Here is a 57,671-nt window from a genome sequence, read left to right as displayed (position 1 = left end):
ACCAAAATCTGACGCTCGCGGGTGATACCAATAGCCAGTTCCAGTTGGGGCAGGTTTATGTTCCCGGTGGTGCGCTAAACGATTTGGTTGACGTAAAAGGCAACTTGACTCTCGACGGTACGCTTGATGTGGCCCTGACTCAGGAAGGTATCTTCCTCCCTGGCGTCTATCGTCTGTTTAATTACGCTGGCAGCCTGGTCAACAACTCCATGACCATTAATTCGCTTCCGCCGAATGACGCTAATAATTACGCGATTCAGACCAACATCGCGAACCAGGTCAACCTGGTGCTTAACTTCGTTGACCCAAGCAACGTGTTGCAATATTGGGATGGTGATAACGGCGCTATTCCCGGCAACCATGGCGATGGAACGACGGGTAACGATAAAGTCGATGGGGGCTTCGGTTACTGGACAAGACAGATCGCGGGTAACAGCAACAACTGGACGCAAAGTACCGGTGTCGGTAATGCACCGTGGGCACAGGATGCGTTTGCGGTGTTCCAGGGGCAAGCGAATGAAGTACGTGTAAGCAATGCCTTTGGCTCGGTGCTCACCTCAGGTATGCAGTTTACGTCCAATGGCTACATTCTGAATGCCGATCCGGCTCGCCCTGATTCACAACTCTTTTTCACTGCCACAAATCCGCCCGGCGATTTCCCGCCGGATAACAGCTATGAATCGCAAGGAGCCACACATGCGGACAGCTATTTTGCGATACGTGTAGGGGACGGTGCGACAGGGGCTGATATCACCACCTTTATTAATGTCGACCTTGTTCAGAATGATTTGCTGGACGGCAATATCCGCTTGTTAAAAACCGATCCAGGTCGCCTGGTCCTGACCGGTAACAACGTGTTTACCGGTGGCGTAGAAGTTTGGAACGGTACGCTCAACATCAACAATGACAATGCGCTGGGGGCAACGAGTAACTCAGTACTATTGAAAAATGGAGCGACTTTCCAGGCCGGTGCAGACATTTCCACGCCACGTTTGTTCTTCGTTGATGGGAGTGTGGGCGGTGCATTAGATGTATTCGGTCATACATTCACGCCGACAGGCGTGATCGGGGGCGATGGGCCACTGACTATCAAAGATACCTCGGTTCTGGCCAACAATGGCGTTCTGGAACTCGGCGTGGCAAACACCTATCAGGGCGATACCAGCATTATTGGCAAAAACGGTACAGGGCAGTTAACCGTTAACGCCAACACCACCGGCGCCTTTGGCCGGGCAAACAGCCAGATTTCGCTCTCAAACCTGGCACAATTAAACCTTAACAACTCAGCCTCCGGCCAAACGCATACCTTCGCAGTCAACAACGCCAGCCTGGCGTTTAACGACACCGCCGGAGCGGGGCAAAGCACCATTACGTTGACCAACAGCGGTATCGCGGAATTTAACGGCAACAGCCAGGGCGATACCACCAGCGTCGCGGTCGACGCCACGTCATTGCTGGCGTTAAACGACAATGCCGATGCGGGTTCCGCCACGGTTGCCAACAGCGGGCGCGTCACTTTTGCCGATAACGCCCAGGCGGCGGGCGCGGTGATTTCTAACCTCGCAGGCGGGCTGGTGGACATCAGCGCGGCACTGGCGAATGCGTCAGTCGGCTCATTGTCGGGCGCGGGTAACGTGGCACTTGGCGCGGCAACGCTGGTGGAAGGCGCGCTTGGGCGCGATGACACCATTAGCGGGCTGATCAGCGGAACCGGCAACCTGGTGAAAACTGGCGGCGGCACGCTCAATCTCACCGCTGACAACACCTGGACCGGCACCGCCACCGCGCAACAAGGTGTGTTGCTGATTAACGGTAATCAGGCGGCGGCAACCGGCAAAACGACGGTGAACAGTGGCGCAACCCTGGGCGGTGCGGGCGTGCTCGGCGGCAGTGTCGAAATTGAAAACGGCGGCCATCTGGCTGCGGGGCAAGACCTTGCAAGCGTCGGCGTGCTGGAGATGGGCGCGTTAACCCTCAACCAGGATTCGCAGGTCGACTTCCAGTTCGGCAGGCCATTTGTCGTGGGCGGCACGCTCAACGATCTCATCAATATCAATGGCGATCTTAATCTCGACGGCAAACTGAATATCGCCCAGACACCGGGCGGATCGTTTGACGTCGGCGTGTATCGCGTCTTCAACTACACCGGCGCACTGAGCGATAACATTCTGGATATTGGCGCAGCCCCTGCGGCAGCGGACGATCTATATGTGCAAACCTCGATTGCCGGGCAGGTCAACCTTGTGAATCGCACCGGAGCGGTCATGCGCTTCTGGGACGGAACGGGCGGCAACGGCGGCGAGCTTAAAAACAACGGTGTGATCAACGGCGGCGATGGCGTCTGGCAGAACAATCGCGGTAACGACAACTGGACAACCGACGTCACCACGCCAGATGGCCGCTTTAATACGCCATACAGCAACGGATCGTTCGCGGTCTTTGGCGGCGAGGCGGGGAACGTGACGGTCGATACCAGCTTGGGGGAAGTGGCGATCAGCGGCGCGCAATTCACCACCAATGGCTACGTGATTGGCGGCGATAACATCACTACGCATACCGCAGATACTCAGATTCGCGTTGGCGACGGCTCTATTCTGGGGGCACGGTACACCGCGACCATTAACTCCGTCATCGACGGCGAAGGCGGCATCAACAAAACCGATGCCGGAACATTAATCCTGGGCGGCAACAACCAGTACCAGGGCGGAACGCAGGTCAGCGGCGGCGTACTGCAAGTCTCTGCAGACAACAACCTTGGCGCGACAGGAACCGGCATCGGCCTGAGCGGCGGCACATTGCGCTACGGTGCGGCGTTTGACACCGCTCGCGTGGTCACGCTTGCAGACGGTGGCGGGGCAGTGGATACCAACGGTAATTCGGTTTCACTATTAAGCGCGGTAACTGGCAGCGGCACCTTCACCAAACTGGGCGACGGCAAACTCACCCTCACGCAAGACAGCACCTTCGACGGGCAAACCACCATTCGCAACGGCACCTTGCAACTGGGTAACGGCGGAACCGGGGGCAGCGTGACGGGCGATATTGTCGATGACGCAACGCTAGCGATTAACCGTTCTGATAGCGTCACTCTGAACGGGAATATTTCCGGCAACGGGCAAGTCTTGCAGCAGGGCAGCGGCACCACATTCCTTAATGGCCGCAATACCTGGAGCGGCATTACGCTGGTGGAAAATGGCACCCTGGCGGCGGCCAGTCGCAACAGCTTTAGCCATCAGTCGACACACATCGTCAGCAGCGGAGCCACTCTGGATACTGGCGGTTTCAACCAGACCGTGGCTAACGTCTACAACCAGGGCACCATTAATTTACGCGGCGGCGATGTCGGTTCGACGCTCACCGTGAATGGCAATTATGTCGGCGACAACGGCACGGTGAAAATCGCCGCGCAGCAACACAGCCCAGGCGTTGCCGATCATCTGGTGATCAACGGCGGTACGGCGACGGGCAACACGCTGCTGGATATCGACGTCAGCCAGCTCGGCGAACCGACAACCGGCGACGGTATTTTAGTCGTCGAAGCGGTGAATGGCGCAACGACCACCGCGCAGACCACCAAAGACGCCTTCAACATCGGCGGCGACGTGCTCACCGCCGGAGCCTGGGAATACCAGTTATTTGCCGGGAACCAACAAGGTGCGGGCGAAGACTGGTTCCTACGTGCGGGATATCGCCCGGATGTGCCAGGGTTCGACACGCTCGGGGCGATTATCCGCCAGGCCGATCTCGCCGTGCTTGGCACATTGCATCAGCGCGTCGGTGACGAACAGCCGTGGCAGGCGGGTGTGCCTGAAGATCAAGAAGGGCGTTTCTGGGCGCGTTACATCGTCAAATCGGTCGATCAGCATCACGACGATCCGACGAAATCCCAAAGCAGTACTAACTATAACGGTATGCAAATGGGGCTGGATGTTTATCAGGACGAGAAATGGCGTGCCGGTTTGTACACCACCTTTATGGATATCGACAGCTCAATCGATGGCATCACCGGCATGAGCGGTGGCGCGGCGTACAACTCGACATTCTCGTCTTATTTGGGCGCTTACGGCACCTGGACGGACACCAACGGTTTCTACGTCGATAACGTTTTGCAGTACGGCTACCACTCGGTTGACCTGAAAAACATGAGCGACCGCGAGACTTACAGCCCAGATGGCAACTCGTTTGTGGCGTCGGTCGAAGTGGGTAAACCGTGGCAGCTTTGGGACAGCAACTGGCTGATTGAACCGCAGGCGCAGCTTATCTATCAATACAGCGATTTTGATGATGTGACGCTGAGCGACCCGTCAAAAACCAAAGTCTCGGTGGATGCTGACGGCGCAGTCATTGGTCGCCTTGGCTTGCGTCTGGCGGCGGATTACGACACCGATTACGGCAAAGTGAAGCCGTATATTCGGGTTAACTTGTGGCAAGAACTGTCGGATGGGCAAGACACCGTGACGTATCGCAATACAGCGAACAGCGCCGGGGCGACTAAAATTGATGCTAACCAGCGCTTCCAGACTACCGAAGCCGCAGTGGGTGCGACATGGGCCGTCACCGCAGATGTGCAGGCGTACACCGAAGTGGGTAAAACCTGGGACACCGGCGGAGACACGCAGGTGGATTCTGATATTTCTGCCTCGGTCGGTATGAAAATTCGCTTCTGATAAAACCCCCTGCACCTGAACGGGTGCAGGGGGTTATACTTCTCTCAACGGAAGATTCAGGAGGAAACATGAACATCAGTGATGTTGCAAAAAAAACCGGTTTAACCAGTAAAGCGATTCGTTTTTACGAAGAGAAAGGGCTGGTGACAGCGCCGCTGCGTTCTGACAACGGCTATCGTAGCTACACGCAAAAGCATCTGGATGAGCTGACGTTACTGCGCCAGGCTCGCCAGGTGGGGTTTAATCTTGAAGAGTGTCGTGAACTGGTCAATCTTTTCAACGACCCGGCGCGCCATAGTGCGGACGTGAAAGCGCGGACTTTGCAAAAAGTCGCGGATATCGAAAAGTACATTACGGAATTGCAGGGAATGCGCCAACAGTTGCTGGCGCTGGCGGATTCATGCCCCGGCGATGACAGCGCGGATTGCCCGATTATTAACAATCTTGCGGGCTGCTGCCATCACCAGAAACAGGCTTAAACCGCCTGTATTTTCAAGGTGATGCCTTCGACGGCTGTGACAATCACTTCGGTGCCTGCGGCTAAATCGGTGTCTGCCATCACCGGCCATGAGCTATCGGCTACGCGAATATGGCCGCGACCGTTGACCAACGTGGTATCCAGACGCAAACGGCGGCCAATCAACTGATGGCCGCGCTGATTGAGCACTTCACCGGGTTGTTGCTGTTTACGCGTTGAGAGCCAGCGCCACCACAGAAAGGCCGCAACCAGCGTGAGCACGGCAAAGCACACGCCTTGCCATTCCCAGCCGAGCGGCACAATCCATACCAGTAAACCGGTCAGCACCGCCGCCACTCCGCTCCACAGCAAATAACCGCTGGCGCCGAGCATTTCAGCCGCCAGCAGTAAACCGCCCAGCGTGAGCCAGAAGATATGCGCGTGGGTAAACAGCAGGGCTATCATTTTTTACGCTCAGTACCGCTTTGCGCGATAAGTTCGCTGATCCCGGCAATCGAGCCCATCAGGCTGGTGGCATCAAGCGGCATCAATACCACTTTGCTGTTATTGGCCGAGCCAATCTGTTGCAGCGCGTCAGTATATTTCTGTGCCACGAAGTAGTTAATCGCCTGAATATCCCCTTTGGCGATCGCTTCGGACACCATTCGCGTGGCGCGGGCTTCCGCTTCTGCACTACGTTCACGGGCTTCGGCCTGCAAGAATGCGGACTGGCGTTCGCCTTCTGCTTTCAGGATCTTCGACTGTTTATCGCCTTCAGCTTTCACGATCTCCGCCTGGCGGATCCCTTCGGCTTCCAGAATATAAGCACGCTTGGTTCGCTCGGCTTTCATCTGCGCATTCATCGCATCAATTAGTTCAGCCGGTGGACGCACGTCGCGAATCTCAATACGGGTGATTTTGATCCCCCATGGATTCGTCGCTTCATCGACGATATGCAGCAAACGCGTGTTGATGTTGTCGCGCTGCGAGAGCATTTCATCGAGTTCCATGGAACCGAGCACGGTACGAATGTTGGTCATCGTGAGGTTCATGATCGCCAGTTCAAGATTGCTGACTTCATACGCCGCACGTGGCGCGTCGACAACCTGAATAAAGCACACCGCATCGATGGCGACGTTGGCGTTATCTTTGGAAATGATTTCCTGGGAAGGGATGTCCAGCACTTGCTCCATCATATTGATTTTGCGGCCAATGCGGTCCATAAACGGCACCACAAGGCTTAAGCCTGGCATCAGAGTTTTGGTGTATCGGCCAAAGCGTTCAACGGTCCATTGGTAGCCCTGCGGCACGATTTTTACCCCGGCGCCGACGATAATCAGCGCGACGAGGATCAGTACGGGAATGACGATTAACATCAAAAAAACCTCCATTGTTATTTTGATGTAGTCTACCCCTTAACGGGGTTCAATCAGCGATTTTTTTCAGCGTGGATGACGCTGCGTTTCTTTTTGAAGGTCGGAAAAGCGCAGCGTCTTCCGACATTTTAATACAGCAGTGAATACATCTGGCGGCGATACTTAGAGGCCAGCGCATCACCGGTTCCGAGGGCTGCCAGAATCTCCATCAGTATCTTGCGTACTTGCCCGTCAGCCGCGCCCAAATCCTTTTTCAGATGAGTGAACAGCAATTCCAGCGCTTCTTCGTTACGCCCAACCTGATGCAGTTGCAGCGCCAGTTGGCTGGCAAGCAGGGCGTTTTCAGGATCTTGATCAACTTGCTGTTGCAGCAGTTGGATCTCCGGCGTGTCGGCGGCTTGCTTCAACAGATCGATTTGCGCGACTAAACCCTGATAGCGAGTATCTTGATCCTGCAATGGAATCGTTTTCAGCACCGCTTCAGCGTCTTCGCTGCGGTTCAGCGCAATTTGCACTTCTGCCAGCATCAGGCCAATTTCGCTGTTCTGATTTGAGAGCTGCCACGCATCTTTCAGCAGCGGCAGCGCTTCGGCGTGTTTGCCTTCCTGCATCAGCAGCATCGCTTCTTGCGCTTTCAGCTCTTCTTCACGCGGCAGTACCTTTTCCAGTAATGCGCGAATCGCTTCTTCTGGTTGCGGGCCCTGGAAACCGTCTACCGGCTGGCCATTCTGGAACAGATAAACCGTTGGAATACTGCGCAAACCAAACTGTGAAGCGACCATCTGCTCGGCGTCGCAGTCCACTTTGGCAAGAATAAACTGGCCCTGATATTGCGCGGCAAGCTTGTCGAGAACGGGCGTGAGTTGTTCGCAATGTTGGCTACGAGCAGACCAAAAGTAGAACAGAATCGGTGTGGTAACGGACTGTTCCAGCGTCTGATGTAGGTTCGCTTCGGTAATATCAATATTGTACGTTGCAGACATGGCTTAACTCTCTCAGAAATATTTAACGTTTACATGGGGGTTGGCAAAAGGCGCTTCAACTAACCACGTAAAATTTTATCCAACATGCAGGCTGGCAGCAGGCGGCGCAACCACGTTAAAGCATGGGCGACCAGCGTCACTGGATAGCGTAATTTCGGTTTCGGGCTTTCAAAAGCATGGCGCACTTTTTCCACTACCGCTTCCGGGCCGAGCGTAAAGCGTGCGGCGATCCCCGGATTTTCTACCGGATGGTCGGCTTGCGTCTGGTTAACGTTTTGCGTGAACTGCGTGCGGATTGGGCCAGGCTCAATCAAACTGACTTTAATCCCGCTGTGATGCAGTTCCATGCGCAGTGCGTCAGACCACGCTTCCAGCGCGTATTTGCTGGCGGCGTAGGCTCCGCGACCCGGCGTCGAAACCAGGCCCATCACCGAACTGGTCATCACAATGCGCCCTTCACGGTGCGGCAACATCGCCGGGAGCAACAGCATCGTGAGCTGATGGGTGCCGAATAAATTGGTCGAAAATTGTTGCTCGAGCTGTTCACGCGAAAGGGTTTGCAGCGGGCCATAAACGCCGTACCCGCCATTATTAAACAGCCCGAACAGGCGGTTTCCGGTCAGTTCGATAACTTGTGCCGCTGCGGCCTGCACACTTTCAGGAGAATCGAGATCGAGCTGCACGCCGGTAAATCCGGCTTGATTCATGCGCTCAACATCTTCGGGTTTTCGGCAGGCGGCCAGAATATGGAACCCTTGCTTGCGTAATTCATGGGCGCAGGCGAGGCCAATCCCGCTGGAACAACCTGTAATTAAAACTGATTTTTGCATAACTTTACCCGCGCGAAGCTCCGCTTGTTCATGAGTCGTGTTTTACTAAAGGAGCCAGACGGGAAGACATCCAGTCGGCGATAAACGGCTGTGCATCGCTATTCGGATGGATACCGTCATCCTGCATCCATTGCGGTTTCAAATAGACTTCCTCCATAAAGAATGGCAGCAGAGGAATAGAAAACTCTTTGGCAAGTTGCGGATAAATAGCGCTAAACGACTCATTATAACGACGACCGTAGTTTGCAGGCAGACGTATTTGCATCAGCAATGGTTGAGCGTTTGCCGCTTTTACCTCATTGATGATCTGGCGCAGACTTTTTTCGATGGCTTGCGGCTGAAAACCGCGCAGGCCGTCGTTACCGCCCAGTTCGATTAACACCCAGCGCGGCTGATGTTGTTTTAGCAACGCCGGAAGCCGCGCCAGCCCTTGCGGCGCGGTGTCGCCACTGATACTGGCGTTCACAACTTTAGTATTTTGCTGGTTCCATTTCTTATCCAGCAAGGCAGGCCAGGCCGCCGTTGCCGACATTCGGTAACCCGCGCTTAAACTGTCACCCAGAATCAGCAACGTGTCCGCATGTGCGGCGCGAATGGTCAAGAAAGCCAGAAACAGGAAGGGCAAATGCCAGCGGAAAACATTGTTGAAGTTCATCATCTTAGTAAGTCCGTAGGAACTGGGGAACATCAGCTTTCCATCCTTACCGGAGTTGAGCTGGTTGTCAAACCGGCGCAGACCATTGCGTTAATCGGCGAGTCCGGCTCCGGGAAGTCTACACTACTGGCGATTCTCGCAGGTCTTGATGACGGCAGCGAAGGGGAAGTTCACCTGTGCGGCGAGCCGTTACACAGCATGGATGAAGAAGCGCGAGCGGCACTGCGGGCAAAAAATGTCGGCTTCGTATTCCAGTCATTCATGTTAGTGCCGACGCTCAACGCGCTGGAAAACGTCGAACTCCCCTCGCTATTACGCGGCCAAAACGACGCTTCCAGCCGCGCCCAGGCCAAAGCCTTGCTCGAACAGCTTGGTCTTGGCAAACGCCTTGACCATCTTCCGGCACAGCTTTCCGGTGGCGAGCAGCAGCGTGTGGCGCTGGCTCGCGCCTTTAATGGCCGCCCGGCAGTGCTGTTTGCTGATGAACCCACCGGCAACCTCGATCGCCACACCGGTGACCGCATCGCCGATCTCCTCTTCTCATTAAACCGCGATTTCGCTACCACGCTGATTCTCGTCACACACGATGAACAACTCGCCGCGCGCTGCGACCGTCGCCTGCGCCTGCGTGAAGGTCAGTTGTGGGAGGAAGCATGATTGCTCGCTGGTTCTGGCGCGAATGGCGCTCGCCGTCACTGCTGATTGTCTGGCTGGCGTTGAGCCTTGCGGTGGCGTGCGTACTGGCGCTCGGCAATATCAGCGACCGCATGGAGCAAGGGCTAAACCAGCAAAGTCGTGATTTTATGGCGGGCGACCGCGCATTGCGCAGCGCGCGCGAAGTGCCGCAGGAATGGTTGGATCAGGCGCAAAAAGATGGCCTGAAAGTTGGCAAACAGCTGACATTTGCGACCATGACTTTTGCCGGAGACACGCCGCAGTTGGCGTCGGTTAAAGCCGTCGATAATGTTTATCCGATGTATGGCGAGCTGGATACTAACCCGCCCGGCTTAAAACCCGAGCCGGGAAGCGTGCTGCTGGCACCGCGTTTAATGGCGTTGCTCAATCTTAAAGCCGGGGATTCGATTGACGTCGGCGACACCACGTTGCGCATTGCGGGCGAAGTGGTTCAGGAGCCGGATTCCGGTTTTAACCCGTTCCAGATGGCCCCGCGTTTAATGATGAACCTCGCGGACGTGGAAAAAACTGGCGCGGTGCAGCCGGGAAGCCGCATCACCTGGCGCTATAAATTTGGCGGCACGCCTGCTCAGCTCGATAAATTTGAGAAGTTTGTTGTGCCGCTGCTTAAACCGGAACAGCGCTGGTACGGCATGGAGCAAGATGACGGTGCGCTGGGTAAATCCCTTGAACGCTCGCAACAATTCTTGCTGCTTTCCGCACTGCTGACGCTGTTGCTGGCGGTGGCTGCCGTCGCTGTGGCGATGAACCATTATTGCCGTAGCCGTTACGATTTAGTCGCCATTCTGAAAACTCTCGGAGCGGGGCGCGCCGCACTGCGTAAGCTGATCATCGGCCAGTGGTTGATGGTTCTGGCGCTGGCGGCGATTGCCGGAGGCGCGGCTGGATTATTGTTTGAAGCGGTGCTGATGCGCCTGCTGAAACCTGTTCTTCCTGCGGCTTTACCCCCAGCCAGCCTGTGGCCGTGGGTGTGGGCCATTGGCTCGATGGTGGTGATTTCGCTACTTGTCGGCCTGCGCCCGTATCGCCTGCTGCTGGCGACTCAGCCGCTGCGCGTGTTACGCCGTGATGCGGTGGCAAACGTCTGGCCGCTGAAAATCTACCTGCCGATTATCACCATCGTGGTGGTGGCGTTGTTAGCCTTATTGATGGGCGGCAGCACGCTGCTGTGGGCTGTATTGGCGGGGACGGTCGTTCTGGCAGCTTTGTGCGGAATTGTCGGCTGGGGTGTGTTGAAACTGCTGAAAAAGCTGACGCTGAAAAACCTCGCGTTGCGCCTGGCGGTGAACCGTCTGTTGCGCCAGCCGTGGGCGACCCTCAGCCAGCTAGCCGCTTTCTCGCTGTCGTTTATGTTGCTCGCATTATTGTTGGTATTGCGTGGCGATTTGCTGGATCGCTGGCAACAGCAGTTGCCGCCGGAAAGCCCGAACTACTTCCTGCTGAACATCGCCACCGAACAGGTTCAGCCAGTGAAAGAGTTTTTGGCTGAACACCAGATTATCCCGGAATCGTTCTACCCGATTGTGCGGGTGCGTATGACGGCGATTAACGGCAAATCCACCGAGGGCAACCCGGACGAAGCGCTAAACCGCGAGCTGAACCTGACGTGGCAAAGCCAGAAACCGACCCATAATCCGATTCTGGCGGGAAGCTGGCCGCCAAAAGCGGGTGAAGTTTCCATGGACGAAGGTGTGGCGAAACGCCTCAAAATTAAGCTGGGTGATACCGTCACCTTTATGGGCGATACCCAGGATTTCTCTGCCAAAGTTTCCAGCCTGCGTAAAGTGGATTGGGAAAGCCTGCGGCCTAACTTCTACTTTATTTTCCCGCCGGGCGCACTGGATAACCAGCCACAAAGCTGGCTTACCAGCTTCCATCTGGAGGGCAAAAACGGCGTACTCACGCAGCTTAACCGTGAATTCCCAACGCTCAGTTTGCTGGATATCGGGACGATTCTGCGCCAGGTTGGTCAGGTGCTGGAGCAAGTGAGTCGCGCGCTGGAAGTGATGGTGGTGCTGGTGACGGCCTGTGGCGTGTTGCTGCTGTTGGCGCAAGTGCAAGTGGGGATGCGCCAGCGTCATCAAGAGCTTGTCGTTTACCGTACTTTGGGTGCAGGGAAACGCCTGCTGCGTACCACGCTGTGGTGCGAGTTTGCCGTTCTTGGCCTGGTTTCCGGGCTGGTGGCGGCGATTGGCGCTGAAACCGCACTCGGTCTGCTGCAAACTCAGGTGTTTGATTTCCCATGGGAACCTGACTGGCGGTTGTGGGTTATCTTGCCATTAACTGGAGCGGTGCTGCTGTCGGTCTGCGGCGGCTGGTTGGGCGTGCGTTTACTCAAAGGCAAAGCGCTATTCCGCCAGTTTGTGGCCTGAGTTTAACGGCGTTAAAAAGCCCTGAATGGTGCTGGCTGAATTTTTAGGCGTGGAATAAAAGTGAGCGAGTGTTTATATCGCTGATGTAGATTTACCCCCGCACCATCAGTCTGGCGGCGACTAACGGGGCGGGGGCGTTAGTGAGATCTGATTGAACCGACTCTGGCGGATGACGCTTGCGCTTATCCGCCCTACGTTTTTACGTCCGCTGACGCAGCCACGATTCAACCTGGCTGTAGTCGCCGCGAAACACAATATTTCCCGCTTTTTTACTGAGTTGATAGCGATACATCGGGTCGTAATACTCTTCAAGCAGCGGTGCAAGCCACGCCAGGTGCCCTTCCACGGAACCGGTTTTACGTTGTAATTCCAGTGCGTTATCAAGATATTTGCTGAACTGCGCGAAACGCTCCAGGCCCAAACGACGGCGGATGGCAAACAGCCCATGATGCAAATATTCACCGTAGTTTTGCCAGGCGGTTTCTTCATCGTGTACCAATAAAAACGCTTCGCTCATCTGCTCGAAATATTCAAATTTTAAGCGTTCCAGGCGCTGCTCAAACGGGTCTTCAATCACCACAATCGGTGAACGTAGCATTTGTTCTCTGAAGCATTCGGGAATATGGCGCGAGCCAATCATGCGGCCTTCATCTTCCACAACCCACGTCACTTCTGCATTGTCGCCTTTTTGAAGCAGCGTGACGGCGAGGTTATTTTCAAAGTTAGTTTGCGAGGGCTGTTCCACAATCGTGCGGCCAAATGACGAACCGCGATGATGCGCCAGGCCTTCAAGGTCAACGCCGGTGGGCAGCGAGCGAATCAAAATCGTTTTGCCGCCGCCGGTATTACCGCTGACCAGAATCATCGGCCATTGCGAGCGGGTTTCAATCACGTCCATGGCGTAATGGCGCAGCGCTTTATAACCGCCTTCGACCAGCGGATAGTCAACGCCCGCTTCGCGTAGCCACTGTTGCACCAGATGCGAACGCATTCCGCCGCGCGCGCAGCACAAATATCCCTGCGGATTCTGGCGGCAGGCTTCCAGCCACTTTTGCAAACGGGCTGCACGGATTTCACCCTGTACCAGACTGTGGCCCAACTCCACCGCCGCCTGTTGCCCGCGCTGCTTATAGCAAGTGCCAACGGCGACACGCTCGTCATCAGTCATCAGCGGTAAATTCAGCGCGGCAGGCATCGCCCCCTGGATGAATTCAACCGGAGCGCGCACGTCGATAAGCGGAGTACCGCTGCGCAGCAGATGTTCATAATCTTGAGTGTCAGGACGAGCGATTTGCATACAACAACCTTAAAGCGAGTGAGGCCGAATTGTGCGCTTTTGCATGCAAAAAAGAAAGGCAGGGGGGAGTTGGCATGAATGGCAGAGCGGGTGAGCAAGGGCATCACCCGCCGCTGTGATTAGAACTTGCTTTGCGCCCAGGCGATGCCGCTGGCGTATTCCGGCGGCAGCAACGGCACCAGTGCTTCAAGCGTTGCGCACAGTCTGCCGGTATCGCTGTCGTTCAGATTGAGATGGCCGACTTTGCGACCTTCGCGCACTTCTTTGTCGTACCAGTGCAAATGGACCAGCGGCAGTTTCAGCCAGTCGTCATTCACATCGGTGCCGATCAGGTTAATCATGACTGACGGTGAATTAACGACAGGTTGCGGCAACGGCAGATCAACAATCGCCCGCAGATGCAATTCAAACTGGCTAATGGATGCGCCATTTTGCGTCCAGTGCCCGCTGTTATGCACGCGTGGAGCCAGCTCATTAATCAGCAGCCCGGCGGGGGTGATAAAGCACTCCATCGCCATCACGCCGACGTAGTTCAGCTCATGCAAAATGGCTGAAAGCATGGCTTCCGCCTGCTGCTGTTGCTCAATGTTTGCCTGCGGGAAAACTACGCTGGTGCGCAGAATGCCGTCCTGATGCAGGTTATGCGTCAACGGGTAAAACACGGTGGTGCCGTCGTGGCCGCGTGCGCCCACTAACGAAACTTCACCTGAGAAGTTAATCCCTTGCTCGACGATGCACTCGCCGTAGCAATCATCCGGTAACTGGTCGGTTTCATGACTGCGTAAACGCCATTGCCCGCGCCCGTCGTAACCGCCAACGCGGCGTTTCACAATCGCCAGCTCGCCGAGATTCTGGAACACAGCCGCCCATTGATCACGGCTTGAGAGCAACTGCCACGGGGCGGTCGCTAGTTCGAGCTTATCGAACAGCTGCTTTTGCGTCAGGCGGTCGGCAATAATCGGGAACACATCGCGGTTCACAAACGCGTTATGACGCGCCAGTTCGCGGGTGAGGGCGGTTTCAGGCCAGCGCTCGATTTCTGCGGTAATCACACTTTGCGCAAATGGCACGGCTTCGGGTTCGGCATCTAAACCTACCGGATAAACCGCGATGCCCAGCGGCTCGCCCGCCTGGCGTAGCATTCTGCCTAGCTGGCCGTTACCCAGCACGCAGACGCGTTTCATGCTTCACCCCGTGGGTCCGGGTTTTCCAGCACTTCGTCGGTCTGGCTTTGACGCCACGCTTCAAGACGCTGATGTAGCGCTTTATCGTGGATCGCGAGGATTTGCGCCGCCAGCAGGGCCGCGTTCGCCGCACCCGCTTTGCCGATGGCCAGCGTGCCAACCGGAATACCGCGTGGCATTTGCACAATAGAATAGAGGCTGTCGACGCCGCTTAAAGCAGCGCTCTGAACAGGCACGCCCAACACGGGAACCAGGGTTTTTGCTGCAATCATGCCCGGTAAATGCGCCGCTCCGCCTGCACCGGCAATAATCACCTGCAAACCGTTGTCGCTAGCCTGTTCGGCAAAGCTGAAAAGTTTATCGGGGGTGCGGTGTGCGGAAACCACTTCGACGTGGTGCGGGACATCAAGGGCGGTGAGGATTTCTGCGGCAAACTGCATGGTAGCCCAGTCACTTTTGGAACCCATGACAATGGCGATACGCGCCGGGGTCTGGTTGGAGGACATGCGTCTCAAAACTCCTGTGGGTATGCAAACATCACCGAACGTGGCTCGGTCGGTCAGAAGGGCTCAGAGAATAGCATGAACATAGAGCAAGGAAAACGGTTGCGTGGTTAACAAGGCAGCAAAAAGGCGTGATTTTGTTTAAAACGGAAAGGGGATTAATTCTACGTCGTTTTCGGTGACTTTAATCATGGAACCTTGCGTATGCCATGCGCCAAGCACACAGCGGAATGCAGGTTTGCCATTTGCACAAAGAGAGTGGATTTCCGGGCGATGGGTGTGACCGTGAATCATCCATTGCACGTCGTTGCGCTCGAGGGCGTCGACAACCGCGTGTGAATTCACATCCATAATCGCCATCGATTTACTGCTATTGGAGGCTTTGCTGTCGGCACGCATTCTGGCGGCCACGCGTTTGCGAATAAACAACGGCAGGGCGAGGAACACCCATTGCAGCCACGGCTGGTGGACTTTTTTGCGAAACGCCTGATAACCGTGATCGTCGGTACACAGCGTGTCGCCGTGCAGCAGCAGTATTTTGCGGCCATACAGTTCGACCATTTTTTCTTCTGGCAGCAGCGTCATGCCGCTTAAACGGGCGAAGCGCTTGCCGAGCAGGAAATCGCGGTTGCCATGAATAAAGAAGCAGGGCACACCGGAATCAACCAGGTCTTTGATCGCTAGAGCGATTTGGCGGTGTAGCGGTTCCGGGTCGTCGTCACCAATCCAGGCTTCAAACAGATCGCCAAGGATATAAAGTGCGTCGGCTTCCCTGGCTGTACCCGCCAGAAAACGCAGAAAACCGGCGGTGATCGCCGGTTCTTCTGAACACAGATGTAAATCTGCGATAAAAAGCGTCATCGCCATCGGGCGAATTATTCGCTTACGGTTACGCTAGTGATAACCACGTCTTCTTTAGGAACGTCCTGGTGCATACCGCTGCGACCAGTGGACACGCCTTTGATTTTTTCTACTACGTCCATGCCTTCAACCACTTCGGCGAATACGCAGTAACCCCAACCTTGCATGCTTTCGCTGCTGAAGTTCAGGAAATCGTTGTCCGCTACGTTAATGAAGAACTGGGAACTTGCAGAATGTGGCGCCTGGGTACGAGCCATTGCCAGCGTACCTTTGGTGTTTTTCAGGCCGTTATTCGCTTCGTTCTGGATGGTATCTTTAGTGTCTTTCTGGTTCATGCCCGGTTCGAAACCGCCGCCCTGGATCATAAAGCCGTTGATCACACGGTGAAAAATGGTGTTGGCGTAGAAACCTTCGCGGCAATACTCGAGGAAGTTTTTGACAGTGATCGGCGCTTTATCATCAAAAGTTTTGATTACGATATCGCCGTGATTAGTATGAAAAGTAACCATGCTGTGCATCCTATATTTAGTCAGACAGTGTTCCGGCAGACGGTGCCGCCACACAAGGTGGTTGTTATAGCATAACTGCGTCCCGCCCGTCAGCATGCGATAACCTCGCAAAGCACACTGACTCTGGGTAAAATTATGGTTTAATATAGCCAATTGCACCGTTTCGACACACTTACATGGAATCCCCTGATGTTAAAAATCTTCAATACAATGAGTCGCCAAAAAGAGGAATTCAAACCTATTCATGCCGGAGAGGTTGGCATGTACGTGTGTGGTATCACCGTTTACGATTTGTGTCATATCGGACATGGTCGTACTTTTGTTGCCTTTGATGTGGTTGCGCGTTACCTGCGTTTTCTCGGCTATAAGCTGAAATACGTACGCAACATTACGGATATTGACGACAAAATTATCAAACGCGCCAATGAAAACGGCGAAGATTTTGTCGCGCTGGTCGATCGCATGGTCGCGGAAATGCACACCGATTTCGACGCGCTTAACATTCTGCGCCCGGACAGCGAGCCACGCGCCACCAAACATATTCCCGACATCATCGAAATTGTTGAACAGCTTATCGCGCGCAATCACGCCTATGTTGCCAGCAATGGCGACGTAATGTTCTCCGTGGAAACCGACGCGGATTACGGCAAGCTTTCGCGCCAGGATCTGGAGCAACTGCAAGCCGGTGCGCGTGTTGAAGTGGAAGCGAACGTTAAACGTAGCCCGATGGATTTCGTGCTGTGGAAAATGTCCAAACCGGGCGAGCCAAGCTGGCAGTCGCCGTGGGGCGAGGGCCGTCCTGGCTGGCACATTGAATGTTCGGCAATGAACTGCAAACAGCTCGGCAACCATTTTGATATTCACGGTGGCGGTTCTGACCTGATGTTCCCGCACCACGAAAACGAAATCGCGCAGTCAACGTGTGCGCACGGCGGCGAGTACGTTAACACCTGGATGCACTCCGGCATGGTGATGGTTGACCGCGAGAAAATGTCTAAATCGCTGGGCAACTTCTTTACCGTGCGTGATGTGCTGAAATATTACGATGCCGAAACCATTCGCTACTTCCTGATGTCCGGCCATTATCGTAGCCAGTTGAACTACAGCGAAGAGAACCTGAAACAGGCGCGTACTTCCCTTGAGCGTTTGTATACTTCGCTGCGCGGCACCGATTCAAGTGCACAACCTGCTGGTGGCGAAGCGTTTGAAGCCCGTTTCCGTGAAGCGATGGATGACGACTTCAACACGCCGGAAGCGTACTCCGCGCTGTTCGATATGGCGCGTGAAGTGAACCGCCTGAAAACGGAAGACCTGGCGGCGGCGAATGGCCTGGCAGCGGCGTTGCGTAAGCTTTCTGCGGTATTGGGCCTGCTTGAGCAAGATCCGGAAGCCTTCCTGCAAGGTGGTGCGCAGTCTGACGACGGTGAAGTGGCCGAAATCGAAGCGCTGATCAAACAACGTAACGATGCGCGTCAATCGAAAGACTGGGCGCTGGCGGATCAGGCTCGCGACCGTCTCAATGAGATGGGGATCGTGCTGGAAGATGGTGCGCAAGGAACAACCTGGCGTCGCAAATAAGCGTGATTTAATCAGTAATACCGAAAGCGGCTCAGGCCGCTTTTTTTATCAGCTATGATAATGGTGACAAGGATTAAACAAGGTTAATTCATGCCCACTGCAAATGACCAAAACATGGGTCAAATTTATCCTTCCCTTTACCCCCCTCGGCCCCTTGCTGAGATAGCGGTTTTGAGCCAGGCGCTTGCCTCCATTGGAACAGAACAAACTTTTCAACCGGGTACTGAAATTAATGCAATCCGGGACAATGAAAAATCGCTCTATTTATTCGCCGAGGGTTATTTCAGCGTTATCCGCAACATTGATGGATTAGTGCTTTCGTCGGTGCGAGGAGAACTGGTTTTTGGCATTGCGGAGTGTCTGCGGCCTCGCGGCGGTTGGTTTTTAAAGGTCGAAGAAACCTGTACGGCGCGCGTGGTGCCAGCCGATCAAGCGTTTGCGATTTTCACACAACAACAGCTTTGGGAACCGGTGGCGAGTTTGCTGTCCTGGTTTATCCAAATTTATTCATTGCGTGAAGAACATCTGGTTGGCGTCTCAGCGTATGTCATGGTGCGCAATAAATTAATTGAGCTTCACTCATTGGCTCCTGATTTGCGCTGCAATATTAACGTGGCGGATTTTATTCAAGAACGCACGCAATTGGCGCGCAGCACGATTATGGCGATTCTGGGAGAATTACGGCGCGGTGATTACGTTGAAATCAAGCGTGGGAAGTTGTTGGCGATTAAGCTTTTGCCGAAGGAATATTAATTCGTTCAATACGCGGAAAGCGTAATAAAGCCCCATAGACAGCGGTCAATGGGGCTTATGATTTTTATGCACCAAGCGGAGGTGTAAACGCAGTGAGCGTAAGCTCTGGCCCTGCGTATTTTTCTAATTTAACCAGTGAGGTATTCGCAGAACAGCCATTTGCCAGGCGTGAAGTGGGAATATCTTTGGTCAAAACGTTGGCCCCTCCGTTTTTACAGATCCCGGTTGTGGGGTCGAGATCCGGCCACGCGCCTTCATGAATACAGACAATACCAGGCTTGATCCCGTCCGTGACAACAACGCCCGCTAACACTTGTCCACGATCGTTCCAAACGCGTACTGTGTCGCCATTTTTAACCGCTCTTTTTGTGGCGTCATCCGGATGGATATAAACTGGTTCGCGGTTTGCGACGGCGCACTTAGTACGCAGTTCGGCATAGTTGAGTTGGCTATGTAAGCGGTGGGCAGGATGCGCGGTTAAAAGTTGCAGTTGATCCGCTTGAGCGTTACCCGCCCATTCATCTGGCTCAAGCCAGGTGGGATGCGCCGGGCAATCTTTATAGCCAAAACCTTCAATGGTTTTCGAATGGATTTCGATTTTGCCACTTGGCGTACCCAGCGGGTTCATTACCGGATCGTTGCGGAAATCGGCATAACGCACATAAGTTTCATTTTTCGGGTTTCTTTTCATCTCAATGAGTTTGTTTGCCTGCCAGAAAACGGAAAACTGCGGCATGTTGACTCGCTGGGCGCGTGCTCCCTTTTGAGCGGCGTCGTAAAACTCACGCAGCCAACCCATTTCATCTTTCCCTTCGGTATAAACCGCTTTTCCACCCGGTTTAAGCAGTTCGGCTAAATCGGCAAACACATCAAAATCATTTCGCGCTTCAAACTGAGGCTCAATAGCCTGCTTCATCGGCACCAGATGCTGGTTACTGTAATCCCCCGTCATTGTCAAATCGTTGCGTTCAAAGGAGGTGGTTATTGGCAGTACGATATCCGCGTGTTTGGCAGCGGCTGTCCAGTAGCATTCAGAAATGACCACCAGTTCAGGTTTTTGCCAGGCAGCAATCAGCCGGTTTGTGTCCTGATGGTGAGTGAAGTTACCGCCACCCGCCCACCAAATCATTTTGATATCGGGGAAGGTTTGCTCTTTGCCGTTGTGTTGGTATTTAACGCCGGGGTTTTCCAGGGCTTCGACGATTCGCGCCACGGGAATATTGGCGACGGCATCAGAGGTTGCCCAATCGTTACCCGCAGACGAACTCCCCGCAACTGTCGCTGAAATTGCCGTCAGCACGCCACCGCTACGCGTTGGATTGCCGCCGTTAGAATAGTGATAGGAGAAGCCGAAACCGCCGCCTTCGCTGCCAATTTGCCCAAGCATTGCCGCCAGTGTGACCAGCATCCAATGGCGTTGTTCGCCATATTGCTGGCGCTGGATACCCCATCCGGCCATCAGCATGGTTTTGTTTTTAGCGAAAATCTCGGCCAGTAAGGTGATTTGTTTGGCGGGAACGCCGCAAATTTTTTCCGCCCAGGCCGCGTTTTTCGGTGTTTTGTCCTCGTTACCCAGCAGGTAGGATTCAAACTCAGCGTAACCGGTGGTGTATTTTTCAATAAATGCTTTGTCGTGTAGATTGGCTTCGACCAGCGTGTGGGCAATCCCCATCATCAATGCGACATCGGTGCCGATATTCGGGGCAATCCACTGTGCTTTCTCGCCAAAGAAATCGATGGTTTCTGAGCGCATCGGGTCGATAGCAATCACGGTTTTTCCCGATGCTTTTAGCTGATTGAAGTATTCCAGCCCTTGTTCATCGGTGCTGCTCCAGGCGATTTTCAGCGTATTGAGCGGGTTCATGCCCCACAAAACCACGACCTGGCTGTTTTTTAGAATCATCGGCCAGACGGTTTGCTGTTCGTAAACTTCCACCGAGCCGACAACGTGCGGCAATATCACCTGCGCGGCACCCGTCGAATAGTCACCTGTGTGCCCGCAATAGCCGCCAGCCATGCTCATATAACGTTGCAGCAGAGTTTGCGCCTTATGCAGCACACCGCTGGAGCGCCAGCCGTAGGAACCGGCAAAAATAGACTCCGGGCCATAAGTGGTGCGAATGCGTGAATGTTGCCCGTTAATGAGTTTCAGGGCGTCATCCCAGGATACTCGTACAAACTCATCTTTGCCGCGTTTGCCGTCCACTTTCCCAGGTGCTGCCAGGTAGCTTTTGCGCACCATCGGATACTTGATTCGGCAAGGAGTATGAGCCTGATCCGGGCCGCTGCTTTGCAATGAATTCTCAATGGTTTTTGCCAGCGCTCCTTTTGAGGAAACTATCTTCCCGTCTTTCACTACAACTTCAATTGCCCCCCAGCGAGCAGCTGTTAGTACGGTTCCTGCTGGTGTTTCGGCCCATGCCGGAAGCGGAACGGCGGAGGTGACCATCATGGCGCCTGCCGTACTGCCCGCCGTTTTCAAAAAACTACGTCGCGTTAATGTCATTATTTTCTCCTTAAATGAACATGGTGTGACGTACCACTTACCGGGCTGCATCTTTCGCGTGGTACTGGAACCACCGCGTAAGAATGTCCAGATTTTCGTCACTAATATCCGTGCGCGCGCCCATCCCTTTTGCAATAGAAGGCCAGGCGTTGAGGGTGTAATGGTCTGCGGCAATAGGGGCGTGGCAGCCTGAGCAATACGCGGTATCGAGAGATTTTGCGTAGCGCCAAAGGGGTTCAGGATTTGCCAGCGCCGGTTGGGTGATTGGCCCCTCCAGGCTGACGTTGCGCCAACTGTTGCCGTAGCTGTCTTTTTGCCACTCGCCGAGTGGTTTAAGCGCTTGAATTCCTTCGGGCGTAAGAGAGGCGATTACCATTCTTTGGCCCGTCGCCAGGTAGATAACTTGCTCTGCACCTTGCATCTGACTACCGGTGATTTCCACTTGCTGGCCGCCCTCTATCTGGCGCAGAACTTTCATTTTCGTTGCGGTATAGACGGTGCCGGAAGTGCCGATCGGAGTGGGCGTTAAAGCAAAGCGTTGTTGTGCATCGGCAGGCGTTTTCTCGGCCTCAGCCGTTAAGGTATCCAGCGCTTTGCTGTCTACTGTGATTTCAGGCGGGAAGTGGGCGACGCCCTTGTGGCAATCAATACAGGTTTGGTTTTCTTTTACCGCCAAAGCATGCATTTTCTGCGCATCGTGGCTTTGTTTTTGCAGATCCATCGCATCCATCGAGTGGCATGAACGGCAGGTCGCAGAATCATTACTTTTCATCTGGTTCCACACGGTCTGCGCCATTTCAAGGCGATGGGCATCATATTCTTCAGGGGTATCAATTTTGCCGGTAACGAACTGGTGATAAACATCTTTGCTGGCACGCAATTTAGTGACCAGGTAATCCAGCCCGCCTTCCGGGATATGGCAGTCTTTGCATTCGGCACGGATCCCTTTTTGGTTCTGGAAGTGAACCGAGCCCTGGTACTCTTCATAGGGGGTTTGCATGGTATGACATGAAAGACAGAAACCTGTTTCTGAGGTCTGTTTTAAACCCCAGCCCACGAGTGTGGTTAAGCCGATCCCAATCACAATGCACACCACACAAATCAAAAAGATCCATTTCTTGTTCATTTCATTTCCAGTCAATTTTAAAAAATTAACACTTATTTATTGTGTGGATATTTAGAGGTAGGGCGGAGAGTGTCAACGGCAGTTGATTAAAAATGCGGCACGGCTCGGAAAAGAGTTTCTTTTGATAGATTGGGTGAATGTTTCGGTGTTTTTGTATTTGCTTATGAAATAAGAAAAGCGGCCGAAGCCGCTTTGGAATATGCAGGTAATACTTATTTTTTATTGTGCGATGGGACTACGAATCAAATAATCAAAGGCGCTCAGTGATGCTTTGGCCCCTTCGCCAGTGGCGATAATAATTTGTTTGTACGGCACGGTGGTGCAGTCGCCCGCCGCAAATACACCTTTCACTGTGGTTTCGCATTTCGCATCAATGATGATTTCACCCATGCGGTTGCGCTCAACGCTGCCTTCCAGCCAGTTGGTGTTCGGCAACAGGCCGATTTGCACGAAAATCCCCGCCAGTTCAATGTCATGCACTTTTTGAGTGACGCGGTCTTGATACTGTAATCCGGTGACTTTGCTGCCGTCGCCTTTCACTTCCAGCGTTTGCGCATTCAGAATAATGTCGACGTTTTTCAGGCTGCGCAGCTTATTCTGCAACACCTGGTCGGCCTTCATTTCTGGGGCAAATTCCAGCAGCGTAACGTGTTCCACAAGCCCTGCCAGATCGATAGCCGCTTCCACGCCGGAGTTCCCGCCGCCGATCACCGCCACGCGTTTGCCTTTAAACAGCGGGCCGTCGCAGTGCGGGCAGTAAGTCACACCTTTGGTGCGGTACTGTTCTTCGCCCGGCACGTTCATGTTGCGCCATTTTGCGCCAGTCGCAATGATGATGCTGCGTGCGCTCAGCGTTGCGCCGGAAGCAGTTTGAATCTGGTGTAGGCCGCCTTCGGTTTTCGCCGGGATCAGTTTGCTGGCACTTTGCGTGTCGATAACGTCAACATCGTAATCATCAACGTGCGCTTTCAGTGCGCCCGCCAGTTTCTGGCCTTCGGTTTTTGGCACTGAAATGTAGTTTTCGATATCCACGGTATCTAATACCTGGCCGCCAAAACGTTCGCCCATCAGGCCGGTGCGAATGCCTTTACGCGCGGAGTAAACCGCTGCCGCCGCACCCGCCGGGCCGCTGCCGACGATTAACACGTCGTAAGCTTCGCGTTTGTTCAGCGCTTCGGCGGCACGTTTTTCAGCGCCGGTATCAATTTTGCCGACGATTTCCGCCAGCGTCATGCGGCCCTGACCGAACTCTTTACCATTGAGGAACACCGCAGGCACGCCCATCACATTGCGTTCCTGAATCTCGTTCTGGTAAATGCCGCCGTCAATCGCCGTGTGGCTGATGCGCGGGTTCAGCACGCTCATCAGGTTCAGCGCCTGCACCACGTCCGGGCAGTTGTGGCAGGAGAGCGAGTAATAGGTTTCAAAATGGAAATCGCCGTCGATTTCACGAATCTGCTCAAGCAAATCCTGTGACTCTTTCGACGGATGTCCCCCGGTCTGGAGCAAAGCCAAAACCAGAGAAGTAAATTCATGGCCGAGTGGGGAACCCGCAAAGCGTGGGCCTTTATCGGAACCTGGGTTAGTTATCAAAAACGACGGTTTGCGCACCGGCAAGTCGTTATTAATGTTGAAAGAAACTTTGTCAGATAGTTCCGCGATCTCTGCCAGCAGTTCCTTTATCTCCGCTGATTTAGCACTGTCATCCAGCGTAGCAATCAACTCAACAGGTTTGGTTAATCTCTCAAGATAAGCCTTGAGCTGGGTTTTCATGTTGTTGTCGAGCATGGGTAAATCTCCCTGATGGCGAGAAAAATCGGCTGCATATGCAGCCGATAAATGAAAAGTAGTGCGGGTTAGTTAAATTTTACCAACCAGGTCTAAAGAGGGAGCCAGAGTCGCATCGCCTTCTTTCCATTTAGCCGGGCAAACTTCACCTGGGTGAGAAGCCACATACTGAGCCGCTTTCACTTTACGCAGCAGGTCAGATGCGTCACGGCCAATGCCTTCAGCGGTTACTTCGATGGCCTGAATGATGCCCTGCGGGTCAACGATAAAGGTGCCACGATCTGCCAGGCCCTGGTCTTCACGCATGTTTTCGAAGTTACGGGTCAGCGCGCCAGTTGGGTCGCCGATCATCGCGTATTTGATTTTGGCGATGGTGTCAGAGCTGCTGTGCCAGGCTTTGTGCGTGAAATGGGTGTCGGTGGAAACCGAGTAAATGTCCACGCCCAGTTTCTGGAATTCTTCGTAGTGGTCAGCAACGTCGCCCAGTTCGGTTGGGCATACAAAAGTAAAGTCAGCTGGATAGAAGAAGAAAACGCTCCAGCGGCCTTCTACGTCCTGCTCGGTAACTTCAATGAATTCACCGTTTTTAAAAGCGCTGTTTTTGAATGGTTTGATTTTTGTATTAATTAAAGACATCTGTACTTCCTCCGTTTTGCGATGGGAGAAAGGTAACGAATATTCGCTTTTGCTTCTAATGGGTAGGTTGTATCGAATCAAAAGGCATAACCTAACAACCTGAACGACAGGCAAAAAAAAGCCACCCCTAAGGGTGGCCGATGTTGCGCGTTACAATTCCACTTTAAAAAATCATAACAGCGGCGGGATTAAATCACCGATTCGTTCAGGGAATCAATGAGTCAATAGCGATAGCTGTGATAGTTAATGGCTATTAATTGATTGGTGAAAAAGCCGACAATTCCGAAATGCAGCACACTTTCATGTCATGGAAATTGCAGGAGTGTGACAACAACGCTAGATTTAGCCCACAGATGTTACCGAGCACAGCTTTGCGCCACTGAGCGCGTTTATTTCGAGGGTCAGGCGTTGTTGGAAATGCTTTCAATTGTGTTGTTTGTCGCAGCTATTGCCGTATACGCCGTTAAAGCTGGCCGTAATATCTGGTGGTTTAGCGCCATTCTTCTTATTTTGGGTTTGTATATCGTCCTTAACGTGACTTTTGTCGTCAGCGACTACTTCACCGGGGAAGGGATTAACGATGCCGTACTTTACACCCTGACCAGCAGCCTGACCGGAGCCGGAATTGGCAAATACATCCTGCCGGGCGTTGGCGTGTTTGTCGCGCTGGTGGTGGTATTCGGCGGTTTGACCTGGATTCTACGCCGTCGTAAAGGCTATCCGCATCATTTCGGTTACAGCCTGCTGGCACTGGTTTTAGCGCTGGCTTCTGTGGATGCATCACCGGCTTTTCGCCAGGTGACTGAACTGGTGAAATCACAAACCCGTTCAGGCAATTCAGATTTTGATGTTTATTACAAAGTCCCTCAGGGGAATATTAAAAACCCAAAACTAAATCTCGTTTATATTTATGGCGAAAGTCTCGAGCGCACTTATTTACAGCCCGAATTTTTCCCTGATTTAGCACCGGAATTAACAGGGCTAAAAAATAAAGGAATAGATTTCAGCCATACCGTGCAATTACCCGGCACCGATTACACCATTGCCGGAATGGTCGCTTCACAATGTGGTATTCCCTTATTTGCGCCATTCGAAGGAAACTCATCGGCTTCAATGTCGAGCTTCTTCCCGAAGAATATTTGCCTCGGCGATATCCTGAAAGCCTCTGGCTACGAAAACTATTTTATGCAGGGCGCAGATTTACGCTTTGCAGGCAAAGACATCTTTTTGCAATCCCACGGCTTTGACCATATGTACGGTGCGGAAGAGCTGAAAACCCTGGTTGCCGACCCTAAGTACCGCAATAACTGGGGCTTCTACGACGACACCGTTCTCGACGAAGTGTATGAAAAATATATCGAACTGTCGAAAACCAATAAACGTTTCTCGCTGTTTACCCTGACGGTAGATACCCATCACCCGGATGGTTTTATCTCGAAAACCTGTAAACGTCGTAGCTATAAATTTGATGGCAAAGAAAACCAATCATTTAGCGCCGTGGCCTGTAGCCAGGAACACGTTGCTGCGTTAATAGAAAAAATTAAAGCCTCACCGTATTTTAAAAATACCGTGATTGTAGTGAGTTCTGACCATCTGGCCATGAACAATACCGCCTATAAATATCTCAATCAGCATGAGCGTAATAACCTGTTCTTTATTATCCGTGGCGATAAACCGCAGGCGGATTTAGTGCCGGTAAAACGCAGCACCCTGGATAACGGGGCGACGGTGCTGGATGTTTTGGGGGGTGAAAATTACCTGGGTCTGGGGCGCAGTAGTTTATCCGGGCAGTCAATTGCATCCGTATTCCTCAACGTCAAAGAAAAAGTGATGGAGTGGAAACCGGACGTTATCGACCTGTGGAACTTCCCGAAAACCATCACTCAATATGAAATTGACCAGAAGAAAAACACCTTCAGCTACTCTGGCGCGCATTTCAAAATGCCATTGCTGCTGCGCATTCTGGATAAAAAAATCGAGCCGCTGCCGGAAAGCGAATACTCCGCACCGCTGCGTTATCAACTGGCTGATTTTAAAGAAAACGATAAGTTCATCTGGGTGGATCGTTGCTTCAAAATGGCGCGTTTGTGGCAGTCAAAACTGGCACTTTCCACCGGCTTATGCGTGGCGCAAGGGCAAATGGGCGGCCAGCCGACCGTGCGTTTAATTGAACAGCCGCAAGAGCAACACTTGGTGGAGTTCGCGAAACAGGACATCGACAAAGCGCGTTTTAAACAGAACGTGGCGCTGCTGAAAGTGGATGAAAATGCCATTCGCTACCAGGCCGATAGCTTTATTTTCAACGTGCCGGGTGCGCCAGATAACGTCAAAGAGTTTAGCGGGATTTCACGCCCGGAAGACTGGGGCCGCTGGTCGAATGCTAATCTGGCACCGGGAGTGAAAATTGAATACGCCGAGCCTCTGCCAGAGAAGTTTGATCTGGTGATCACCGCCAAAGCCTTTGGCCCAAATATCGGCCAGCCGGTGCCGGTGAAAGTGGGAAGCCAGCAGCAAACGCTGACGCTTGGCGAAGAGTTAACGACCACCACGCTGCATTTTGATAACCCGGAACGCAGCAACATGCTGGAAATCATTCCGCCGCAGCCGCAGTTATCGAATGAAGGCAATATTCTTGGCCATGAACCGCGCAAATTGGGGATTGGGATGGAAGACATTAAGGTCGTTCCGGCAACGTAATTGTCGGATGACGCTAACGCTTATCCGACCTACGAAAAGATGAAAAACGTAGGGTGGATAAGGCGTTAGCCGTCATCCACCATTTACCTCAAAAAGTTACAGCACGCCTTGCCCTAACATCGCATCGGCCACTTTAACAAAGCCCGCAATATTCGCGCCGCGAACGTAATGCGTTTGCTTCTCTTCACCGCCGTAGTTCACACAGGCTTCGTGAATATCGAGCATGATGTGGTGCAGGCGAATATCTACTTTCTCCGCTTTCCAGCTCAGACGCGCCGCATTCTGCGCCATTTCCAGGCCAGAAGTCGCCACGCCGCCTGCATTGGCCGCTTTGCCCGGTGCGAACAACACGCCCGCATCGAGGAATAAATTGGTCGCTTCAATCGTGGTTGGCATATTCGCGCCTTCCGCTACTGCTTTCACGCCGTTGGCGATCAGCGTGCGGGCCGCTTCGGTATCCAGTTCGTTTTGTGTCGCGCACGGCAGCGCGATATCCACCGGCACGCTCCACGGCTGCTGGCCTTCAAGATATTGCAGGCCAAACTCTTTCGCATAATCGGCTACACGCCCGTCACGGCTGGATTTAATTTCAGCCAGACGCGCCAGTTTTTCGGTGGTGAAACCGGCTTCATCAACCACGGTTCCGTTGGAATCAGATGCGGTAATCACGCGCGCGCCAAGGGAGAGTGCTTTTTCGATGGCGTATTGCGCCACGTTGCCGGAGCCAGAAACCGCCACGCGCATGCCCTCAAAGCCCAGGCCGTGGCGTTGCAGCATCGCATCGGTGAAGTAAATCAGGCCGTAACCGGTAGCTTCCGGGCGAATCAGGCTGCCGCCAAACGACAGACCTTTGCCGGTAAACACGCAGGCGGTGTTGTTGGAGAGCTTTTTCATCATCCCCGCCATAAAGCCCACTTCACGCCCGCCGACGCCGATATCGCCTGCCGGTACGTCAGTATCTGGCCCTAAATGGCGATACAGTTCTATCATCAGCGCCTGGCAAAAACGCATGATCTCGCCTTCGCTTTTGCCTTTCGGGTTAAAGTCGCTGCCGCCTTTGCCGCCGCCCATTGGCAGCGTGGTGAGCGCGTTTTTGAAGGTTTGTTCAAAACCTAAGAATTTCAGAATCGACAAGTTAACGGACGGGTGGAAACGCATTCCGCCTTTATACGGGCCGATGGCCGAGCTGAACTGCACGCGCCAGGCGCGGTTAACCTGCACCTGATTCTTGTCATCAACCCAGGTGACGCGGAATTGAATCACGCGCTCGGGTTCCACAAGACGCTCTAAAAGTGCCGAACGGCGGTATTGCGGATTTTGCTCGAGGAACGGCCATAGCGTGGTCATCACTTCACGAACGGCCTGGGCAAATTCAGGCTGGTTTGGGTCACGTTGTTGAACAGAGGAAAGGAATGACTCCAGAGTTTCCATAGATTTTAAAGTCCTTGTAATAATAGATGTTATATATGTGTTGTGGCTTTCGAATATAACATTCACTTATTACTGAACCGCAAGTGATTTCTCTTTATTCAGAATCCAGTCGTATTAATGTTATTAATTGCGTGGCGTTACTTTCCCACACTGCTTTGAATTTGCTGACTTTTTTAAATGGCCCAAGTCCCTCATTCAGAATCAAAATGACTTGGTTGTCATCAATTTTACTTATTGATGCGGCAGAAAAATCAAAGTAACGCCCTACATGGCGAAACAACGCTTTGAATAAACTTTCTTTGGCTGAAAACGCCAGCGTTAATGCAAAGTGAAAGGGGAAAGGGGAGGCGTCGATAATTTCTTTCTCTGCGCTATCAATGATTCCGCCGTGAATTTCCTGCGCTATTTGCGGCGTCATGATTTCTTCGCAGTCGATACCAATACCCGCATGTAATCGCGAGTCATCAATCATGACGGCGGCGAGTGCCACATTTTGAATGTGCGTAATGCTGCCGGTAAATCCGGGCGGCCAGCACGGTTCGCGGTGCAAACCCACTCCCGGCACCGTGTCTTTAACGCCATGAAAACGCAGCGCTTCGCAGGCCGCGATCCTTCCCGCCAGATGCTCGGCCTGGCGCTTAACCACGGCATTAGAAAGGCGCTGATGATGCGGCAGCCATAGCAAATCTTCAGGCTGAAAAGTGGTGGCATCAAAATCCACACGGAACACGCGCAGAGAGGTGCCTGAAAAATTGAAATCCGAAATAAGGGTTTGCATGAGAATCGCATTGCGAAATTGAAAAATGGCGGGTGACGCTTACGCTTACCCGCCCTACGGTTTTGTAGGGGGGATAAGCGAAGCGTCATCCACCGCTGTTTAGCACGTTATTAGAAGTGCGTATTCAGACTCACGTAATACGTGCGGCCAGACTCGTTATAAGTTGCAGCACCTGCGCCGTACATATAACCCGCGTCGCCGCCTGTGGTCTGAGCATTGCCCGCACGCCAGTGGCGCTCGTCAAAGAGATTGTCGATGCCCGTCGTCAGGCTGATATTCTTCGTCGCATCCCAGGTTCCGCTCAGGCCAACGATGCTATAAGGGCTAACTTCGTTGGTTTCTGGACCCGTTGCCGGCTGGCCTTTGTAGTTGTATTTCTTCGGCTGTTGTTTGCCGTACCACGTAAAGGTTGATTGCACAGAAATGTCCTGGCGAATCTGCCAGCTGAGCGTTGAGTTCAGCGTGTATTCCGGGATAACCGACAGGCGTTCACCGGTTTCTTTGTTCTTACTTTCCAGCATGTAGGTCACGTTATTCGTCCAGCTTACCGTGGTAGAAACGGGAACGTTTAACGTGCCTTCCAGCCCTTCTACCAGCGCTTCAGGAATGTTTTCCCACTGGTAAATATCGGTTTTGGTTTTGCCAGAAGAGGTTTGTCCGATAGGCGCATAGCCCGCTTCGATTTTGTCTTTGTAATCGTTGCGGAACCAGGTCACGCCCGCCAGCCAGCCGTCTTTTTTAAACTCAAGGCCGATCTCTTTATTGACGCTGGTTTCAGCTTTCAGATCGTCGTTGCCCATCATGTAGCAGCCCACTCCGGTGCCGCTTGCGTAGCAACCCTGGCCCTTGCTGTACAGAATATAGTTCGGGTTGGTTTGATACAGGCTCGGCGCTTTATACGCCTGGGCGATACCCATTTTCAGCGTGAAATAGTCACCCACGCCTTGCGACAAGTTCAGCGACGGGCTCCAGTTGCTGCCAACAATACTGTGGTGATCAAAACGCACGCCCGGCGTCAGCATGGTGCTGTCGGTCAGCTCCATATTGTCTTCGGCAAACAGCGAGAAGATCTCAGCCTGGGAATATGGGCTGCGGCCAGTGCTGTCTGAACCTGGAATATTTCCGCCCATAAAGGTCTGATTATTCGAAGATAAGTCCTTCATCTTCTGCTGGTTCCATTCGGTGCCCAGCGTCAGGTTTTGGTTGACGATAAAATCAATCGGGATATTCACATCGCTGTGCAGCAGCACGTCGCTCAGATCGATATCGCTGAATTTATCGCTGGAGAAAATCCCCTCGGTGCCGCCCGCCAGGCCTTCTTGCATACGCGAGTTACGCGTGTGCTCGTACTGGACCCAGTTGCTGGTCGTCAGGCCGCTATCCCAACCGCCATTCCACGTCAGAGAGTAGCTCTGGCGGTACAAACGGTTAGTCTCGTTGCCGTAGTTATCCTGCACAATTTTGTTGGTATTGGTGTTCTGCGTATCGCCGGAATACAGGTTGCCCTGGCGGCTGTAGCCCGCTTCCAGTTCCAGAGATTGCATCGGCGCAAAGTCCCAGCGCACCACGCCGTTCACGTCTTTGTTGACCACACCTTCGCGCCCGGCAGGCAGCGTATTGGAATAAATACCGGTGCGTTCAGACTGATGCCCCTGGTTGATATCCCACGCGTCGGCCTGAGTTTTATCGAGGTTGCCATACAGACGGAAGCTGAAATCCCCGCCCAGCGGGCCGTTCAGGCTGAAGTTAGTGCGCTTGGTTGAGCCTTCGTCTTTGTGCTCCGGCGCATTCAGATAAGTATTCCAGGAACCGTGCCATTCACCGGTGCCTTTTTTGGTGATGATATTCACCACGCCGCCCGCCGCGCCGTTGCCGTAACGCGCTGCCGCAGGGCCGCGGATCACTTCAATACGTTCAACCATTTCTGGCGGAACCCAGCTTGCATCGCCGCGTGTATCACGCTCGCCACGCCAGCCCAGACGCACCGAGTTACGGCTGGTGACCGGCTTGCCATCGATAAGAATCAGGGTGTTTTCCGGGCCCATGCCGCGAATATCAATCTGGCGACCGTTGCCGCGCTGGCCGCTGGTGGAGTTCCCGGTCAGGTTTACACCCGGCATGGTACGGACGATTTCGGAAATATCACGCGCCGGTGGGCGCTTTTTCAGTTCTTCTGCGGTGATGGTTGAAACGCCCGGTGCCTGCAAATTTTGCTCGGCGGCGGTCACAACCAAAGTGTCTTCATGAGTGAGCGTGTCGTCGTTGCTGGTCGCAGCGGTTTGAGCCGTTGCGGAAGCCGTTTGCTCTGCCGCAAAGGCAGGTTGGGCGACTCCGTAAATTCCCAGATGAATCAGCATCGCGAGGGAATAGTTAATTTTATTATTCATTATGGCGGCCTGCTTTTCCGCTGAGCCCGGCGTCATTCCATTCCCATAGGGATCGGGCGCAGCATGGTTTCACGTTGTGATACCGGATCTCTCCTGCAGTTGCCCTGAAATGAGGGAATCGTGCGTTCAAGTTCGGCAATTTATTGTTTTTGCACTCAGATGCGGGTAGCCCAAAGCGCGGAAATACGCTATTGCAAATGCAAATAATTATCAATAGTATTATCAATATATTTCAGGTTTATTGATCGTTTGCATTGATTTCATAGGGTTGTGTTCAAGTGGCGAATTTACAGACTGGAAGTGATAGCTGGTGGCAGGAAATGCAGGCGCAAGGGATACCCGTCGTCGTTTGCGAAGAAGATAACCATTGCCACGTCACTTTCTTGTGGCGCGACCCGGATGGCGGTGAGCAAACCTCATCGATAAAACGAGTCTGGATTTACGTCACTGGCGTGACTGACCATCACCAAAAATCTCGCCCGCAAACCCTGCAACGCGTAGCGGGAACGGACGTCTGGCAGTGGCAAACCCGCCTGAGCAGCACATGGCGCGGCAGTTATTGCTTCATCCCCTCGACCTGCGAAGAGGATTTCCCGGCTGAGGCATTTGAGGGCATCGAACCCGCGCGAATGGCGCTGCGCGAAGGCTGGCGCAAACTATTGCCTCGTGCGATTGCCGACCCGCTGAACCCTCAAAGTTGGCTGGGCGGGCGCGGGCATCCGATGTCTGCACTCCATCTTCCTGATGCGCCGCCCCAACCAGGTTGGGATAAACCCGACACGCCTTTTTGCTCACCGCAATGCTTCACATGGACGAGTGAGAGCCTTAAAAATCAACGCAAAGTCTGGCTTTTTGCGACCGGTGACGCACAACCTGAACAGCGCCCGCTGGCGATTTTGCTCGACGGCCAATTTTGGGCCGAGAGCATGCCGGTGTGGCCCGCGTTGCAGGCACAAACTGACGCCGGAGCCTTGCCGCCAGCGGTTTACGTGCTGATTGACGTGATTGATAACGACACCCGTAGCAACGAACTGCCGTGTAATGCGCAGTTCTGGCAAGCGTTGCAGGATGAGTTATTGCCGCATTTACGCACGCTCACTCGCTGGAATGAAAACCCCGAAACCACCGTGGTGGCCGGGCAAAGTTTTGGCGGGCTTTCTTCGCTTTATGCCGCACTTCACTGGCCGGAACAATTTGGCTGCGTACTGAGCCAGTCCGGTTCGTACTGGTGGCCCAATCGCGGAAGCAACCCGCAGGGCGGGCAATTAATCCAGCGACTCGAACACGGACTGGTCTGCGACAAACCGCTGCGAATCTATCTTGAGGCAGGGGTCAGAGAACCTCTTATTCATCAAGTGAATCAACGAATTTACCCCTTACTACAACAAACACAGCGAGCCGTTTTCTACCGTCAGGTTGACGGTGGGCATGACGCACTTTGCTGGCGAGGCGGCCTTGTTAATGGCCTGGCCTGGCTGTGGAAAGTGCCTCTTAGACAGGAGTGAACTATGGAATTCAGCAACCCTTTTGATTCGTCTGATGGGCGTTTTTTCATCCTTAAAAATGCCGCAAACCAGTTCAGCTTATGGCCTGAACATTGCGCTATGCCTGATGGCTGGCAGAAGGTTTGTGAACCGGCATCGAACGAAGAATGCCAGCGTTGGCTGCTCGCTAACTGGACCCAATTACAACCTTCGACCTTTGCTCATTCAGAGGTGAACGGTGAGTGAATTAATAATGGCACCCACACTCGCATCGACCGAAATCCTGCCGCTGGTCGCCGCGCAGCCCGGCATCTGGATGGCGGATCAACTCTCGCCGCAGGCCAATGCCTGGAGCGTGGCGCATTACGTGGAACTCAATGGCGAGCTGAACGAAGCGCTACTTTGCAAAGCGATAATCGCAGGGATGAAAGAGGCCGACACGCTGAGCATGCGTTTTGGAGAAGTGGACGGCGAGGCGCGCCAGTGGGTCGATCCTGACGCCACGTTTGATGCGCCAATTTGCCGCGACCTGCGTGATGAAGCCAACCCCGAAGCTGCTGCACTGGCATTAATGCGCGACGATCTCGAGCAGGATTTGCGAATCAGCAGCGGCAAACCGCTCTATCATCATCAGCTATTGCGAGTGAGCGACACGCGCTGGTTCTGGTATCAGCGTTTCCACCATTTGGTAGTGGATGGCTTCAGTTTCACCGCCATTACCCGCCGAATCGCCAATATTTATAGCGCATTGTGTGCAGGTCAAACTCCAGAGCCAAGCCCGTTTACCCCGTTTAGCGACGTAGTTGCGGAATACGAGAAATACCGCAAATCTGACGCCAGGCTGCGCGATGCCGCATTCTGGGCCGATATAAATAAACAGCTCCCGCCACCCGCCACGCTTTCGGCGAAACCGCTGACCGACATGGGTTCCACCACGCAACTCATTCGCCAGTCTCTGAGTTTCGATAGCCAGGATTTTCAGATACTGGTGGACAACGCCCGCCAGCAAAACCTGACCCCTGCGGATATCGCATTAGGGCTGGTAGCATTGTGGCTCGGGCGTTTAAGCGGGCGAGCGGATTATTCCGCCGGATTTATCTTTATGCGCCGCATGGGTTCTGCCGCGCTATGTGCGACGGGGCCGGTGCTGAATGTGCTGCCGTTTGGTGTGCGCATTCAGCCTGATTTTACCCTTCCGGCATTAGCGGCAAACCTTGCCAAAGAACTCAAAACCCTGCGCCGTTACCAGCGCTACGACGCGGAACAAATCCAGCGCGACTCCGGGAAAATTGCCAGCGGCGAGCCGCTGTATGGCCCGGTGCTGAACCTGAAAATGTTCGATTACCGCCTGGATTTCAACGGCATTGAAGGTATCACGCATCAACTGGCGTCTGGCCCGGTGCGCGATTTAGAAATTGCGCTGTATATCAGCGAACAAGGCGAGTTCTCCCTGGAAATGCTGGCAAATAGCGAACGTTACGATACCGCCACTTTGCAGCAGCATATCGCTCGTTTACCGCTTCTTTTGCGCCAGTTTGCGACCAATCCCGCACTGCGCTGTGTTGATGCCGAGCTGCTGCATAAGTCCGAAACCGAACTTATCGAAAGCGTGAACGCCACACAAACGTCTGTCCCTGCCACCACGTTAAGCCACTTGATTGCGCAGCAGGCAAAACGCACGCCGAACGCGCCAGCGCTTGCTGATGAAAACCATCAGTTCAACTATCGTGAAATGCGCGAACAGGTGCAGGCTTTGGCGAGCGAACTGATTTCTCGCGGCGTAAAACCCGGCGATGTAGTCGCGGTGGCGTTGCCGCGCTCAGTATTTTTATCGCTGGCGTTGCAGGCGATTGTTGAAGTCGGTGCCGCCTGGTTGCCGCTGGATACTGGCTACCCCGACGACCGTTTACAGATGATGCTCGAAGACGCCGCACCGCGTTTATTACTCACATCAGAATCTCAACTGCCGCGTTTTAGCGCCATTCAAGGCCTGAAAACCTTCTGCTATCAGAACGTTATGGAAACGGCTGATCTGCCAGAAATTCATACCCTTTCGCGCCCGGAACACACCGCGTATGTGATTTTCACCTCCGGCTCGACGGGGCGGCCAAAGGGCGTGATGGTCGGGCAACAAGCCATCGTTAACCGCCTGTTGTGGATGCAAAATCACTATCCGTTAAACGGCGAAGATGTGGTGTTGCAGAAAACACCGTGCAGTTTTGACGTCTCGGTTTGGGAGTTTTTCTGGCCTTACATCGTTGGTGCGCAGCTCGTTATGGCTCCGCCGGAAGCGCATCGCGACCCGGAAGCGTTGCAGCAGTTATTTGCCCGTTATCGCGTCACGACCACGCACTTTGTGCCGTCAATGCTGGCGGCGTTTGTCGCGGCATTAACCGACGACGGCGCGATTGCTCAATGCGCCACATTGCGCCGCGTATTCTGTAGTGGCGAAGCGCTGCCAACCGAGCTTTGCCGCCAGTGGGAACAACTCACTCACGCGCCGTTGCACAACCTTTATGGTCCAACCGAAGCCGCCGTTGACGTGAGTTGGTATCCGGCATTTGGCGCAGAACTAGCACGCGTTTCCGGCAGCAGCGTGCCGATTGGCTGGCCGGTCTGGAACACCGGATTACGTATTCTGGACTCGGCCATGCGCCCGGTGCCGCCGGGGATCGCAGGCGATCTGTATCTCACCGGCATCCAACTGGCGCAGGGATATTTATCGCGCCCGGATCTTACCGCCACCCGCTTTATTGCCGATCCTTTTGCTGCGGGCGAGCGCATGTATCGCACGGGTGATGTGGCGCGTTGGCTGGATAACGGAGCCGTCGAATACCTCGGGCGCAGTGACGATCAACTTAAAATTCGCGGGCAACGCATTGAACTTGGCGACATCGACCGGGCATTGCAGGCGTTGCCGGACGTGGCGCAAGCGGTGACTCACGCCTGCGTGCTCAACAAAGATGCGGCGAGCGGTGGCGATGCGCGCCAGTTAGTGGGATATCTGGTTTCGGCTTCAGGCGAGACTTTGCCCGTCGAGCTATTGCATGAACAACTGGCAGATGTATTGCCTGCGCATATGGTTCCGGTCGCTCTGATTCAACTGAATGACTTCCCGCTCAGCGCGAATGGGAAATTAGATCGCAAAGCGCTGCCGCTGCCAGAACTGGCACAACGCGGGGCGGGGCGTGCGCCTGAATCGAGTCTGGAAATCACCATCGCCGACGCTTTTGCACAGCTTTTGGGCTGCGAAATTCAGTCGATTGAAGATGATTTCTTTGCCCTCGGCGGGCATTCATTGCTTGCGATGCGCCTCGCGGCACAACTGCGTAAAACCCTCGCAAGGCCGATCACGGTCGGGCAAGTGATGGTCGCATCAACCGTCGGCCAACTCGCCGAAACGCTGGCGCAGGATCAAAGCGAAGAAGAGGCGAACCGTGCCGGTTTTGATGCGGTTTTGCCGCTGCGTAAAAGCAGTGGGCCGACGCTATATTGCTTCCATCCGGCGTCGGGTTTTGCCTGGCAATTTAGTGTGTTGCAACGTTACCTCGACCCGCGTTGGTCGATAACCGGCATTCAGTCGCCGCGCCCGAACGGCCCGATGCAACAGGCTGAAAACCTGGCGCAGGTTTGCGAAGCGCATCTAAAAACCCTGCGCGAACTTCAACCGCACGGCCCGTATTATCTGATGGGTTATTCCCTCGGCGGCACGCTGGCGCAAGGCATTGCGGCCCGTCTCGAAGCGGCGGGGGAAGAAGTCGCGTTCCTCGGCCTGCTGGATACCTGGCCGCCGGAAACGCAAAACTGGGCAGAGAAAGGCGCGAATGAACTCGATCCGGCGGTGCTCGATGAAATTAATCGAGAGCGCGAAGCGTTTGTTGCCGCGCAACAAGGGCAGGCTTCCGACGCGCTTTTTCAGGCCATCGAAGGCAACTACGGCGACGCGGTACGTTTGCTGACTACGGCGCAAAGTGTGCCGTTTGGCGGGAAAGCGACGTTATTTGTCGCCGAACGAACCTTGCCGAAGGGCATGGACCCGCAAAAAACTTGGGCTCCGTGGATTGGCGAACTTGAAGTCCATCGCCTCGATTGCGCCCACGTCGATATCATTTCCCCAAATGCCTTTGCGGAAATAGGCCCGGTGTTGCAGCGAATGTTGGCGTAAGTGTCGGATGACGCTGCGCTTATCCGACCTACGGAGCGCAGCGACATCCACCGTTTTTTAACCACGCCCCAAAGGCACCACCAGCGGCGTGTGCGCTACCGGATCTTCAATAATCATGCAGCGCAGGCCGTAAATCGCTTCGATAAGCTCGGGCGTAACAATCTCTTTCGGCGCACCTTCCGCAACAATTTTCCCGTCACGCAGTGCGATCAAATGAGTCGCATAGCGGCAGGCCTGATTCAAATCATGCAGCACTGCAGCTAGCGTGTAGCCTTGTTTTTGGTTCAGATCGCGCAGCAGTTCCAGCAGATCGATTTGATGGCTGATATCCAGCCAGGTGGTCGGTTCATCGAGCAGCAGAATCGAGGTTTCCTGCGCCAGCACCATGGCAATCCAGGCGCGCTGACGCTGGCCGCCGGAAAGCGTATCGACCGGTTGATCGGCTAAATCTTCGATGTTCGTCGCTTTTAACGCCCGTTCCACCGCCAGGCGGTCTTCTTCACGCCAGCGGGAAAACATCGGTTGATGCGGATAACGGCCACGCGCCACCAGTTCCGCAACGCTGATATCGCCCGGAGCGCTGGAGTTTTGCGCCAGTAACCCCACGCGACGCGCCACTTCTTTGGTGGCGAAGCGGTGGATTTCATTGCCGTCGAGCCAAACCTGGCCATGCATCGGTTTCATCAGGCGGCTTAAGGTGCGCAGCAGCGTGGATTTACCGCAGCCGTTGGGGCCGATAATCGCGGTGAATTTGCCGTCAGGAATGGCGACGGTCAGGCCATCGGCGACCACATGGTTGCCATATCCCAATGTGAGCTGTTCACCATGCAGGCGCGGTGGAGCGGAAATCTGGCTCATTTTTTACGGGACTCCTGAATCAACAACGCAATTAAATAGATGCCGCCAAGGCTGACCGTGACCACGCCAACCGGCAATTGGTACGGCAGGAAAAGATGTTGGGCGCATAAATCTGCCGCCAATAATAGCGCCGCGCCGCATAACGCCGATTGCGCCAAAACCCAGCGTGAAGTGCCGCTCAGGCGGCGGGCAATATGCGGGGCTACCAGCGCGACGAACGAAATTGGCCCAGCTAAAGCGGTGGCGGCTGCGGTCAGAATCACGCCCGTTAGCATCAACAGCAGGCGCGAACGCTCAACGGAAACGCCGAGCGCGCAGGCGCTGTCATCGCCCATTTCCAGCAGGCGCATTCTGCGGACTAACAATCCACCGGCAATTAAAGCCAGCAGCATTAAAGGCGCGGCGGGGAAGATTTTCCCCCAGGTTAAACCGTTGAGCGACCCGGCATTCCACAGCCCGGCGGAGATAGCCGTTTCCAGTGAAGCGTGCAGCAAAAGCCAGGTGTTAAACGCCACCAACATAGCGCGCACGCCGATGCCGATGATAATCAGGCGGAAGGTTTCGATACCGTTGCGCCAGGCCAGCAGCCAGACAATCAGTGCGGTAACGATGCCGCCCGCCATGGCGGACGTGGCAATCGCGGTTTGATGCTGGCCGAATAACACCATCGCCACTAATACGCCGCTCCACGCCCCGGTGTTAAAGCCCATCACGTCCGGGCTGCCGAGCGGGTTGCGCATTAGCGACTGGAAAATAGCCCCGCTGACGCCGAGTGCCGCGCCGATTAACAGCGCCATCACCACGCGCGGCAAGCGCCATTCGACAACGACCAGTGAAATATTGCGTGGTGCGGAACCGACGAGAGCGTCCACAACCTGGCTGACTGAAAGCGGTAAAACGCCGCTGCCGAGGCTCCAGACACCTAATGCGCAGCTAAACAGCAATAACGCCAGGCTGACGACGAGCAGGCGAGGGGAGAGGCGGCTCATGCGTTCGCTCCTTTGCGCTGGCGGCGTACCAGATAAATCAGCATCGGCGCGCCGATAAACGCGCTCACTACCGAAACGCGCAGCTCTCCTGGCACTAAAAGGCGGCCAATAACATCGGCGAACAGCAAAAGCGCAGGCGTGGCAATCAGCGTGACGGGCAGTGACCAGCGGTGATCGGCACCGACCAGCCAACGGGAAAGATGCGGCATCATCAGGCCGATAAATGCGATTGGCCCAACGGCTGCCGTCGCGCTGCCGCACAATAAAGTGATAGCGATTAAGCCGAGCAATTGCGTGCGGGCCACTTTGCTGCCCAGCGCGGTGGCGGTGTCGGTGCCCATGCTCAGGCTATTGAGCGAACGGCTGATCAACAGCGCAATCACGCAGCCCGCCAGCACCGGCAACACAATGATTTTTAAAGTTTCGAGGGTGCGAATATCCAGCGTTCCCGCCTGCCAGAAACGTAACTGGTCGTAGACCACCGGGTTTAACAGCGCGATGCCGTTGCTCAAGCCTTCGAGAACGGCGGCAAGCGCCACGCCCGCGAGTGTTAAGCGCACCGGGCTGAGTTGCCCACCGCCCTGGCTTCCGGTAAATGCGACGACCAATGCGGCGCACAATGCGCCCGCGAACGCCATGCCGAGCAGGGCAATTGGCGATGAAAAGCTCCACACCGCTGCGCCCAACACAATGGCGAAACTGGCTCCGGCATTCACGCCGAGCAGGCCGGGGTCGGCAAGGGGATTACGCGTGAGAGTTTGCATCAATGCCCCGGCAAGGCCGAGTGCGCCGCCCGCGAGAATACCCGCCAGCGTGCGGGGAAGGCGCGCGTCGAGCACAATGGTGCAATCTGCACTTTGGCACTGGCCGCTAAAAGCATCGAAAACGACGCTAACCGGCAGGGATTTAGCGCCAATCAGCAGGCTGAGTGCAGCCATGAGAAGCAGCAAAAAAAGGAGGGAAAACAGTATAGATAATCGTGAAGCCGACATGTTTTGTGCCTGATAAACTCGCCATGTAAAATTAATGATAGTCATTATCATTATCACTCTTATTTGTTTATGTTAGCATGAGCCGCCTCGCACCCGGAAAGAAAAATTCGCTTTAAGGCCCTGTAATGAACCGCAATTCTTTGCTGCTAAATCTCAGTTTGCTCAAGACCCATCCCGCATTTCGCGCCGTCTTCCTCGCTCGCTTTATTTCCATTGTCTCGCTGGGGTTACTCGGCGTTGCCGTTCCGGTACAAATCCAGACGCTGACCGGCTCCTCGCTGCAAGTCGGCCTGGCGGTCACGCTAACCGGCAGCGCCATGTTTATCGGCCTGATGATGGGCGGCGTATTGGCTGACCGCCACGAGCGCCGCCGCCTGATTTTGCTCGCCCGCTCAACTTGCGGTATCGGGTTTATCGGCCTGACGATCAACGCCGCGTTGCCGGAACCGTCGCTGGCGGCGATTTATTTGCTCGGCGTGTGGGATGGATTCTTTGGCGCGCTGGGCGTGACGGCGCTTTTAGCGGCAACTCCCGCGCTGGTTGGCCGTGAAAATTTAATGCAGGCGAGCGCGATAACCATGCTCACCGTGCGCCTCGGTTCAGTGATTTCGCCGATGATCGGCGGGCTGTTGCTGGCGTCCGGCGGCGTGGTGTGGAACTACGCGCTGGCCTCCGTCGGCACGTTTATCACGCTGCTGCCGCTGTTGAGTTTGCCGAAGCTGGCACCGCCACCGCAGGCGCGTGAAAACCCGCTGCTCTCGTTGTGGAATGGTCTGCGTTTCCTGGTCGGCCACCCGATTATCGGCGGCATTGCGTTAGTCGGCGCGTTGCTGACCATGGCGAGCGCGGTGCGCGTGTTGTATCCGGCGCTTGCAGGGCACTGGAATATGAGCGCGGCGCAAATCGGCCTGATGTACGCCGCCGTTCCGCTCGGGGCGGCAATCGGCGCATTAACCAGCGGGCGCATCGCGCATCATTCACGTCCGGGTATGATCATGCTGGGAACCGGAATTGTGTCGTTTATCTCGATTGGCGTTTTCAGCCTGATGCCGGTTTGGGGGCTTGGGCTGGCGTGCCTGGCGCTGTTTGGCTATCTCAGCGCCATCAGCTCTTTACTGCAATACACGCTGATTCAGACGCTGACGCCAGACGGTATGTTAGGGCGCATCAACGGTTTATGGACGGCGCAGAACGTGACGGGCGATGCCATCGGCGCGGCGATTTTAGGCGGCATGACGGTGGCGTTAACGCCGGTTGCAGCAGCGAGTTACGGCGGTTTAGCGTTGACGTTGTGCGGCGTGGTATTGGCGATTGTGTTGGTGCAATTGCGTGGTTATTTGCAAGCCGCCCCGGAGCAAACCGAAGCGGCAGCCGTCAAATAAATCCGTAGGTCGGATAAGCGCAGCGTCATCCGACATTAAATCAGCTACTTACTGGCAAACAACTGGCTCATGCGTTCAAGAATCTGCGTGGCGCTGTAATAATCCAGACGGAAAGTTTCGGTGCCCAAGGCATAAACCCGCTTATTTTGCACCGCAGGCAGGTGCGAAAGCAGCGGGTTAGCTTCCAGCGCTTTGGCGTCTTTATCGTCGCTGGCGAACAAAAACAGGCTCTCGCCGTTCAAACCGGCAGCCAGATTTTCACCGCCAAGTTGCACGATATCGTGGCGTTTCCCCATGCTCTGGCTGGCATGAACCGCCATCGGCAAGGTTGAAAGTGTGAAGCCCAACTGCTGGAGCAATTTCCCCTGCGCGGAGTCTTGCGTCCACAGGTTTGCCGAGCGTGATGCAGGCGTGTAAACCAGCGCGGTGACGGGCTGGGGTGGCAGCGTCATATGCATTTTGGCTTCGCTCAACTGCTTATCAAAACTGGCGATTCGGGCCGCGGCCTGCTTTTCATGCCCGGTGATTTCCCCCAGTTGGGTGAGCAATTGCTGCCAGCTTTTATCGTCGTAATTAATCACTAAAGTGGGCGCGATAGCGGAGAGCTGATCGTAAAGGGCGAGGGCAGAATCGCCGCCAGTGGCGCTGATCAAAATCAGATCCGGCATTTGCGCGGCAACCGCTTCGGCGCTGGCTTCGCCAATATATAAACGCTGGACGTCACGCGCTTTCGCCACATCGCCCCACTGGCGCAGGAAACCTTGTGAATCCGCCATGCGGTTGCCCGGCGTGGTCGCACCGCTTGCCACCACCGGCGCGTCAATCGCCAGCAGCGAACCGGTTAGCGTCACGCTGGTGGAAACGATGCGCTGCGGAGCCTGTTCAAAAGTGTGCGAGCCGTGGCTGTCGGTGAGCGTTCGCGGCCAGGCGGTGGCTTGAGCAAGGCTGCTCAAACTCAACATTACAAGTGCGGGAATTGTTAAAAAAAATTTGAGCTTTGTTGACAGCATGTCCTTTTCTCTTTAGGTTACGACTCCGAAAAGCAAATGATAATCATTATTACTATCTTTTGTCATGTTTTTACGGAGGGTACATGGAAACGTTACTGGCTGAGAAACGACAAGAAAAGCAACTAACACCTTGTGCAGAGAGCTTTTTCTTTATGTCGCCGTATCGCAGTTTTTCGACAAGCGGCTGCTTCACCCGCCTGCAAAGTCCGGCGCTTGACGGCGAAAATCTCCATGGTCGCCTGCAAACACAGCTGCGTGAGGCGTTTGCAAACGCCAGAAATCACGGTATCGAAAAGCCGGTTGTGGTCGGCGCAATCCCTTTTGATCCTCGCCAGGCTTCCGCGTTGTTTATCCCCGAAAGCTGGCAGCCGTTTTCCCGCGCTCAGCGCCAGGATTTCGCGGCACAAAACCCCGTCAGCCAGGCGCTGAATATCGCCTCGCGCCATGCGATTCCTGAACAAGCCAAATTTATGGAAATGGTGGCCCATGCCGCCGCCGCTACGGCTCAGCCGGATATCGACAAAGTGGTGCTCTCGCGCCTGATTGATATCGAAACGGACGCGCCCGTTGACCTCGACGCGCTGCTTAACCGCCTGATTAGCCAGAACCCGACCAGCTATAACTTCCACGTGCCGTTGCTGGATGGCGGCTCGCTGGTGGGGGCCAGCCCGGAATTGCTGCTGCGTAAATCGGGCAAGAATTTCAGCTCCTTGCCGCTCGCCGGGTCAGCGCGTCGCGATAAAGAAAACATGCAGCGTGATAGCGAAATTGGCGCGCAACTGCTGCGCTCCACCAAAGACCGCCACGAACACGGCCTGGTGACGCAGGCGATGCGCGATGTTTTGCAGCCGTACAGCCACTCTTTGACGCTTTCCGATACCCCGGAACTCATCACCACTCCGACGTTATGGCACCTCGCCACGCCGATTTACGGCCAGGTTGAAAACCGCCAGCACAACGCGCTTTCCCTGGCTTGCTTATTGCACCCAACCCCCGCTCTGAGCGGCTTCCCGCACGATGTCGCACAAAAATTGATTGCCGAACTGGAGCCGTTCGACCGCGAACTGTTTGGCGGCATCGTCGGCTGGTGTGACGCCGAAGGCAACGGCGAATGGGTAGTGACGATTCGCTGCGCGCGCGTCGGCGGCAAACAAGTGCGACTGTTCGCTGGCGCAGGCATCGTTCCGGCTTCCTCGCCGGAATCTGAATGGCGCGAAACTGGCGTCAAACTTTCCACCATGCTCAATGTTTTTGGACTCAAATAAATGGCTATCGAATTTACCCGTTGGCCGGAAGATCTGGCCGCACGCTACCGCGAAAAAGGTTACTGGGCGGATTTGCCGCTGACCGACATTCTCACGCGCCAGGCAAAAAATGATGCGATTGCGTTAATCGAAGGCGAGCGCCATTACAGCTACCGCGAGCTGGAACTGGCCGCCACGCGCCTGGCCTGTGCGCTGAAAAGACGCGGCCTGAGCAATGGCGAAACCGCGCTGGTGCAGCTTGGCAACGTGGCTGAGTTATACATCACGCTGTTTGCGCTGCTGAAAATTGGTGTTGCGCCGGTGAACGCACTGTTCAGCCATCAGCGTACCGAAATGGAAGCCTACGCCCGCCAGATTGAACCGGCGGTGGTGATTGGCGATCGCAAACATAATTTGTTCGCCCACGATGATTTTCTTGATGCGCTGTGCCAGCAAAACCCCTCGCTGCGCATGGCGGTAATGCTCAATGAAAGCGACCGCGAACGTTCGCTGAGTGCGTTTATCAACGAGCCGGAAGATAACTTTGTCGCCACGCCATCGGCGGCTGACGAAGTGGCGTTTTTCCAGCTTTCCGGTGGCAGCACCGGCACGCCAAAACTGATCCCGCGCACCCACAACGACTACTACTACAGCATTCGCCGCAGCGTCGAAATCTGTCGTTTTGACGCGAATACGCGCTTCCTGTGCGCGATCCCGGCGGCGCATAACTACGCGTTAAGTTCACCCGGTTCGCTGGGCGTATTTTACGGCGGCGGGCGCGTGGTGCTGGCAAACGACCCGAGCGCCACGCTCTGTTTCCCACTGATCGAACGCCATCAAATCAACGCCACCGCGCTGGTGCCGCCTGCGGTCAGCTTGTGGTTACAGGCGATTGGCGAGTGGGGCAGCAATCAATCCCTCGCATCGTTAGAACTTTTACAGGTGGGCGGCGCACGTTTAAGCGAAGCGCTCGCCGCTCGTATTCCGGCAGAAATCGGCTGCCAGCTACAGCAAGTTTTCGGCATGGCTGAAGGGCTGGTGAACTACACCCGCCTGGATGACGACAGCGAACACATCTTCAAAACCCAGGGCAAACCAATGTGCCCGGACGACGAAGTTTGGGTCGCCGATGAACATGGCAACCCGTTGCCACACGGCGAAGTGGGCCGCCTGATGACGCGTGGGCCGTACACCTTCCGTGGCTATTATCGCAGCCCGGAACACAACGCCAGCGCCTTTGATGCCAACGGTTTTTACTGCTCTGGCGACCTGATTTCCATTGCCGAAGACGGCTACATCACGGTTCAGGGGCGCGAGAAAGATCAGATCAATCGCGGCGGGGAAAAGATCGCCGCTGAAGAGATCGAAAACCTGCTGCTGCGCCACGAAGAGATCATTCATGCCGCGCTGGTTTCTATGGAAGACAGCCTGCTGGGCGAGAAAAGCTGCGCGTTTATCGTCGGTTGCCGTCCGTTCCGCGCCGTGGAAATTCGCCGCTACCTGCGTGAACTCGGCATTGCCGATTTCAAACTGCCGGATCGCATTGAAATTGTTGAAAGTCTGCCGCTGACGGCGGTGGGCAAAGTGGACAAAAAACGTTTGCGCCAGTTGATTGCTGATAAGCAACTGGCTTCCTGATTGACGGAGAAATTATGGCTATTCCAAAACTGAACGCATACAGCTTACCGACGGCTGCCGACATCCCGGAAAACAAAGTGAACTGGGCGTTTGAGCCTGAGCGAGCGGCGCTGTTAATCCATGATATGCAGGAATATTTCATTGATTTCTGGGGCGACAATTGCCCGATGATCCAACAGGTTATCGCCAACATTGCCGCGCTGCGTGATTACTGCAAACGCCACAACATTCCGGTGTATTACACCGCGCAGCCGAACGCGCAAAGCGATGAAGACCGTGCGCTGTTAAACGACATGTGGGGGCCGGGCTTAAACAAACACCCTGAGCGCCAGAAAGTGGTGGCAGAACTTGCGCCAGACGAGCACGACACGGTGCTGACCAAATGGCGTTACAGCGCGTTTATCCGCTCGCCGCTGGAACAAACGCTGAAAGAAACGGGCCGCAACCAGCTGATTATCTGCGGCGTGTACGCCCATATCGGCTGCATGACCACTGCAACGGACGCGTTTATGCGTGATATCAAACCGTTTATGGTGGCCGATGCGCTGGCAGATTTCAGCCGCGAAGAACACCTGATGGCGCTGAAATACACCGCTGGCCGTTCTGGCCGCGTGGTGATGACGCGTGATCTACTTCCTGAAGCTGCGCCGCAAAACAAAGCGCAACTGCGTGAAATCGTGCTGCCGTTGCTGGACGAATCTGACATTCCCGAAGACGACGAAAACCTGATTGATTACGGCCTCGATTCGGTGCGCATGATGGCGCTGGCGGCGCGCTGGCGCAAAATTCATGCGGATATCGACTTCGTGATGCTGGCGAAAAACCCGACCATCGACGCCTGGTGGGCTCTGCTGTCACGGGAAGCCTGAGCATGAACATCGACTTTACTGGCAAACGCGTCTGGGTGACGGGCGCGGGCAAAGGCATCGGCTATGACACCGCGCGGGCGTTCAGCGAAGCGGGCGCAACGGTTATCGGCTTCGATCTCGCCTTCCCACTGGAGGTTTATCCGTTCGCCACGGAAGTGCTGAACGTGGCAGACGCCGAGCAGGTTTCTACCGTTACGCAGCGTTTATTGAGCGACGAACCGCAACTGGATGTACTGGTGAATGCGGCAGGAATTTTGCGCATGGGGGCGACGGACGCGCTGGCGTTGCAGGACTGGCAGGATACTTTCGCCGTCAACGTCGGTGGTGCGTTTAATCTGTTCCGCGCCGTGATGCCACATTTGCGCGAACAGCAGAGTGGGGCGATTGTCACCGTCGCATCGGACGCGGCCCACACGCCGCGCACCGGCATGTCGGCCTATGGCGCATCGAAAGCGGCGCTGAAAAGCCTGGCGTTGACCGTTGGCCTGGAACTCGCCCCATTCGGCGTGCGTTGTAACGTGGTGTCGCCGGGTTCGACCGACACTGACATGCAGCGCACGCTGTGGAAAACGCCGGATGCCGAGCAGCAGCGCATCAAAGGTTTCCCGGAGCAGTTCAAACTGGGTATTCCGCTGGGCAAAATCGCCCGTCCGCAGGAAATCGCCAACACCATTTTGTTCCTCGCTTCACCCCTCGCCAGCCACATCACGTTGCAGGATATTGTGATTGATGGCGGCGCAACGTTGGGGGCGTAAATGAGTCTCTGGAAACGAGCAATGACGCTCGACGAGCTGAATAAAACCAGCGCCGGAACGATGGTTGAGCATCTAGGTATTATTTACACGCATCTTGACGACGACTCGCTGGAAGCCGAAATGCCGGTGGATAACCGCACGCAGCAGCCGTTTGGTTTGCTGCATGGCGGCGCATCAGTAGTGCTGGCGGAAACGCTGGGGTCGATGGCAGGTTTTCTGACCACAACCGAAGGGCAGTGCGTGGTGGGGACTGAAGTTAATGCCAGCCATCATCGGGCGGTGGCATCCGGCACCGTGCGCGGCGTGTGTAAACCGCTGCATTTGGGGAGGGCGTCCCAGGTGTGGGAAATCGCGATTTTTGATGGGCGCGGGAAAAGGTGCTGCACGGCGCGGTTGACGACGGCGACGCTGGGGTAGAACAACCCTCACCCTAACCCTCTCCCTGAGGGAGAGGGGATTGCATGGTTTTCTCCCTCGCCAGGGGGATAGGGGATTGCATGGTTTTCTCCCTCACCAGGGGGATAGGGGATTGCATGGTTTTCTCCCTCTCCTGGGGGAGAGGGCTGGGGTGAGGGGAATCCCCCGCATCGTGATCCCCGTAACAAGCTGATGTAAATCCCTGGTCAAACCACTCCATTCTCTCGTTTCAATATTGTTAAATTCCGCTGCTTGATCTAGAACAAATCGGTAACACCTCTGCTTCTGGCCTACACATGGAAAAACAATATGAATAACCCAGGGAAACACCTCATATGGGCGGTGCTTGCACTGATAGGTGCATTCGCGCTCGGCTATATCGCACTTAATCGCGGCGAACAGATCAACGCATTATGGATTGTGGTTGCCGCAATCTGCGTTTATCTCATCGCTTATCGTTACTACGGCTTGTTTATTGCTAAGCGAGTCTTAACTGTTGATGCCACCCGTATGACGCCAGCCGTGCGCCATAACGACGGGTTGGATTATGTTCCGACCGACAAAAAAGTGCTGTTCGGTCACCATTTTGCCGCGATAGCAGGGGCGGGGCCGCTTGTCGGGCCGGTGCTTGCCGCGCAAATGGGGTACTTGCCAGGTATGCTCTGGCTGCTGGCGGGTGTGGTGTTGGCCGGTGCGGTACAAGATTTTATGGTGCTGTTTGTCTCGACGCGCCGTGATGGGCGTTCGCTGGGCGAACTGGTGAAAGAAGAAATGGGCAACACGGCGGGCGTTATCGCGCTGGTGGCCTGCTTCATGATTATGGTCATCATCCTCGCGGTACTGGCGATGATCGTGGTGAAAGCGCTGACCCACAGCCCGTGGGGCACCTACACCGTGGCGTTTACCATTCCGCTGGCGCTGTTTATGGGCGTCTATATTCGTTATCTGCGTCCGGGGCGTATCGGCGAAGTGTCGGTGATTGGCCTTGTGATGCTGATTTTTGCAATTATCTCCGGTGGCTGGGTGGCGGAAAGCCCGACCTGGGCTCCGTACTTTGACTTCACTGGCGTGCAGCTCACCTGGATGCTGGTGGGTTACGGTTTTGTGGCGGCGGTTCTGCCGGTCTGGCTGCTGCTGGCACCGCGCGATTACCTCTCAACCTTCCTGAAAATCGGCACTATTATCGGCCTGGCGATTGGCATTTTGATCATGCGCCCAACGCTGCAAATGCCGTCGCTGACCAAATTCATTGATGGCACCGGCCCGGTCTGGACCGGCGACCTGTTCCCGTTCCTGTTTATCACCATCGCCTGTGGCGCGGTGTCTGGCTTCCACGCGCTGATTGCTTCCGGCACCACGCCGAAAATGCTGGCTAACGAAAACCAGGCTTGCTTCATCGGTTACGGCGGCATGTTGATGGAGTCGTTCGTGGCGATTATGGCGCTGGTTGCGGCTTGTGTTATCGACCCAGGCGTGTACTTTGCGATGAACAGCCCGATGGCGGTTCTGGCTCCGGCGGGCACCACCGATGTGGTGGTTTCTGCGGCAAGCGTGGTCAGCAGTTGGGGCTTCCAGATTACCCCGGAAACCTTGACTCAAATTGCCAACGAAGTCGGCGAGCAGAGCATTATCTCCCGTGCGGGCGGCGCTCCAACGCTGGCTGTGGGAATGGCGTACATCCTGCACGGCGCGCTCGGCGGGCTGATGGATGTTTCGTTCTGGTATCACTTCGCCATTCTGTTTGAAGCGCTGTTTATTCTGACGGCGGTGGATGCCGGGACGCGTGCGGCGCGCTTTATGCTGCAAGACTTGCTGGGCGTGATTTCCCCGAGCCTCAAACGCACCGACTCGCTGCCTGCGAACCTGCTGGCAACGGCACTTTGCGTGCTGGCGTGGGGTTACTTCCTGCACCAGGGCGTGGTTGATCCACTCGGCGGTATTAATACCTTGTGGCCGCTGTTTGGTATCGCCAACCAGATGCTGGCGGGCATGGCGCTGATGCTCTGCGCGGTGGTTCTGTTCAAGATGAAAAGACAGAAATACGCCTGGGTGGCGCTGGTGCCAACGGCCTGGCTGCTGATTTGTACCCTGACGGCGGGCTGGCAAAAAGCGTTTAGCCCGGATCAGAAAGTCGGCTTCCTGGCGATTGCTAACAAGTTCCAGGCGATGATTGACAGCGGCAAAATCCCGGCGCAATACACCGAGTCGCAACTTTCGCAACTGGTGTTCAACAACCGTCTGGATGCGGGTTTGACGATCTTCTTTATGGTGGTTGTGGTGGTGATTGCACTGTTCGCGATTAAGACTGCAATGCAGGCGCTGAAATCTGACCAGCCAACCGCGAAAGAGACGCCGTATCAGCAGATGCCGGAAGACGTGGAGCAAATTGTGGCGCAGGCGAAGAGCGCGCATTAAGTCAGCATTCCCCTCACCCCGGCCCTCTCCCAAAGGAGAGGGAGAAAACCGGACAGTCCCCTCTCCCTGTGGGAGAGGGTTAGGGTGAGGGCACCCAACAACACTGGAGCCAAACATGTTCGACACACTCGCCAAAGCAGGGAAATATCTCGGCCAGGCCGCGAAACTGATGGTTGGCGTCCCTGATTACGACAACTACGTACAACATGTGCGCCTGACCCATCCGGAACATACGCCGATGACTTACGAAGAGTTTTTCCGCGAGCGTCAGGATGCGCGCTACGGCGGCAAAGGCGGCGCTCGCTGCTGTTAATTTAAGGAATATGACATGAATGAAGCGGTATCTGTCACGCTCTTAACGGGCTTTCTTGGCTCAGGGAAAACCACACTTCTTAACTATTTCCTCGCCCATAACGACAACCAACCGGTCGCGATTCTGGAAAACGAATTTGGTGCGGTAAACATCGACGGCGCGCTGCTTAAAGGCGGTGATAACGTCAATGTGGTGGAACTCAGCAACGGCTGCGTGTGTTGCAGCGTGCGCGGGGAATTCACCGCCGCATTAAGAGAATTACTGGCCAAACGCGCGGCGGGAGAACTGAATTTTGAACGCCTGATCGTAGAAACTACCGGCCTTGCCGACCCGGCACCCATCGTCCAGACCTTCTTTGTGGATGAATATCTGCGTGAAGCGCTACGCCTTGATGCGGTTATCGCGCTGGCCGATGCGGAACATATTTCTCGCCAGTTAGATGAACATGCGGTGGCGGCCTCGCAGCTCGGTTTTGCCGATCGAATTTTACTGACCAAAGCCGATCGCGTTGACGAAGAAACCCAACTCCAGGCGCTGGAAAGGATTCATCAGATCAATAGCAAAGCCGATCTTTTTGAGATCGTAAACGGCGAATGCCCGGCGGATCTGTGGCTAGATCTTAACGCTTTTGAGCTGACCGATAATATCGAAACCACCGCTGGATTCCGTGTGATTCGCGCTGATGCTGAGAGTCCAGTGAGCTTCCAGCCGTTCCGCAAAGCATCGGCAAAACGCTCCTGGGACGATGCCATTCAGGCGCATGTTTTCGACGCTGGGTTACTGGACGTGAAGAAAATCGGCGCATTTATGGAAAGCTGCATTGCGCGTTTTGGCAACGACATGCTGCGCTACAAAGGCGTGCTGGCGATTGACGGCAACCCGCAACGGCTGATTGTGCAAGGCGTGCATAAAGTGGTGGGCTTTGATTATGGTTCGGAGTGGCATCCCACTGAACAGCGTGTTTCACGGCTGGTGATCATCGGGCGTTATCTGCCGATTGACGAGCTACGCAGAGAATTCGCTGCAACTACGATTTAATTGCTGTGATCGGGCGCACATTTTTTTGCAGATGAAAATAAAGCTGTTGTGCGAAACGAAGCAGTGTGTTTGTATAAATTTCGACGTTAAAAACGCACAACACTTATTCAGGACCCTAATGACTACATTCACCCGCAACACTGGCCTACTACTAACCGCGCTACCAGCCGCGGTGGTCGTCGTGCGTGTGGTGGTGGTCGTCGGCAATGCGCCGTAGGGTCTGAATCAACGCATCGATTCCAAACCCCGCCGGCGCAAACCGGGCGGGGTTTCTTGTTTTAGTCCCCCGGCCAAAAGCGAAACGGCATAAGAAGAAGGACTGGAGCAATGGCAATATCGGAAAACCCACCGCAAGCAAACCGTATTACGGGCGCAAAATTAATTGTGCAACTGCTTGAACATCATGGCATTACTACCATCAGCGGTATTCCCGGTGGCACCGTTCTGCCGCTCTATAACGCACTAAGCAAAAGCGAAAAAATCCGCCACATTCTGGCTCGCCACGAACAAGGCGCAGGCTTTATGGCGCAGGGCATGGCACGAACCCAGGGCAAAGCCGCGGTATGCATCGCTTGTAGCGGGCCGGGGGCTACGAACCTGGTCACCGCCATCGCCGATGCGCGCCTCGATTCCATCCCGCTGGTGTGCATCACCGGGCAGGTGCCGAAATCGATGATTGGCACCGACGCCTTCCAGGAAGTCGACACCTACGGCATCTCGATTCCCATTACCAAACACAACTATTTAGTGCGCGATATCGCCGAACTGCCGCAGGTGATTTGCGACGCGTTCCGCATTGCGGAATCTGGCCGCCCAGGCCCGGTGTGGATTGATATTCCGAAAGACGTACAAACGGCTGAAATCGACATCAGCGAACTGCCTCCCGTTTCTGAACATACCGCCGCGCCAAAATTTGAAGCCCAACAAATCGCCGATGCCGCCACGATGATTAACCAGGCGCAGCGCCCGGTACTGTATCTCGGCGGCGGCGTGATTAATGCTCACGCCGATGCGCGGGCGTTGGCTGAAAAAGCTAATCTGCCAACCACCATGACGTTAATGGCGCTCGGCACCATTCCCGCCAAACACTCGTTATCGCTGGGCATGTTGGGGATGCATGGTGCGCGCAGCACCAACTACATTTTGCAGGAAGCGGACTTGCTGATTGTGCTGGGCGCGCGTTTTGACGACCGGGCAATTGGTAAAACTGAAGAATTCTGCCCGAATGCGAAAATCATTCACGTTGATATCGACCGTGCCGAGCTGGGTAAAATCAAACAGGCGCATGTGGCGATTCGCGGCGATGTTGGCGAAGTGCTGGCACAACTGCTGCCAAAAATCACCGCCCAACCGCGCCAGCAATGGCTGCAACAAGTCGCAGGTTTGCAGCAGGAATTCCCGTTCAACATGCCGGGTGCAGACAACCCGCTGACGCCATACGGCCTGATTAACGCCGCTGCGTCTTGTGTTGATGACAACGCGATTATCACCACCGACGTGGGTCAGCACCAAATGTGGGTGGCGCAGGCGTATCCGCTGAACCGCCCGCGCCAGTGGCTGACATCCGGTGGTTTGGGGACGATGGGCTTTGGCCTGCCTGCGGCGGTGGGTGCGGCTCTGGCGGAGCCAAACCGCAAGGTACTGTGCTTTACCGGCGACGGCAGCATCATGATGAATATTCAGGAAATGGCGACCGCTGCCGAACATAATCTGGATGTGAAAATTATCCTGCTGAACAACCAGGCGCTGGGTCTGGTGCATCAACAACAAACGCTGTTCTACCAACAAAATGTCTTTGCGGCGACTTACTCCGGGCAAACTAACTTCCTGAAAATTGCCGAAGGTTTTGGCCTGGCGACTTGTGATTTGAACGGCGCGGAAGACCCGCAGGCCGCGCTGCAAGAAGCGATTTCACGCCCTGGCCCGTGCCTGATTCACGTGCGCATTGATGCCAGCGAAAAAGTATTCCCGATGGTGCCGCCAGGTGCTGCCAATATTGAGATGATTGGAGAGTAAGCCATGCAACAACTAACTGTTATTCTTGAACTTACTGTGCGCAACCATCCGGGTGTGATGTCTCATATTTGTGGCCTGTTTGCCCGCCGCGCTTTCAACGTTGAAGGCATTCTCTGCCTTCCGTTACCGCAGGGCGATCAAAGCCGCATCTGGCTACAAGTGGCAGACGATCAGCGCCTTGAGCAGATGATCAGCCAAATCGACAAACTTGAAGACGTGGTGCAAATACGCCGTGATGCCGACGGCGCAGAAGTGTTTGGCAAGCTGACGGCACTGGTGCAGTAGATTTAGATGGCGGAGGGGTTGGATTACCCCTCCGCCAATGGTTTGAATTGCGAGGCTGGTTCCATTTATTTTTGCTGAAATCCCCACGTTTCATTTTCCCCGGAAAGCTCTTCCCACAATCAAAATCCTCTAAAAGAAAAGTCAGGCAAATGTCGTTGAAACGCGATATTTATTGGCGGTCGTTTTTATGCTCATGACCCACGGATCGCTGTTGGCTAATACCAGCAAAAGGCATATGCTTTGGCATAGGCCTGAAATTTGTGGGGGAGCATATGGAACGTATTGCGAAGATTTTCAAAAATGGCAGAAACCAGGCGGTGAGGTTACCGGTGGAATTCGAGTTTGATACTGACAGGGTTTATATCCGACAAGACAAGGAAGGCAATGTGATTCTTTCAAAAAGGCCTTTAAAACCAGATAACTGGGATAACGTAATGTCTCTGATTAAAAAAGCGCGTGTGCCGGATAATTTCCTGGACGCTGAAGAGCGTAATCAGCCTTTCGCTGACCGGGATCCTTTTGCGGGAATTAAGTAATGGTCTGGATGCTGGATACCAATACGGTCAGTTACTTTTTGCGCCAAAACCCGCAAGTGCTTGCCAGAATGTCCAAAGTGCCACCTTCCGATATTGTGATCTCAAGCATTACGGAAGCGGAGCTGCTTTTTGGGGTGGCGAAACGGCAAAACAAAGCGCTGAAAATGGCGGTGATGGGGTTTCTGGATGCTGTCTCGGTGTATCACTGGGACAGTGTTGCGGCGGAGGCTTACGGCAAACTCAGGGCTAGCATGGAGAAAAAAGGCCAGGTGATGGGCGCGCTAGACATGTTGATTGCGGCTCATGCGTTAAGCGAAAAAACGACCATCGTCACCAGCGACCGCGCATTTCACAATATTGTTGGGTTACGCGCTGAAGACTGGACGGTTTAACTTACGCTGATGTCGCGCTGTAACTGCGTAGCAATGTCGCTGAGTTGCATCGCTGTGCCATGGCCTATCACCATAAATTTATGTGACTGGCTGGCCCAATAAACAATGTTCATGCCCAGGCGCTGTTCGCTTTGCGCTGCCATTGCTTTTCCGGTGTTGCGAGTAATACACAGCGCCAGCGGGCCGCTAGCGGTATCAAGCCAGGTAATTTGGGCAATGCGTTGTTCGTCATACGCCAGCACCCGGGCGTTTTTCAACGTGATATTGGGTAAAGTCAGATTCGCTACGGAAAGTGGGACGCCGAGTTGCTTTCCAGTGGCCTGCAACTGAGACTCCAGCGCCTGGCTGGTGGGTGTTTCCGCCAGTGTTTCGGGGGTGTAAAGCGCCATATATTGTGCCACCAATTCGCGCCAGTTTTCCTCGGGTTGAGAAAAATGCAGGAAAGCACGATCGCCAATGATGCCCAACGCCAGGAAGCTGACGGCGGCGGCAATCAGGTTACGCCGTGATAAAGCAGGCGACGGGGAAGGGCGAAGGTAGGTTTGCAAATGCTCCAGCGGAGCCTCTTCCAGTAATGGTTCAAATGACGTTTTAAATGGCAAACTGGTGCGCTCGAAAAAGGCCAGGCGCTTAGCCAGGTAATCATCCTGAACGAGCCGTTCTTCCAGTGTCGCGCGTTCATTTTCGCTTAATTGGTTATCAAGATACGCCACCAGCAGTTCGTCCGTGTTTCCTGAAAATCTCATGATTTATCTCCTTTCCTTTGTGGCATGTCAGGCTGAATTGCCGGGTCTTGCGCCAGCGTGAGGCGCGCTGTGGCCAGGCGGCTCATCACCGTGCCAATCGGAACATTCAGTACCTCGGAAGCCTCGCGATAAGATAATTCTTCGACATAAACTAAAAACACTGTGTCGCGCTGCGCTTCGGGTAAACGGCTCACGCGCTTCATTACATCGTTTGACCAGAGTGCCTCTTCGCTATTTCCCGTCCCCGTGAGTTCATCAACATCAACAAAGCCTTGCCCACGCCGGATCAACTGAGCCCGCACTTCGTTAATCCAGATCGAATGCAAAATAGAAAACAGCCAGCGGTCAAGGCGACTGCCAGTGATAAATTGCGAGGCGCGTTCCAGCGCCCGCACGCAAGTGGCCTGCACCAAATCATCCGCAACATCCCGCCGATGGCTCAGCACCAGGCCGTAGCGCCACAGGCGGGGAAGATATTGCGCGATTTGATGGCGTATCGCTTCGTTGCTGATTTTAGCCTCCACAAACGGGAAGATCAGGATTCCGGATGGCCGTCGATAGCGGCTGCCAGGTCGCGGTATTCCTCACAACCTGTACCGCACAGGGTTTTGATTGTCGCCAGTTGTTCGCGCGCTAAATCAGGGCGATTTTTGATCATGTACGCTTCACCCAGATACTCGCGGACTTTTGGATACTTAGGATCGAGCGCCACAGATTTTAAATAATAGCTGATGCCTTCATCGGTGCGGCCCAGCTTGCGGGTGGCGTATCCCCGGTAATTGAGCGCTTCGGCGGTATTGGGCTGTTGCAGGGTATTGAGCATATCCAACGCTTCCTGATAACGGCCCGCTTTTGCCAGGGCGTAAGCGTAATCAGTACGGGATTCATCGCCAATCATCGCGCCCTTATCCACCATGCAAGTTTTGGTTTTTTGGTCATAAACTTGCCCTTTCGGGCAGGTCGGCGGAGTGGGTTCATCGCTGCTGCCACCCATCGCCTGAGCATAGCCTGAAAGCAAAAATACGCTGCTCACCACTGCGGGTAACACAAATTTAGAAAAACGGTTCATGGCAAAACCCTCATCGTGTTCGGTATGCAGTGAACAGTTGAGCACCGGGATTTATTCGATTTATTTTTAGCTGGTATAGGGAATGCTCTGAGTTGCCAGGCAGAGCGGCATCCACCTCCTATACTTTCTGTTTGTGTCAATAAAACAGGAGCGCAGATATGACGATTCATAAGAAAGGGCAAGCACACTGGGAAGGCGACATCAAACGCGGGAAAGGCACCGTCTCCACCGAAAGTGGGGCGCTAAAACAGCAACCGTATGGCTTTAACACTCGTTTTGAAGGCGCAGCCGGAACCAATCCGGAAGAGTTAATCGGTGCAGCACATGCAGCTTGTTTCTCGATGGCGCTTTCACTGATGCTCGGCGAAGAGGGCTACACGGCAGAAAGCATCGACACCACCGCTGATGTTTCGTTGGATAAAACCGACGGCGGTTTCGCGATTACCAAAATTGCACTTACCAGCACGGTAAAAGTGCCAGGTGCGGATAGCACTAAGTTCGATCAAATTATTCAGAAAGCCAAAGCCGGTTGCCCGGTTTCACAGCTGATGAAAGCTGAAATTACCCTCGACTACAAACTTAACTAATGCCCGTTAAACGTGGCCTCAGCTTTTCGTAGCTCGGATAAGCGCCAGGGTACAAACCGGACACCTAGGTAACACTTTAGACCGGACACATGGGTAACAGTTATAAACGGCATAGCAGAGGAGACTCACTATGCCCTGGACTGAGACCCGACCCATGCAACGTCTTGATTTCATCCGTGCCTGCCACGCAGGCACGGCTCCTGTTTCCGAACTGTGCCGCCACTTCGGTATCAGCCGCAAAACCGGGTATAAATGGCTGCAGCGTTTTAACCCCGACGACCCGGCCTCTCTTTTTGACCAGCCCCGCGCCCGCCTCACGCATGATGAACGCCTGCCCGCCGGGATTGTTCAGCAGCTTATCGATATGCGCGTACGGCACCCCGACTGGGGGCCGAAAAAAA

50 protein-coding genes (1 of these 50 running past the window's edge) are annotated in these 57,671 nt (G+C 54.6%); 26 read left to right on the top strand and 24 right to left on the bottom strand.

The window, feature by feature from the left end:
- Together D6029_RS06330 and cueR are read left to right on the top strand one after the other, a co-directional pair.
- On the top strand, nucleotides 1-4,667 hold the final stretch of the coding sequence (locus D6029_RS06330; RefSeq protein WP_120063946.1) for an autotransporter-associated beta strand repeat-containing protein. 4,828 nt of this gene lie to the left of the window's left edge; the window shows 4,667 of its 9,495 coding nt (coding positions 4,829-9,495); the start codon falls outside the window, past its left edge; its stop codon occupies nucleotides 4,665-4,667.
- A gap of 68 nt (nucleotides 4,668-4,735) precedes the next feature.
- Nucleotides 4,736-5,146: a Cu(I)-responsive transcriptional regulator gene (gene cueR / locus D6029_RS06325; RefSeq protein ID WP_120063945.1), complete on the top strand. Its 411-nt coding sequence runs from the start codon at nucleotides 4,736-4,738 to the stop codon at nucleotides 5,144-5,146.
- Here the strand turns inward: cueR and D6029_RS06320 are convergent.
- The 5 genes from D6029_RS06320 to tesA all read right to left on the bottom strand — a co-directional run bounded on the left by D6029_RS06320 (nucleotide 5,143) and on the right by tesA (nucleotide 8,971).
- The gene (locus D6029_RS06320) at nucleotides 5,143-5,589 is read right to left on the bottom strand and encodes an NfeD family protein (RefSeq protein WP_120063944.1); all 447 of its coding nucleotides are present in this window, start codon (nucleotides 5,587-5,589) and stop codon (nucleotides 5,143-5,145) included. The two genes, cueR and D6029_RS06320, sit on opposite strands and share 4 nt — an antisense overlap.
- Nucleotides 5,586-6,500 carry an SPFH domain-containing protein gene (locus D6029_RS06315; RefSeq protein WP_120063986.1) on the bottom strand — a complete coding sequence of 305 codons (915 nt, stop codon included), beginning with the start codon at nucleotides 6,498-6,500 and terminating at the stop codon, nucleotides 5,586-5,588. Before D6029_RS06315 ends, D6029_RS06320 begins: the two co-directional genes overlap by 4 nt.
- A gap of 128 nt (nucleotides 6,501-6,628) precedes the next feature.
- Nucleotides 6,629-7,483, bottom strand: coding sequence for a co-chaperone YbbN (locus tag D6029_RS06310; RefSeq protein ID WP_120063943.1), 855 nt, complete (start codon nucleotides 7,481-7,483; stop codon nucleotides 6,629-6,631).
- A gap of 59 nt (nucleotides 7,484-7,542) precedes the next feature.
- Nucleotides 7,543-8,313, bottom strand: coding sequence for an SDR family oxidoreductase (locus D6029_RS06305; RefSeq protein ID WP_120063942.1), 771 nt, complete (start codon nucleotides 8,311-8,313; stop codon nucleotides 7,543-7,545).
- 28 nt (nucleotides 8,314-8,341) lie between these two features.
- Nucleotides 8,342-8,971: a multifunctional acyl-CoA thioesterase I/protease I/lysophospholipase L1 gene (gene tesA / locus D6029_RS06300; RefSeq protein WP_120063941.1), complete on the bottom strand. Its 630-nt coding sequence runs from the start codon at nucleotides 8,969-8,971 to the stop codon at nucleotides 8,342-8,344.
- On the opposite strand from tesA, the gene ybbA reads away from it, so the two are divergent.
- Together ybbA and ybbP are read left to right on the top strand one after the other, a co-directional pair.
- Nucleotides 8,939-9,625 carry a putative ABC transporter ATP-binding protein YbbA gene (gene ybbA, locus D6029_RS06295; RefSeq protein ID WP_120063940.1) on the top strand — a complete coding sequence of 229 codons (687 nt, stop codon included), beginning with the start codon at nucleotides 8,939-8,941 and terminating at the stop codon, nucleotides 9,623-9,625. The genes tesA and ybbA overlap by 33 nt on opposite strands.
- A complete protein-coding gene (gene ybbP / locus D6029_RS06290; RefSeq protein ID WP_120063939.1) occupies nucleotides 9,622-12,036 on the top strand; it encodes a putative ABC transporter permease subunit YbbP in 2,415 nt (804 codons plus the stop codon). Before ybbA ends, ybbP begins: the two co-directional genes overlap by 4 nt.
- 199 nt (nucleotides 12,037-12,235) lie before the next feature.
- On the opposite strand, the gene mnmH is transcribed toward ybbP, so the two are convergent.
- The 5 genes from mnmH to ppiB all read right to left on the bottom strand — a co-directional run bounded on the left by mnmH (nucleotide 12,236) and on the right by ppiB (nucleotide 16,390).
- On the bottom strand, nucleotides 12,236-13,333 hold the full coding sequence (gene mnmH / locus D6029_RS06285) for a tRNA 2-selenouridine(34) synthase MnmH (RefSeq protein ID WP_120063938.1): 1,098 nt from the start codon (nucleotides 13,331-13,333) through the stop codon (nucleotides 12,236-12,238).
- Nucleotides 13,334-13,452: 119 nt separating this feature from the next.
- The gene (gene purK / locus D6029_RS06280) at nucleotides 13,453-14,517 is read right to left on the bottom strand and encodes a 5-(carboxyamino)imidazole ribonucleotide synthase (RefSeq protein WP_120063937.1); all 1,065 of its coding nucleotides are present in this window, start codon (nucleotides 14,515-14,517) and stop codon (nucleotides 13,453-13,455) included.
- Nucleotides 14,514-15,023, bottom strand: coding sequence for a 5-(carboxyamino)imidazole ribonucleotide mutase (purE, locus tag D6029_RS06275; RefSeq protein ID WP_120063936.1), 510 nt, complete (start codon nucleotides 15,021-15,023; stop codon nucleotides 14,514-14,516). The genes purK and purE overlap by 4 nt, the downstream gene beginning before the upstream one ends.
- Nucleotides 15,024-15,161: 138 nt before the next feature.
- The gene (gene lpxH, locus D6029_RS06270) at nucleotides 15,162-15,881 is read right to left on the bottom strand and encodes a UDP-2,3-diacylglucosamine diphosphatase (RefSeq protein ID WP_208642669.1); all 720 of its coding nucleotides are present in this window, start codon (nucleotides 15,879-15,881) and stop codon (nucleotides 15,162-15,164) included.
- Between the two features lie 14 nt (nucleotides 15,882-15,895).
- On the bottom strand, nucleotides 15,896-16,390 hold the full coding sequence (ppiB, locus tag D6029_RS06265; RefSeq protein ID WP_120063985.1) for a peptidylprolyl isomerase B: 495 nt from the start codon (nucleotides 16,388-16,390) through the stop codon (nucleotides 15,896-15,898).
- 189 nt (nucleotides 16,391-16,579) lie between these two features.
- On the opposite strand from ppiB, the gene cysS reads away from it, so the two are divergent.
- The gene (gene cysS, locus D6029_RS06260) at nucleotides 16,580-17,968 is read left to right on the top strand and encodes a cysteine--tRNA ligase (protein ID WP_120063934.1); all 1,389 of its coding nucleotides are present in this window, start codon (nucleotides 16,580-16,582) and stop codon (nucleotides 17,966-17,968) included.
- A 171-nt stretch (nucleotides 17,969-18,139) separates the two neighbouring features.
- Nucleotides 18,140-18,721: a helix-turn-helix domain-containing protein gene (locus D6029_RS06255; RefSeq protein WP_167455976.1), complete on the top strand. Its 582-nt coding sequence runs from the start codon at nucleotides 18,140-18,142 to the stop codon at nucleotides 18,719-18,721.
- Between the two features lie 64 nt (nucleotides 18,722-18,785).
- Here D6029_RS06255 and D6029_RS06250 read toward each other — a convergent pair whose 3' ends face one another.
- The 4 genes from D6029_RS06250 to ahpC form a co-directional block, all read right to left on the bottom strand.
- Nucleotides 18,786-21,227: a trimethylamine-N-oxide reductase 2 gene (locus D6029_RS06250; RefSeq protein WP_120063932.1), complete on the bottom strand. Its 2,442-nt coding sequence runs from the start codon at nucleotides 21,225-21,227 to the stop codon at nucleotides 18,786-18,788.
- A gap of 37 nt (nucleotides 21,228-21,264) precedes the next feature.
- Nucleotides 21,265-22,353: a NapC/NirT family cytochrome c gene (locus tag D6029_RS06245; RefSeq protein ID WP_120063931.1), complete on the bottom strand. Its 1,089-nt coding sequence runs from the start codon at nucleotides 22,351-22,353 to the stop codon at nucleotides 21,265-21,267.
- Between the two features lie 219 nt (nucleotides 22,354-22,572).
- Nucleotides 22,573-24,141, bottom strand: a complete 1,569-nt coding sequence (gene ahpF, locus D6029_RS06240) for an alkyl hydroperoxide reductase subunit F (RefSeq protein WP_120063930.1) — start codon at nucleotides 24,139-24,141, stop codon at nucleotides 22,573-22,575.
- A gap of 72 nt (nucleotides 24,142-24,213) precedes the next feature.
- A complete protein-coding gene (gene ahpC / locus D6029_RS06235) occupies nucleotides 24,214-24,777 on the bottom strand; it encodes an alkyl hydroperoxide reductase subunit C (RefSeq protein WP_120063929.1) in 564 nt (187 codons plus the stop codon).
- A 417-nt stretch (nucleotides 24,778-25,194) separates the two neighbouring features.
- Between ahpC and opgB the strand changes: the two genes are divergently transcribed.
- Nucleotides 25,195-27,474: a phosphatidylglycerol--membrane-oligosaccharide glycerophosphotransferase gene (gene opgB / locus D6029_RS06230; protein WP_120063928.1), complete on the top strand. Its 2,280-nt coding sequence runs from the start codon at nucleotides 25,195-25,197 to the stop codon at nucleotides 27,472-27,474.
- A gap of 96 nt (nucleotides 27,475-27,570) precedes the next feature.
- Here the strand turns inward: opgB and gdhA are convergent, their stop codons facing one another.
- From gdhA to D6029_RS06215, 3 genes are all read right to left on the bottom strand, one after another.
- Nucleotides 27,571-28,905, bottom strand: coding sequence for an NADP-specific glutamate dehydrogenase (gdhA, locus tag D6029_RS06225; protein WP_120063927.1), 1,335 nt, complete (start codon nucleotides 28,903-28,905; stop codon nucleotides 27,571-27,573).
- Nucleotides 28,906-28,999: 94 nt separating this feature from the next.
- Nucleotides 29,000-29,683 carry an enterobactin synthase subunit EntD gene (entD, locus tag D6029_RS06220; protein ID WP_120063926.1) on the bottom strand — a complete coding sequence of 228 codons (684 nt, stop codon included), beginning with the start codon at nucleotides 29,681-29,683 and terminating at the stop codon, nucleotides 29,000-29,002.
- A 110-nt stretch (nucleotides 29,684-29,793) separates the two neighbouring features.
- Nucleotides 29,794-32,070 carry a TonB-dependent siderophore receptor gene (locus D6029_RS06215; RefSeq protein ID WP_120063984.1) on the bottom strand — a complete coding sequence of 759 codons (2,277 nt, stop codon included), beginning with the start codon at nucleotides 32,068-32,070 and terminating at the stop codon, nucleotides 29,794-29,796.
- Nucleotides 32,071-32,348: 278 nt separating this feature from the next.
- Between D6029_RS06215 and fes the strand changes: the two genes are divergently transcribed.
- The 3 genes from fes to D6029_RS06200 are packed head-to-tail and all read left to right on the top strand — an operon-like array spanning nucleotide 32,349 to nucleotide 37,719.
- A complete protein-coding gene (fes, locus tag D6029_RS06210; protein WP_120063925.1) occupies nucleotides 32,349-33,575 on the top strand; it encodes an enterochelin esterase in 1,227 nt (408 codons plus the stop codon).
- A 3-nt stretch (nucleotides 33,576-33,578) separates the two neighbouring features.
- Complete coding sequence (locus tag D6029_RS06205) at nucleotides 33,579-33,800, top strand: MbtH family protein (protein WP_120063924.1); 222 nt, start codon at nucleotides 33,579-33,581, stop codon at nucleotides 33,798-33,800.
- A gap of 7 nt (nucleotides 33,801-33,807) precedes the next feature.
- The gene (locus D6029_RS06200) at nucleotides 33,808-37,719 is read left to right on the top strand and encodes an enterobactin synthase subunit F (protein ID WP_120063923.1); all 3,912 of its coding nucleotides are present in this window, start codon (nucleotides 33,808-33,810) and stop codon (nucleotides 37,717-37,719) included.
- A gap of 57 nt (nucleotides 37,720-37,776) precedes the next feature.
- On the opposite strand, the gene fepC is transcribed toward D6029_RS06200, so the two are convergent.
- Genes fepC through fepD form a run of 3 tightly spaced genes read right to left on the bottom strand, consistent with a single transcriptional unit; the run spans nucleotide 37,777 to nucleotide 40,558 of the window.
- On the bottom strand, nucleotides 37,777-38,577 hold the full coding sequence (fepC, locus tag D6029_RS06195; RefSeq protein ID WP_120063922.1) for an iron-enterobactin ABC transporter ATP-binding protein: 801 nt from the start codon (nucleotides 38,575-38,577) through the stop codon (nucleotides 37,777-37,779).
- On the bottom strand, nucleotides 38,574-39,566 hold the full coding sequence (fepG, locus tag D6029_RS06190) for an iron-enterobactin ABC transporter permease (protein ID WP_120063921.1): 993 nt from the start codon (nucleotides 39,564-39,566) through the stop codon (nucleotides 38,574-38,576). Before fepG ends, fepC begins: the two co-directional genes overlap by 4 nt.
- A complete protein-coding gene (fepD, locus tag D6029_RS06185; protein ID WP_208642667.1) occupies nucleotides 39,563-40,558 on the bottom strand; it encodes a Fe(3+)-siderophore ABC transporter permease in 996 nt (331 codons plus the stop codon). The genes fepG and fepD overlap by 4 nt, the downstream gene beginning before the upstream one ends.
- A gap of 125 nt (nucleotides 40,559-40,683) precedes the next feature.
- On the opposite strand from fepD, the gene entS reads away from it, so the two are divergent.
- Entirely contained in the window at nucleotides 40,684-41,940 is a 1,257-nt protein-coding gene (entS, locus tag D6029_RS06180; protein WP_120063919.1) for an enterobactin transporter EntS, read from the top strand.
- Nucleotides 41,941-41,984: 44 nt separating this feature from the next.
- Here the strand turns inward: entS and fepB are convergent, their stop codons facing one another.
- The gene (fepB, locus tag D6029_RS06175; protein WP_120063983.1) at nucleotides 41,985-42,902 is read right to left on the bottom strand and encodes a Fe2+-enterobactin ABC transporter substrate-binding protein; all 918 of its coding nucleotides are present in this window, start codon (nucleotides 42,900-42,902) and stop codon (nucleotides 41,985-41,987) included.
- 131 nt (nucleotides 42,903-43,033) lie between these two features.
- Here fepB and entC point away from each other — a divergent pair, with 131 nt between their 5' ends.
- The 13 genes from entC to D6029_RS06105 all read left to right on the top strand — a co-directional run bounded on the left by entC (nucleotide 43,034) and on the right by D6029_RS06105 (nucleotide 54,868).
- Nucleotides 43,034-44,215, top strand: coding sequence for an isochorismate synthase EntC (gene entC / locus D6029_RS06170; RefSeq protein ID WP_120063918.1), 1,182 nt, complete (start codon nucleotides 43,034-43,036; stop codon nucleotides 44,213-44,215).
- Nucleotides 44,216-45,832 (top strand): (2,3-dihydroxybenzoyl)adenylate synthase, encoded by a 1,617-nt coding sequence (locus tag D6029_RS06165; protein ID WP_120063917.1) that lies wholly within the window; start codon nucleotides 44,216-44,218, stop codon nucleotides 45,830-45,832. It abuts the gene before it with no gap.
- Between the two features lie 14 nt (nucleotides 45,833-45,846).
- The gene (locus D6029_RS06160) at nucleotides 45,847-46,701 is read left to right on the top strand and encodes an isochorismatase (RefSeq protein ID WP_120063916.1); all 855 of its coding nucleotides are present in this window, start codon (nucleotides 45,847-45,849) and stop codon (nucleotides 46,699-46,701) included.
- Nucleotides 46,702-46,703: 2 nt separating this feature from the next.
- On the top strand, nucleotides 46,704-47,456 hold the full coding sequence (dhbA, locus tag D6029_RS06155; protein WP_120063915.1) for a 2,3-dihydro-2,3-dihydroxybenzoate dehydrogenase: 753 nt from the start codon (nucleotides 46,704-46,706) through the stop codon (nucleotides 47,454-47,456).
- A complete protein-coding gene (gene entH, locus D6029_RS06150; RefSeq protein WP_120063914.1) occupies nucleotides 47,457-47,873 on the top strand; it encodes a proofreading thioesterase EntH in 417 nt (138 codons plus the stop codon).
- Nucleotides 47,874-48,182: 309 nt separating this feature from the next.
- The gene (gene cstA, locus D6029_RS06140) at nucleotides 48,183-50,288 is read left to right on the top strand and encodes a pyruvate/proton symporter CstA (RefSeq protein WP_120063912.1); all 2,106 of its coding nucleotides are present in this window, start codon (nucleotides 48,183-48,185) and stop codon (nucleotides 50,286-50,288) included.
- 115 nt (nucleotides 50,289-50,403) lie between these two features.
- Entirely contained in the window at nucleotides 50,404-50,601 is a 198-nt protein-coding gene (locus tag D6029_RS06135; RefSeq protein WP_120063911.1) for a YbdD/YjiX family protein, read from the top strand.
- 15 nt (nucleotides 50,602-50,616) lie between these two features.
- On the top strand, nucleotides 50,617-51,639 hold the full coding sequence (locus D6029_RS06130; protein ID WP_120063910.1) for a CobW family GTP-binding protein: 1,023 nt from the start codon (nucleotides 50,617-50,619) through the stop codon (nucleotides 51,637-51,639).
- A gap of 118 nt (nucleotides 51,640-51,757) precedes the next feature.
- Nucleotides 51,758-51,856, top strand: a complete 99-nt coding sequence (ivbL, locus tag D6029_RS06125) for an ilvB operon leader peptide IvbL (RefSeq protein ID WP_074388597.1) — start codon at nucleotides 51,758-51,760, stop codon at nucleotides 51,854-51,856.
- A gap of 110 nt (nucleotides 51,857-51,966) precedes the next feature.
- Nucleotides 51,967-53,655 carry an acetolactate synthase large subunit gene (gene ilvB, locus D6029_RS06120; RefSeq protein WP_120063909.1) on the top strand — a complete coding sequence of 563 codons (1,689 nt, stop codon included), beginning with the start codon at nucleotides 51,967-51,969 and terminating at the stop codon, nucleotides 53,653-53,655.
- A 3-nt stretch (nucleotides 53,656-53,658) separates the two neighbouring features.
- Nucleotides 53,659-53,940, top strand: coding sequence for an acetolactate synthase small subunit (gene ilvN, locus D6029_RS06115; protein ID WP_120063908.1), 282 nt, complete (start codon nucleotides 53,659-53,661; stop codon nucleotides 53,938-53,940).
- Nucleotides 53,941-54,212: 272 nt separating this feature from the next.
- Nucleotides 54,213-54,476, top strand: a complete 264-nt coding sequence (locus tag D6029_RS06110; protein WP_120063907.1) for an antitoxin — start codon at nucleotides 54,213-54,215, stop codon at nucleotides 54,474-54,476.
- Nucleotides 54,476-54,868: a type II toxin-antitoxin system VapC family toxin gene (locus D6029_RS06105; RefSeq protein WP_120063906.1), complete on the top strand. Its 393-nt coding sequence runs from the start codon at nucleotides 54,476-54,478 to the stop codon at nucleotides 54,866-54,868. Before D6029_RS06110 ends, D6029_RS06105 begins: the two co-directional genes overlap by 1 nt.
- Here D6029_RS06105 and D6029_RS06100 read toward each other — a convergent pair.
- From D6029_RS06100 to D6029_RS06090, 3 genes are all read right to left on the bottom strand, one after another.
- Nucleotides 54,865-55,614 (bottom strand): anti-sigma factor family protein, encoded by a 750-nt coding sequence (locus D6029_RS06100; RefSeq protein WP_120063905.1) that lies wholly within the window; start codon nucleotides 55,612-55,614, stop codon nucleotides 54,865-54,867. The two genes, D6029_RS06105 and D6029_RS06100, sit on opposite strands and share 4 nt — an antisense overlap.
- Nucleotides 55,611-56,060, bottom strand: coding sequence for an RNA polymerase sigma factor (locus D6029_RS06095; protein ID WP_244212378.1), 450 nt, complete (start codon nucleotides 56,058-56,060; stop codon nucleotides 55,611-55,613). Before D6029_RS06095 ends, D6029_RS06100 begins: the two co-directional genes overlap by 4 nt.
- A gap of 89 nt (nucleotides 56,061-56,149) precedes the next feature.
- On the bottom strand, nucleotides 56,150-56,683 hold the full coding sequence (locus D6029_RS06090; protein WP_120063904.1) for a tetratricopeptide repeat protein: 534 nt from the start codon (nucleotides 56,681-56,683) through the stop codon (nucleotides 56,150-56,152).
- Between the two features lie 158 nt (nucleotides 56,684-56,841).
- Here D6029_RS06090 and D6029_RS06085 point away from each other — a divergent pair, with 158 nt between their 5' ends.
- Together D6029_RS06085 and D6029_RS06080 are read left to right on the top strand one after the other, a co-directional pair.
- A complete protein-coding gene (locus D6029_RS06085) occupies nucleotides 56,842-57,270 on the top strand; it encodes an OsmC family protein (RefSeq protein WP_120063903.1) in 429 nt (142 codons plus the stop codon).
- 130 nt (nucleotides 57,271-57,400) lie between these two features.
- On the top strand, nucleotides 57,401-57,671 hold a 271-nt coding region (locus D6029_RS06080; RefSeq protein WP_147365222.1), incomplete at its 3' end, for a helix-turn-helix domain-containing protein.

The sequence above is a fragment of the Buttiauxella izardii genome (assembly GCF_003601925.1).
Taxonomy (GTDB): domain Bacteria; phylum Pseudomonadota; class Gammaproteobacteria; order Enterobacterales; family Enterobacteriaceae; genus Buttiauxella; species Buttiauxella izardii.
The sequence above is the reverse complement of the archived record's forward strand: the minus strand, read 5'-3'. Positions and strand labels throughout refer to the sequence as shown.

Bases quoted from the DNA above. Each gene is read 5' to 3' on its own strand.
- cueR (WP_120063945.1), top strand. From the start codon at position 4,736: ATGAACATCAGTGATGTTGCAAAAAAAACCGGTTTAACCAGTAAAGCG.
- D6029_RS06320 (WP_120063944.1), bottom strand. From the start codon at position 5,589: ATGATAGCCCTGCTGTTTACCCACGCGCATATCTTCTGGCTCACGCTG.
- D6029_RS06315 (WP_120063986.1), bottom strand. From the start codon at position 6,500: ATGTTAATCGTCATTCCCGTACTGATCCTCGTCGCGCTGATTATCGTC.
- D6029_RS06310 (WP_120063943.1), bottom strand. From the start codon at position 7,483: ATGTCTGCAACGTACAATATTGATATTACCGAAGCGAACCTACATCAG.
- D6029_RS06305 (WP_120063942.1), bottom strand. From the start codon at position 8,313: ATGCAAAAATCAGTTTTAATTACAGGTTGTTCCAGCGGGATTGGCCTC.
- ybbA (WP_120063940.1), top strand. From the start codon at position 8,939: ATGCCAGCGGAAAACATTGTTGAAGTTCATCATCTTAGTAAGTCCGTA.
- tesA (WP_120063941.1), bottom strand. From the start codon at position 8,971: ATGATGAACTTCAACAATGTTTTCCGCTGGCATTTGCCCTTCCTGTTT.
- ybbP (WP_120063939.1), top strand. From the start codon at position 9,622: ATGATTGCTCGCTGGTTCTGGCGCGAATGGCGCTCGCCGTCACTGCTG.
- mnmH (WP_120063938.1), bottom strand. From the start codon at position 13,333: ATGCAAATCGCTCGTCCTGACACTCAAGATTATGAACATCTGCTGCGC.
- purK (WP_120063937.1), bottom strand. From the start codon at position 14,517: ATGAAACGCGTCTGCGTGCTGGGTAACGGCCAGCTAGGCAGAATGCTA.
- purE (WP_120063936.1), bottom strand. From the start codon at position 15,023: ATGTCCTCCAACCAGACCCCGGCGCGTATCGCCATTGTCATGGGTTCC.
- lpxH (WP_208642669.1), bottom strand. From the start codon at position 15,881: ATGACGCTTTTTATCGCAGATTTACATCTGTGTTCAGAAGAACCGGCG.
- ppiB (WP_120063985.1), bottom strand. From the start codon at position 16,390: ATGGTTACTTTTCATACTAATCACGGCGATATCGTAATCAAAACTTTT.
- cysS (WP_120063934.1), top strand. From the start codon at position 16,580: ATGTTAAAAATCTTCAATACAATGAGTCGCCAAAAAGAGGAATTCAAA.
- D6029_RS06250 (WP_120063932.1), bottom strand. From the start codon at position 21,227: ATGACATTAACGCGACGTAGTTTTTTGAAAACGGCGGGCAGTACGGCA.
- D6029_RS06245 (WP_120063931.1), bottom strand. From the start codon at position 22,353: ATGAACAAGAAATGGATCTTTTTGATTTGTGTGGTGTGCATTGTGATT.
- ahpF (WP_120063930.1), bottom strand. From the start codon at position 24,141: ATGCTCGACAACAACATGAAAACCCAGCTCAAGGCTTATCTTGAGAGA.
- ahpC (WP_120063929.1), bottom strand. From the start codon at position 24,777: ATGTCTTTAATTAATACAAAAATCAAACCATTCAAAAACAGCGCTTTT.
- opgB (WP_120063928.1), top strand. From the start codon at position 25,195: ATGCTTTCAATTGTGTTGTTTGTCGCAGCTATTGCCGTATACGCCGTT.
- gdhA (WP_120063927.1), bottom strand. From the start codon at position 28,905: ATGGAAACTCTGGAGTCATTCCTTTCCTCTGTTCAACAACGTGACCCA.
- entD (WP_120063926.1), bottom strand. From the start codon at position 29,683: ATGCAAACCCTTATTTCGGATTTCAATTTTTCAGGCACCTCTCTGCGC.
- D6029_RS06215 (WP_120063984.1), bottom strand. From the start codon at position 32,070: ATGAATAATAAAATTAACTATTCCCTCGCGATGCTGATTCATCTGGGA.
- D6029_RS06205 (WP_120063924.1), top strand. From the start codon at position 33,579: ATGGAATTCAGCAACCCTTTTGATTCGTCTGATGGGCGTTTTTTCATC.
- D6029_RS06200 (WP_120063923.1), top strand. From the start codon at position 33,808: ATGGCACCCACACTCGCATCGACCGAAATCCTGCCGCTGGTCGCCGCG.
- fepC (WP_120063922.1), bottom strand. From the start codon at position 38,577: ATGAGCCAGATTTCCGCTCCACCGCGCCTGCATGGTGAACAGCTCACA.
- fepG (WP_120063921.1), bottom strand. From the start codon at position 39,566: ATGAGCCGCCTCTCCCCTCGCCTGCTCGTCGTCAGCCTGGCGTTATTG.
- fepD (WP_208642667.1), bottom strand. From the start codon at position 40,558: ATGTCGGCTTCACGATTATCTATACTGTTTTCCCTCCTTTTTTTGCTG.
- entS (WP_120063919.1), top strand. From the start codon at position 40,684: ATGAACCGCAATTCTTTGCTGCTAAATCTCAGTTTGCTCAAGACCCAT.
- fepB (WP_120063983.1), bottom strand. From the start codon at position 42,902: ATGTTGAGTTTGAGCAGCCTTGCTCAAGCCACCGCCTGGCCGCGAACG.
- entC (WP_120063918.1), top strand. From the start codon at position 43,034: ATGGAAACGTTACTGGCTGAGAAACGACAAGAAAAGCAACTAACACCT.
- D6029_RS06165 (WP_120063917.1), top strand. From the start codon at position 44,216: ATGGCTATCGAATTTACCCGTTGGCCGGAAGATCTGGCCGCACGCTAC.
- D6029_RS06160 (WP_120063916.1), top strand. From the start codon at position 45,847: ATGGCTATTCCAAAACTGAACGCATACAGCTTACCGACGGCTGCCGAC.
- dhbA (WP_120063915.1), top strand. From the start codon at position 46,704: ATGAACATCGACTTTACTGGCAAACGCGTCTGGGTGACGGGCGCGGGC.
- entH (WP_120063914.1), top strand. From the start codon at position 47,457: ATGAGTCTCTGGAAACGAGCAATGACGCTCGACGAGCTGAATAAAACC.
- cstA (WP_120063912.1), top strand. From the start codon at position 48,183: ATGAATAACCCAGGGAAACACCTCATATGGGCGGTGCTTGCACTGATA.
- D6029_RS06135 (WP_120063911.1), top strand. From the start codon at position 50,404: ATGTTCGACACACTCGCCAAAGCAGGGAAATATCTCGGCCAGGCCGCG.
- D6029_RS06130 (WP_120063910.1), top strand. From the start codon at position 50,617: ATGAATGAAGCGGTATCTGTCACGCTCTTAACGGGCTTTCTTGGCTCA.
- ivbL (WP_074388597.1), top strand. From the start codon at position 51,758: ATGACTACATTCACCCGCAACACTGGCCTACTACTAACCGCGCTACCA.
- ilvB (WP_120063909.1), top strand. From the start codon at position 51,967: ATGGCAATATCGGAAAACCCACCGCAAGCAAACCGTATTACGGGCGCA.
- ilvN (WP_120063908.1), top strand. From the start codon at position 53,659: ATGCAACAACTAACTGTTATTCTTGAACTTACTGTGCGCAACCATCCG.
- D6029_RS06110 (WP_120063907.1), top strand. From the start codon at position 54,213: ATGGAACGTATTGCGAAGATTTTCAAAAATGGCAGAAACCAGGCGGTG.
- D6029_RS06105 (WP_120063906.1), top strand. From the start codon at position 54,476: ATGGTCTGGATGCTGGATACCAATACGGTCAGTTACTTTTTGCGCCAA.
- D6029_RS06100 (WP_120063905.1), bottom strand. From the start codon at position 55,614: ATGAGATTTTCAGGAAACACGGACGAACTGCTGGTGGCGTATCTTGAT.
- D6029_RS06090 (WP_120063904.1), bottom strand. From the start codon at position 56,683: ATGAACCGTTTTTCTAAATTTGTGTTACCCGCAGTGGTGAGCAGCGTA.
- D6029_RS06085 (WP_120063903.1), top strand. From the start codon at position 56,842: ATGACGATTCATAAGAAAGGGCAAGCACACTGGGAAGGCGACATCAAA.